44 protein-coding genes (1 of these 44 running past the window's edge) are annotated in these 57671 nt (G+C 37.6%); 18 read left to right on the top strand and 26 right to left on the bottom strand.

The features are described 5' to 3' along the window. The 4 genes from Rain11_RS08515 to Rain11_RS08500 form a co-directional block, all read right to left on the bottom strand. A protein-coding gene (locus tag Rain11_RS08515; protein WP_101358931.1) for a 7TMR-DISM family protein crosses the window boundary here: on the bottom strand, positions 1–401 show its 5' end (the start). 457 nt of this gene lie to the left of the window's left edge; only the first 401 of its 858 coding nucleotides appear in the window; the start codon lies at positions 399–401; its stop codon lies off the left edge, out of view. A gap of 174 nt (positions 402–575) precedes the next feature. After that, positions 576–1514 carry a hypothetical protein gene (locus Rain11_RS08510; RefSeq protein WP_101358930.1) on the bottom strand — a complete coding sequence of 313 codons (939 nt, stop codon included), beginning with the start codon at positions 1512–1514 and terminating at the stop codon, positions 576–578. A gap of 14 nt (positions 1515–1528) precedes the next feature. After that, positions 1529–1948 (bottom strand): DUF1573 domain-containing protein, encoded by a 420-nt coding sequence (locus Rain11_RS08505; protein ID WP_101358929.1) that lies wholly within the window; start codon positions 1946–1948, stop codon positions 1529–1531. A 42-nt stretch (positions 1949–1990) separates the two neighbouring features. Beyond that, positions 1991–2545 (bottom strand): energy transducer TonB, encoded by a 555-nt coding sequence (locus Rain11_RS08500; protein WP_101358928.1) that lies wholly within the window; start codon positions 2543–2545, stop codon positions 1991–1993. A 156-nt stretch (positions 2546–2701) separates the two neighbouring features. Between Rain11_RS08500 and Rain11_RS08495 the strand changes: the two genes are divergently transcribed. The 4 genes from Rain11_RS08495 to Rain11_RS08480 all read left to right on the top strand — a co-directional run bounded on the left by Rain11_RS08495 (position 2702) and on the right by Rain11_RS08480 (position 6865). Next, positions 2702–3997 (top strand): dicarboxylate/amino acid:cation symporter, encoded by a 1296-nt coding sequence (locus Rain11_RS08495; protein ID WP_101358927.1) that lies wholly within the window; start codon positions 2702–2704, stop codon positions 3995–3997. Between the two features lie 73 nt (positions 3998–4070). Beyond that, positions 4071–4652, top strand: coding sequence for a tRNA-(ms[2]io[6]A)-hydroxylase (gene miaE, locus Rain11_RS08490; protein WP_101358926.1), 582 nt, complete (start codon positions 4071–4073; stop codon positions 4650–4652). A 44-nt stretch (positions 4653–4696) separates the two neighbouring features. Further along, on the top strand, positions 4697–6172 hold the full coding sequence (gene proS / locus Rain11_RS08485) for a proline--tRNA ligase (protein ID WP_101358925.1): 1476 nt from the start codon (positions 4697–4699) through the stop codon (positions 6170–6172). Positions 6173–6331: 159 nt separating this feature from the next. Next, a complete protein-coding gene (locus tag Rain11_RS08480; protein ID WP_101358924.1) occupies positions 6332–6865 on the top strand; it encodes a YceI family protein in 534 nt (177 codons plus the stop codon). Positions 6866–6920: 55 nt separating this feature from the next. On the opposite strand, the gene Rain11_RS08475 is transcribed toward Rain11_RS08480, so the two are convergent. The 5 genes from Rain11_RS08475 to Rain11_RS08455 all read right to left on the bottom strand — a co-directional run bounded on the left by Rain11_RS08475 (position 6921) and on the right by Rain11_RS08455 (position 16754). After that, entirely contained in the window at positions 6921–10316 is a 3396-nt protein-coding gene (locus Rain11_RS08475; RefSeq protein ID WP_101358923.1) for a TonB-dependent receptor, read from the bottom strand. A gap of 89 nt (positions 10317–10405) precedes the next feature. Further along, a complete protein-coding gene (locus Rain11_RS08470; RefSeq protein WP_207764438.1) occupies positions 10406–12781 on the bottom strand; it encodes an ABC transporter permease in 2376 nt (791 codons plus the stop codon). 25 nt (positions 12782–12806) lie between these two features. Beyond that, complete coding sequence (locus tag Rain11_RS08465) at positions 12807–14336, bottom strand: WG repeat-containing protein (RefSeq protein ID WP_101358921.1); 1530 nt, start codon at positions 14334–14336, stop codon at positions 12807–12809. Between the two features lie 41 nt (positions 14337–14377). Then, positions 14378–15646, bottom strand: coding sequence for a DNA methyltransferase (locus Rain11_RS08460; protein ID WP_101358920.1), 1269 nt, complete (start codon positions 15644–15646; stop codon positions 14378–14380). After that, on the bottom strand, positions 15615–16754 hold the full coding sequence (locus tag Rain11_RS08455) for a hypothetical protein (protein WP_207764437.1): 1140 nt from the start codon (positions 16752–16754) through the stop codon (positions 15615–15617). The genes Rain11_RS08460 and Rain11_RS08455 overlap by 32 nt, the downstream gene beginning before the upstream one ends. 88 nt (positions 16755–16842) lie before the next feature. On the opposite strand from Rain11_RS08455, the gene Rain11_RS08450 reads away from it, so the two are divergent. Genes Rain11_RS08450 through Rain11_RS08430 form a run of 5 tightly spaced genes read left to right on the top strand, consistent with a single transcriptional unit; the run spans position 16843 to position 21094 of the window. Beyond that, entirely contained in the window at positions 16843–17826 is a 984-nt protein-coding gene (locus Rain11_RS08450; protein ID WP_101358919.1) for a YbbR-like domain-containing protein, read from the top strand. Continuing rightward, entirely contained in the window at positions 17819–18421 is a 603-nt protein-coding gene (gene coaE / locus Rain11_RS08445) for a dephospho-CoA kinase (RefSeq protein ID WP_101358918.1), read from the top strand. The genes Rain11_RS08450 and coaE overlap by 8 nt, the downstream gene beginning before the upstream one ends. Positions 18422–18467: 46 nt before the next feature. Further along, positions 18468–20018, top strand: a complete 1551-nt coding sequence (rpoN, locus tag Rain11_RS08440; protein WP_101358917.1) for an RNA polymerase factor sigma-54 — start codon at positions 18468–18470, stop codon at positions 20016–20018. 37 nt (positions 20019–20055) lie between these two features. Then, positions 20056–20331, top strand: coding sequence for a hypothetical protein (locus Rain11_RS08435; RefSeq protein WP_101358916.1), 276 nt, complete (start codon positions 20056–20058; stop codon positions 20329–20331). Continuing rightward, positions 20324–21094: an MBL fold metallo-hydrolase gene (locus tag Rain11_RS08430; RefSeq protein ID WP_101358915.1), complete on the top strand. Its 771-nt coding sequence runs from the start codon at positions 20324–20326 to the stop codon at positions 21092–21094. The genes Rain11_RS08435 and Rain11_RS08430 overlap by 8 nt, the downstream gene beginning before the upstream one ends. Here Rain11_RS08430 and Rain11_RS08425 read toward each other — a convergent pair whose 3' ends face one another. Further along, the gene (locus tag Rain11_RS08425; RefSeq protein WP_101358914.1) at positions 21095–22807 is read right to left on the bottom strand and encodes an HAL/PAL/TAL family ammonia-lyase; all 1713 of its coding nucleotides are present in this window, start codon (positions 22805–22807) and stop codon (positions 21095–21097) included. A gap of 136 nt (positions 22808–22943) precedes the next feature. Here Rain11_RS08425 and Rain11_RS08420 point away from each other — a divergent pair, with 136 nt between their 5' ends. Next, positions 22944–23657, top strand: coding sequence for an ABC transporter ATP-binding protein (locus Rain11_RS08420; protein ID WP_101358913.1), 714 nt, complete (start codon positions 22944–22946; stop codon positions 23655–23657). On the opposite strand, the gene Rain11_RS08415 is transcribed toward Rain11_RS08420, so the two are convergent. Continuing rightward, positions 23623–24825: an NAD(P)-dependent oxidoreductase gene (locus tag Rain11_RS08415; RefSeq protein ID WP_101358934.1), complete on the bottom strand. Its 1203-nt coding sequence runs from the start codon at positions 24823–24825 to the stop codon at positions 23623–23625. The two genes, Rain11_RS08420 and Rain11_RS08415, sit on opposite strands and share 35 nt — an antisense overlap. A 239-nt stretch (positions 24826–25064) precedes the next feature. Here Rain11_RS08415 and Rain11_RS08405 point away from each other — a divergent pair, with 239 nt between their 5' ends. Further along, complete coding sequence (locus Rain11_RS08405) at positions 25065–25658, top strand: bifunctional nuclease family protein (RefSeq protein WP_101358911.1); 594 nt, start codon at positions 25065–25067, stop codon at positions 25656–25658. Then, entirely contained in the window at positions 25659–26282 is a 624-nt protein-coding gene (locus Rain11_RS08400; RefSeq protein ID WP_101358910.1) for a 4'-phosphopantetheinyl transferase family protein, read from the top strand. It abuts the gene before it with no gap. 2 nt (positions 26283–26284) lie between these two features. Here the strand turns inward: Rain11_RS08400 and Rain11_RS08395 are convergent, their stop codons facing one another. The 3 genes from Rain11_RS08395 to Rain11_RS08385 are packed head-to-tail and all read right to left on the bottom strand — an operon-like array spanning position 26285 to position 28497. Next, positions 26285–26845 carry a DUF5683 domain-containing protein gene (locus Rain11_RS08395; RefSeq protein WP_101358909.1) on the bottom strand — a complete coding sequence of 187 codons (561 nt, stop codon included), beginning with the start codon at positions 26843–26845 and terminating at the stop codon, positions 26285–26287. Continuing rightward, positions 26842–27711: a ParB/RepB/Spo0J family partition protein gene (locus tag Rain11_RS08390; protein WP_101358908.1), complete on the bottom strand. Its 870-nt coding sequence runs from the start codon at positions 27709–27711 to the stop codon at positions 26842–26844. Before Rain11_RS08390 ends, Rain11_RS08395 begins: the two co-directional genes overlap by 4 nt. Positions 27712–27726: 15 nt before the next feature. Continuing rightward, positions 27727–28497, bottom strand: coding sequence for a ParA family protein (locus tag Rain11_RS08385; protein WP_101358907.1), 771 nt, complete (start codon positions 28495–28497; stop codon positions 27727–27729). A 424-nt stretch (positions 28498–28921) separates the two neighbouring features. On the opposite strand from Rain11_RS08385, the gene Rain11_RS08380 reads away from it, so the two are divergent. Then, the gene (locus Rain11_RS08380) at positions 28922–30613 is read left to right on the top strand and encodes an ABC transporter substrate-binding protein (protein WP_101358933.1); all 1692 of its coding nucleotides are present in this window, start codon (positions 28922–28924) and stop codon (positions 30611–30613) included. Positions 30614–30699: 86 nt separating this feature from the next. On the opposite strand, the gene Rain11_RS08375 is transcribed toward Rain11_RS08380, so the two are convergent. Further along, a complete protein-coding gene (locus Rain11_RS08375; RefSeq protein ID WP_101358906.1) occupies positions 30700–31158 on the bottom strand; it encodes an FKBP-type peptidyl-prolyl cis-trans isomerase in 459 nt (152 codons plus the stop codon). A gap of 160 nt (positions 31159–31318) precedes the next feature. Between Rain11_RS08375 and Rain11_RS08370 the strand changes: the two genes are divergently transcribed. The 3 genes from Rain11_RS08370 to Rain11_RS08360 all read left to right on the top strand — a co-directional run bounded on the left by Rain11_RS08370 (position 31319) and on the right by Rain11_RS08360 (position 35977). Then, positions 31319–34606: a lamin tail domain-containing protein gene (locus tag Rain11_RS08370; RefSeq protein WP_101358905.1), complete on the top strand. Its 3288-nt coding sequence runs from the start codon at positions 31319–31321 to the stop codon at positions 34604–34606. Positions 34607–34674: 68 nt separating this feature from the next. Further along, positions 34675–35718 carry an endonuclease/exonuclease/phosphatase family protein gene (locus tag Rain11_RS08365; RefSeq protein WP_101358904.1) on the top strand — a complete coding sequence of 348 codons (1044 nt, stop codon included), beginning with the start codon at positions 34675–34677 and terminating at the stop codon, positions 35716–35718. Between the two features lie 13 nt (positions 35719–35731). Next, positions 35732–35977: a YkoF family thiamine/hydroxymethylpyrimidine-binding protein gene (locus Rain11_RS08360; protein ID WP_101358903.1), complete on the top strand. Its 246-nt coding sequence runs from the start codon at positions 35732–35734 to the stop codon at positions 35975–35977. A gap of 397 nt (positions 35978–36374) precedes the next feature. On the opposite strand, the gene nuoF is transcribed toward Rain11_RS08360, so the two are convergent. The 6 genes from nuoF to Rain11_RS08330 all read right to left on the bottom strand — a co-directional run bounded on the left by nuoF (position 36375) and on the right by Rain11_RS08330 (position 47491). Continuing rightward, entirely contained in the window at positions 36375–37718 is a 1344-nt protein-coding gene (gene nuoF / locus Rain11_RS08355) for an NADH-quinone oxidoreductase subunit NuoF (protein WP_101358902.1), read from the bottom strand. An 86-nt stretch (positions 37719–37804) separates the two neighbouring features. After that, on the bottom strand, positions 37805–39247 hold the full coding sequence (locus Rain11_RS08350; protein ID WP_207764436.1) for a DNA methyltransferase: 1443 nt from the start codon (positions 39245–39247) through the stop codon (positions 37805–37807). 79 nt (positions 39248–39326) lie between these two features. After that, positions 39327–40703: a CapA family protein gene (locus tag Rain11_RS08345; RefSeq protein ID WP_101358901.1), complete on the bottom strand. Its 1377-nt coding sequence runs from the start codon at positions 40701–40703 to the stop codon at positions 39327–39329. Between the two features lie 70 nt (positions 40704–40773). Then, positions 40774–44994 (bottom strand): CHAT domain-containing protein, encoded by a 4221-nt coding sequence (locus Rain11_RS08340; RefSeq protein WP_101358900.1) that lies wholly within the window; start codon positions 44992–44994, stop codon positions 40774–40776. A gap of 26 nt (positions 44995–45020) precedes the next feature. After that, positions 45021–46556: a sensor histidine kinase gene (locus Rain11_RS08335; protein ID WP_101358899.1), complete on the bottom strand. Its 1536-nt coding sequence runs from the start codon at positions 46554–46556 to the stop codon at positions 45021–45023. 149 nt (positions 46557–46705) lie between these two features. After that, the gene (locus tag Rain11_RS08330) at positions 46706–47491 is read right to left on the bottom strand and encodes a T9SS C-terminal target domain-containing protein (protein WP_133121548.1); all 786 of its coding nucleotides are present in this window, start codon (positions 47489–47491) and stop codon (positions 46706–46708) included. A 190-nt stretch (positions 47492–47681) separates the two neighbouring features. Between Rain11_RS08330 and hflX the strand changes: the two genes are divergently transcribed. Both hflX and Rain11_RS08320 read left to right on the top strand, forming a co-directional pair. Further along, a complete protein-coding gene (hflX, locus tag Rain11_RS08325) occupies positions 47682–48899 on the top strand; it encodes a GTPase HflX (RefSeq protein WP_101358897.1) in 1218 nt (405 codons plus the stop codon). 11 nt (positions 48900–48910) lie between these two features. Next, entirely contained in the window at positions 48911–49195 is a 285-nt protein-coding gene (locus Rain11_RS08320; protein WP_101358896.1) for a TIGR03643 family protein, read from the top strand. A gap of 3 nt (positions 49196–49198) precedes the next feature. Here Rain11_RS08320 and Rain11_RS08315 read toward each other — a convergent pair whose 3' ends face one another. The 5 genes from Rain11_RS08315 to Rain11_RS08295 all read right to left on the bottom strand — a co-directional run bounded on the left by Rain11_RS08315 (position 49199) and on the right by Rain11_RS08295 (position 57511). Then, positions 49199–49933, bottom strand: coding sequence for a hypothetical protein (locus tag Rain11_RS08315; RefSeq protein WP_101358895.1), 735 nt, complete (start codon positions 49931–49933; stop codon positions 49199–49201). Between the two features lie 29 nt (positions 49934–49962). Beyond that, a complete protein-coding gene (locus Rain11_RS13995; RefSeq protein WP_101358894.1) occupies positions 49963–51408 on the bottom strand; it encodes a hypothetical protein in 1446 nt (481 codons plus the stop codon). 37 nt (positions 51409–51445) lie between these two features. Then, positions 51446–52225, bottom strand: a complete 780-nt coding sequence (locus Rain11_RS08305; RefSeq protein WP_101358893.1) for a hypothetical protein — start codon at positions 52223–52225, stop codon at positions 51446–51448. A 77-nt stretch (positions 52226–52302) separates the two neighbouring features. Then, the gene (gene ispG / locus Rain11_RS08300; protein ID WP_101358892.1) at positions 52303–54261 is read right to left on the bottom strand and encodes a (E)-4-hydroxy-3-methylbut-2-enyl-diphosphate synthase; all 1959 of its coding nucleotides are present in this window, start codon (positions 54259–54261) and stop codon (positions 52303–52305) included. A 97-nt stretch (positions 54262–54358) separates the two neighbouring features. Then, a complete protein-coding gene (locus Rain11_RS08295) occupies positions 54359–57511 on the bottom strand; it encodes a CHAT domain-containing protein (protein ID WP_101358891.1) in 3153 nt (1050 codons plus the stop codon). Positions 57512–57671 lie beyond the last annotated feature (160 nt).

Here is a 57671-nt window from a genome sequence, read left to right as displayed (position 1 = left end):
GGTCTTTTTTGGAATTCTTCCAAAATTCCTGATTTGAGGGTTTCCCACTCTCCAAATTTATTTTTTTGATAAAGCCAAACTTTATCTAAAAATGGATATGAGGAATACAAGAGCCAATCACGAGCAAGTAAATCTTTGCTCTGTATTTCCAGACGTAGCCAGTAAGTTTTATGTGAAACACCTACATTAAAAACCTCTTGTGTATTTTTCTGAAAGCGGTTTTGGAAACTTTCAGCTGATACTTGTTCTATGCTGAAATCATTATGGGGGTCTTCTACCCAATACAAATATTTTCCTATTTCTTGGCTGGGTTTTTCGCCTTCAAGAATAATGGTTTGCCCAAATCCCTTAGAGTATTGTAGCCCAATGCCGATAATCAGTAGCAGTAGTTTTTTAAGCATAAGAGCCTCTGCATTTTGCTGAAATCCCCGCCCCCTTCATTAGATTTTTTGAACTACTAAAAAAAGAAATTCTTTTCACTCTTGCAAGCGAATATTTTGTTAAATTTTTTAATGCCCCCTAATACTTTCTTAAAAATATGCTCCTATAAAATCATCTATCAATAATTTGAGCAATTACCCTATATCTGTTTTACCCTCCAAATATCCAAATAAGCGAGATTTTATTTCGGGATTGTTTTCGTGAATATACTTGCCTTGTGCAAAATCTTTGAGGTAGTGAATATTTAAGAAATGCCCCCAAGCGTCTTTCTTAATAAAATGCTCACCATCAATTACAATACCTCTTTCCTCACGATAGGGGTGTAAAGCTCCAAGTTTAGCAACAATATCGTGTTCGTTGGAAAAACTTTCAATATGTGGTTTTTGATTAGGATTTTGAATAGGAGCGTGGCTCATTTCTTCGGCACAATTGGCAAAAGCATAGATTTCCAATTTGCCCAAATGAGGATTTTTTTCTTCAATCAGTAGGTCTAAAATGGTAGAAGTGATAAGCGTACCTTGTGAATGGCTAATAATGACGGCTTTATCTTTTTCAGCAAGAGCTTTACGAATCGTAGGGAGTACAAAATTAGCAAACTTGATGTTGGTATAACCTTTTTTCCCAACAGCCGATTGCATTAAGTCTAAAAAAATTCCATTAGTAGGATTGTGCAAAATGGTGATAGGTCGGTGGAATAGATGAATAAGATATTTAGCATTAGCCTCTGCTAAATCTTCGTTTGTTACAACTCCATTGATAAAAAACCATTTTTCGTGTTCAAATTTTTCGGGCATTTGGTTATCTACTTCCCAAATGCTACCTTGTTCCATAAATAGTACCGATTGCAAAAAGTTAGGTATAAAAGGCTTCAAAAAGTAATTATCACCCAAAAGTGGAGGCAAAGTAGCTTCTGAGGAGTATTTGATAAATTTCAGTATATCGGCAGAAGCCAGATTGAATTCGGAAAATTTATCTGTATCAAACCAAGTTTCAGGTTCTCCGAGTATAGATTTGATATATTCGCCGCGAGTGTTGAATAGTGCGTCTAATGTATTTCTGAAAATTTGTAACATAGCTAAAAAAATATTTATGGTTCAACGAAGCCTGTCATATACAATAGTTCCTCTTTGTTGATAGCATTACTAATAACCAAAATTACCTTTTTTTGTTCATTTTTTTGATTGGGTTTGGGGGTATAGATGACAGTAATTCGCCCTTTTTCGCCAGGGCGAATGATTTTTTTCTCTAACAAAGTTGTAGTGCAATTACAGCTGGTTTGCACAGATAAGATTTTAAGGTCTTTTTTACCTGTATTGGTAAATTCAAAAGTATGGGAAACCGAGTTGCCCATTTTCAGGTTGCCAAAATGGAATGTATTACTTGTAAAGGTAATACGAGGGGCATCAGGAGCAAATATCGTATCCCGAATTACTTGGGTGCTATCTTGGGAAAAAGCATTTATTTGAAAAAAAATCCCTACGATAAGGGAGAATATCCATTTGTTCATAGTTTTGTTTTTAAGTTTAGTCCTTCAAAAATTATGCAAATTTCACTCCTTTTTATACGGACTAAACGTAATAGGCACGGTTTTTCGCATAGCTACTTTTTGTTCTAAATTATTGGTGGCAGGCTCCCAACCGCCTTGCGAGACTTCCTGAATAGCACTTTTGATTTTATCTTCAATCAGTTGCCGAAAATCGGCTTCAATACCTTCGGGAAAACCTTCTACAATTTGAATATCAGAAATGGTAGCTTCTTTGCTTATTACAAATTTTACTACCAAAGTAGCTGAAAACTTACGTTTGCGAGCTTCTTCAGGGTAAGCGAGACGTTCTTTTACTTTACGCACAAATGTACTATCACCCTCTTTGAAATAGGCTTTTTTTACCAAATAAAATTTGCCTTTTTTTTCTTCGCCACTTTCGCTCATTTGTTGAGTGCTATCTGCCAGTTGAGTGCTATCTACCACTTGGGTACTATCAGTTGGGGTGGCAATTTTTAGAGAGTCAATGGGTTTCTCTACACCCGTACTATCTTGGGCGAAAGTTTTATCCCAAAAAAGAAAGCAAAGTAAAAACAAGCAAAACAAAACAGATTTTCGCATAAATAAAAAATTCAAGGTTTAGTCTTAAAGGTTCAAAAGTTTGAGGCTATGAAAAACTATTGCGAAGTTATGTAAATTTTGCTCTAAAATCAAAAAATCTTTTGCTCAAAATCAAAAAAACTTATTACTTTGCTTTTCTACCAAAAAACAAACGCAATGAAATTCAAGTTATCGCTGACCGCCAAGATTTTTTTAGGAATGATACTGGGGATTGTGGTAGGTATCATTTTGCCTGAGCAAAAGCAAATCGTTGATGGAAAAGAAATTACAGCTCCTCAAAATATTTTCACGATAGGCTCTTTTTCGCTTCACACACGCGACCTACAATTGCTAATGGATATTTTCTTGAGGCTGATAAAAATGACTATTGCTCCACTGGTTTTGAGTACGTTGGTAGTGGGTATTGCCAAAGTGGGCGATAAAAAAGCTCTTGGACGTATTGGCGTGAGAACTATTGGTTACTTTCTTTTTGCAACATTGCTTGCTCTTTCTTTGGGATTGATTTTGGTGAATGTTTTCCGTCCTGGCGATTTGCTTTCAGCCTCTTTGCCCCCCGAAGGTACAGAAACAGGCATCAATGCTCAAATGAATACCCTGAAAAGTTTTGTAGAGCATACATTCCCTAAAAGCGTGATTGACGCAATGGCTCATAATGAAATTTTAGCAGTGCTGGTGTTTTCAGTATTTTTTGGCATTGCGGCAATTTCCTTGCCTGAACATCAAAAAAGCGTGATCATCAAAGCTATGGATGCTCTTGCCCACGTGATGCTCAAACTTATCAATATGGTAATGGGTTTTGCTCCTTATGGAGTATTTGGTGCAATGGCGGTGTTAGTGAGTAAAATTGGCTGGCAAAAGCTCATTGAAGTGTATCCATATTTGATTTTTACGTTTTATTTGGGGCTAGCCATTTTTATATTTGTGATTTTGGGGGCAATTGCGGTGGCTTTGCGTTTGCCCTTTGTAAGAATTTTGAAGGAAATTCGCTTGCCTTTTTTCCAAGCATTTAGCACGGCAAGTTCCGAATCGGCTTTTGCTCAACTCATTGAAAGTCTGAAACGGCTCGGTTGTCCTGAAAAAGTTATCAATTTTGTTATTCCTTTGGGCTATTCGTTCAATCTTGATGGCTCTATAATGTATATGACCTTCGCCAGTGTGTTTATAGCCCAAGCCTATGGCATTGAGCTTTCTTTTGCTCAACAAATTCAGATGATGCTTATCCTGATGCTTACCAGTAAGGGCATTGCAGGTGTGCCAAGAGCTTCGTTGGTGATTATAGCAGGAACGCTCTCTTCATTCAATATCCCACAAGAAGGTTTGGCTTTACTTTTAGGTATTGACCACATTTTAGATATGGGCAGAAGTGGTACTAATATCGCAGGAAATGCTATGGCGGCTTGCATCATTAGCAAGTGGGAACAGAAAAATACCCCTGAAGGTTTAGAAACATAAATTCCTTTGTCTAATTTCTTAAAATGCTTGCTTTTACGAGGCTTTTTTAGCTATTTTGCGAAAAAAATGCTATATGTTGGGTTTGAAATTACCTACTGACCCTCGTTGGGTGAATTTGGCTGAAAAAAGTATCGCAGAAATCTTGATAGACCACGCTTATTGCGAGCAAAAAGCCGCTTCTTCTTGTATTTCGCTCATTGTCAAATATCCCGACAGAGAAAAACTCGTTGAAGTGCTTACTCCTGTGGTAGCCGAAGAATGGGGGCATTTTGAGCGTGTTTTAGAAAAAATGAAAGAAAGAAAAATCCCTTTGGGGCATCAGCGAAAAGATGAGTATGTAGAAAAATTACAAAATTTGCGTAAAAAAGGGGGGAGTTCCGAAGAGCAACTTGTAGAGCAATTGCTTATCAATGCGATTATTGAGGCTCGTAGTTGTGAGCGTTTCAAATTACTCTCGGAGCAAATTGCAGACGAAGATTTGAAAAAATTTTACTACGAACTAATGGTTTCAGAAGCAGGGCATTATGTCAATTTTGTGGAGCTTGCCAAAGAATATATGCCTGAAACTTACGTAAAAGCTCGCTTACAAGAGCTTTTAGCCCAAGAAGCTGAAATTATTAAAAGTTTGGAAATCAGAGGTGATAGAATGCACTAAATAGTTATACTTCAACCATTTGTTAAACTTTCAAAACTTGCTTTATGAGCAAACTGATTACTCCTCGCAACGAAAATTATTCGGAATGGTATTTGGATATTATCAAACACGCAGGGCTTGCCGAACATTCAGCCGTGAAGGGTTGTATGGTTATCAAGCCTTATGGCTATGCTATTTGGGAAAAAATGCGTGATGACCTTGACCGCCGTTTCAAAGAAACAGGACACGAAAACGCTTATTTCCCGCTGTTTATTCCTAAAAGTTTGTTTGAAGCAGAAGAGAAAAACGCCGAAGGTTTTGCCAAAGAGTGTGCCGTAGTTACACATTATCGCCTCAAAAATCACCCTACGGAAAAAGGCAAACTCATTGCTGACCCTGACTCTCGCTTGGAGGAGGAACTCATTGTTCGTCCTACAAGTGAGGCTGTAATTTGGAACACTTATAAAAATTGGATACAATCTTATCGCGATTTGCCTTTGCTTATCAATCAGTGGGCAAATGTAGTGCGTTGGGAAATGCGTACGAGATTATTTTTGCGTACTGCTGAATTTTTGTGGCAAGAAGGACACACAGCTCACGCCACTGCCGAAGAAGCTATGCAAGAAACCCGACAAATGCTAGAAGTGTATGCCGATTTTGCTGAAAAAGTCTTGGCTATTCCTGTTATCAAGGGCATAAAAACCGAAAATGAGCGTTTTGCAGGAGCAGATGAAACTTTCTGCATTGAAGCAATGATGCAAGACGGCAAAGCCTTGCAAGCTGGTACTTCTCATTTCTTGGGGCAGAATTTTGCCAAAGCCTTTGATGTAAAATTCTTGAATAAAGAAAACAAATTAGAGTATGTTTGGGGAACTTCGTGGGGGGTAAGCACTCGCTTGATGGGAGCTTTGATTATGAGCCATTCTGATGACAGCGGTTTAGTGCTTCCGCCAAAAGTAGCTCCAATTCAGGTAGTTATTGTGCCTATCTATAAAGGGGAAGAAAGTTTCGCCCGACTGAACGAAGCCTGCGATAATATTGCCAAAAGTCTCAAAAAACAAGGCATTAGCGTAAAATTAGATTTCAGAGAAACCCAAACGCCCGGCTTCAAATTTGCAGAATGGGAAGTGAAAGGCGTTCCTATTCGTTTGGCTTTGGGCTTACGAGATTTGGAAAATCAGACGATTGAAGTGGCTCGCAGAGATACTAAAAACAAAACTACTATCCCTCTGCAAGATGTTGAAGGCTATGTAAGTAATTTGTTGGAGCAAATTCAGCAGAGTATTTATCAAAAGGCATTGGAGTTTAGAGAAAAAAATACCTTTGAGGTGAATACCTATGAAGAGTTTAAGGAAGTAATGGAAAAAGGAGGTTTCGCCCTTGCCCACTGGGACGGCACCACCGAAACCGAACTGAAAATCAAAGAAGAAACCAAAGCCACTATTCGCTGTATTCCATTAAACGCCCGAAAGGAAACAGGAAAATGTATTTACACAGGTAAGCCCTCTTCACAAAGAGTAATTTTTGCACAAGCGTATTAAAATTGCTCACTAAATTCTAAAAATTGCAAAAGCGAGGCTTTTTTAATGGTGAAGCCTCGTTTTTATTTTTTTCTTAAATTTTGAACCTTTTTTCAAAATAAATGTTTTAACATTAAATATCATAACATCTAATTTGTTTCACCAAAAATTTTATTGATTATGACAAATGAAGTAAAATGGGTATTAGACCCTACACATTCCGAGTTACAATTCAAGGTAAAGCATTTAGTAATTTCTACCGTTACAGGTGCTTTCAAGAAGTTTGATGCTCACGTTATTGCAAATGGGGAAAGTTTTGAAGGTGCAAAAGTGAATTTGCAAGCAGAGGTAGCCTCTGTAGAAACAGGCAATAGCCAAAGAGACGAGCATTTACGCTCTGCTGATTTTTTTGATGCTATACAGCACCCCTCTATGCAATTCCAAAGCACTGAGTTGCGAAAAATTGATGACGAAAATTACGAGTTGCTCGGTAACTTAACTATTAGAGGAATTACTAAACCCGTGAAACTATCAGCAAGCTATGGTGGAACTATCAAGGACCCTTGGGGAAATATCAAAGCGGGTTTTGAGGTATCAGGGAAAATCAATCGCAAAGATTTTGGCTTGACGTGGAGTGCCGTAACTGAAACAGGTGGATTGGTAGTAAGCGATGAGGTGAAAATTGTTGCAAATGTAGAGTTTGTGAAAAGCTAAAAACAAAAATCCCTCTTGCAAAAAGAGGGATTTTTATTGGTGAAAATACGATTTTTTAGAAAGAGTATCTAATTCCGAATTGTGCTTGCCATACGGAGCGGGTGCTATTAGAATTGAGATATTTATTGAAACCAACTTTTGCTTCATCAATCGTTACACTTTTTGTAACAGGGTTCTGACTAGCAGAAACAGCTTCTACATCTGCATTAAAACGATACACAACATTTCCTGTTAGTTCATCATATCGTACAGCTTGCAGAGGGTTGCTTCTGCCGAACTGGAGTACCCCCCAATTTCTATTCAGCAAGTTGCCGATATTGATAATATCCCAAGTAATTTGCAACTGATGTTTCGCTTTTTTGCTTGGAGCATTGATAGTATGCGTAAAACGCAAATCAAAGCGATGATTCCAAGGGGCAACGGCTCCGTTTCTTTCTGCAAATTTACCACGTCGATTTCTTAAACTTTTTTCACCTTCAATGAAGTTATTTAGTCCTTCCCATTGCTGTTGGGGGCTAACAACATACGAAGCAGTTGTGATTAAATTGCCGTTGGCATCTGTAAAACCAAATTTGGATACATCAACCCCCTCGCGTGTAAAGGCTTCTAACTGAATTTCAGAGGCATTGCGAGGAATATAGATGAGGTCGTTATTGGGAATACCATCAAGGTTGATGTCGTTGATACCTCCTGTGGCGGCTTGTACAACAAACGAATAATTGCTACCTGATTGTCCGTTGTAGAATAAAGCAATTTGAGAAGAGCCGTATTCATTCCAGTTGTAGGTATAGCCAAATGAACCAATAACTCTGTGGCGTACATTGAAGGCATTTTCAGCAAATACAGGGGTATTGGGGCTATTGGCACCCACAATGTTATTGTTGAAGTTAGAAGCCGCTACTGAATTAGTAGCACTCAAAGCATCGCGAGCCATAGAGTGTGTATAAGCCAAGTTCCCGAAGAAATCTTTGCTATTTTTACGCAATTGAGCAGTAGCACTATATTGTACGCCTCCTTGTACGTTTTCAAGCACGTAAGCTCCTGTAAAGTTGGTAGGGTCTAAAAGGCGAGGACCTTGTCCGAAGGTACCAAAAAGCGGTCTGCCTTCATTATTGAGTACCCCTTGCTGACCTACCAAGTTAATATTTCTGAAAAACATATCATTCATTGTGTAGGTATAGATAAATTCGGCAGTTCCGATGATGTCCCAAATGGGAAGTTTTTGGTCAATGCCCAAGCTGGTTCTGAATACTTGTGGCAGACGCAAATCGGGGTTGGTAAGGTTCACTACCGAAGTACCACTTTGTCCGCCTGCTCCGGGAGGCAAGTAGTTAGGGTCGCTTAGGATTTGGTTTCTTTGAGCAAGGGTAAGCCCTGCAAAAATAGCATTGAGTTGGGCTTGGTCTTGAATGTTGGCTTGTCCGAAATCTATACCGCTGTTGCTGTATTGGTTAGAAAGCCACACGAAAGGCGGTCTGCCTGCAAAGATACCAATTCCTCCACGTACTTGGGTTTTGCCGTTGCCTTGGGCGTCCCAATTGAAGCCAATACGAGGCGACCATAACACGCGTGGCGTAGGAGTTAAATCATTTCTTACGCCAAATTTTTCTTCAAAAAGTCTGTTACGGCTCACCGTGCCAAGCATTAGGGGCAAATCGCCACGCAAGCCAAGAGTAAGACGCAAGCGGTCGTTGGCGTTCCATTCGTCTTGTACATATAAGCCTAATTGCACTGCTGACCATTTGGCAGACTCGCGAGGGTTAGAAGTACGAGAATAATTTTTCAAATATGCGGAAGGAATTCCCGATTCAAGGCTGAAATTAGGTACAGAAGTATCAATTTGCCCTGTTACGGGGTCGCGAGGGGCAAGGATAGAATTAAAAGTCCATTCACCTGCAACTGCTTGAATGAAAAGGTTATCAAACTGATAAATTTCGTTTCTTGTACCAATCAAAAACTTATGTTTTCCTCTAAACCAAGTAAGATGGTCAGTGATTTCTATAAGGTTCTGACGAAGGCTATTAGCCCCTGCAATGCGGTCAGTTCCTGTAATCACCGTTCCCAAATCCGAAACATTCACACGCATACTGGGAAAATCTCTTTCCTCGTTCCTACGAATATCAAAAATATTAGTATAGCCCAATCTGAATTCATTGCTGAGTTTATTATTAAAGCGGCTTTGTACTTCCAAAACGGTGGTGTTGGTAGTGTTGGTGATTCTTGTACCAGAATTGGGGAAAGAAAAAGTTGTGCTACTTCTAAAAATTTCTTGCGAAAAGGCATTGATAAAATTGTGGCGAAGTGTAATGGTGTGCTTATCGTTGAGGTTGTAATCAAAGCGAACGAAAACTTTGTTGTTGTTTTGAATATTATCGTAGTTTCTCAAAGGGTCGCCAGGGTCGTAGTTGAAGTTTTCAATATGCAGACGGCGAATAGTGTTGAGGTCATCAAGAATTTTTTGCAAGCGTCCTTGGTCGTTGCGGGCATAAAAATCTAAATTGAAAAGATTAGGTTCGGTGCGTCTGCCTACTTCACCATTTACAAAGAAAAAGAGTTTATCTTTCAGAATAGGACCGCCTACACGGAAGCCATATTGATTATCGCGGAAGTTAGTAATTGTAATGTCGCTGTTAGCCACACGATTACCTACTAAATCTTGCGTTTTAATAAAAGCATATGCCGAACCTTCTATGCTATTTGTACCACTACGAGTTACGGCATTCACACCACCACCAATAAAACCACTCTGACGTACATCATAGGGAGCAAGTACCACTTGAATTTCCTTGATAGCATCAAGGCTGATAGGTTGAGAGCCTGTTCTACCGCCGGGTGTGCCTCTATCATTCAATCCGAAAACATCATTATTTACGGCTCCGTCAATCATTACGTTGTTGTAACGATTATTTTGCCCTGCAAAGGAAAGCCCTCCGTTGGCTTGAGCTGAAAACTGAGGCGTAAGACGTACAAAGTCTTCCAAACCACGCGAAAGAGTAGGCAAAGCATTAATTTCTTCGGTAGAAATGTTTGTGGAAGCCCCTGTGCGAGAAGCATCAAAAATTCTATCTTTTACAGCAATTACCTCAATGGCAGTAATTTCTTCACTTTCTTCGGGAGCAATAAAATTGAGTTTGAGGGTCTGTCCGAGTTGTAAGGTGATACCTTCTTGTTTTTGAGTTTTGTAGCCAACAGCCTCCACTGTAATTGTGTAAGGACCGCCTGTTTTCATATTAGGAATGAAGAATTCTCCCTCTTCATTGCTGGAGGCTCCATAGCGTGTGCCTGTGGGCTGGTGAATGGCAATGACAGTTGCACCTATGACAGGTTGCTTTTTATTATCTTTTACACTTCCTTCCAAGGAAGCTGTTGTAATACCTTGTGCATTGCCGCGAAAGCTATACAACGTCCAAAGTAAAAACACAAATGAGTAGCGTAAAATTTTTGACATCATACAACACAATTTAGTAAATTTCGGCGTAAAGTTAGTAAATTCTACCTTACTTCAATACCAAAATGTATTAAATTAAGATTAACAAAACATTAGCCTGCTTGCAAAAACTTATTCGGATTGATAAAAACCCTTGCAAAGGCTTGAACAAAGAGTGGAATGACCACAATAAGAAAAGTAAGCAAAAAAGCTCCTATAAAAACATTTGCCGAAGTTTGGGTAGTATAGGCAAAGTTGCTGAGCCACAAGTGTATAACATATTCGCCCAAAGGAACGGCTATCAGAGCCGAAAGCAGTAACAATTGGATAAAGTCTTTGGATAGCAAGCGTACCAAATGCCAACGACTTGCCCCCAATACCTTACGGATAGCTATTTCTTTCAAACGTAACTCCGAAATAAAAAGCGAAAGCCCTAACAAGCCCAAAGAAGCCACCATAGCTACTAAAAATGAAAAATATACCAATATTTGAGCTAATTTCTCTTCGTTCAGGTAGTGTTTGCGGTAGTTTTCATTCAGAAAAAAATAGTTGAGTGGCTCGGTAGGCAGAATTTCTTGCCAAGTTTTTTGCAAATAGGCTAAAACCTCTTCGCGATGCTTGGGAGATACGCTCAAAAATAAGTTCCCAATTTTATTGCTCAACACCAACACCAAAGGCGAAATTTTTTTGTGCAAAGAACTGATATGAAAATTTTTTACAACTCCAATCACTTCGCCTATTACACTCGGATTACCATTTTCATCACGACTAATCACGAAATTTTTTCCAATCGGATTTTGCCAATTCATATAAGTAGCCGCCGCTTCGTTGATAATCAGAGCCACATTGGCAGTAGTATCTCTTTCATCAAATTTACGTCCCTGCACTATTTCTAAACCCATTACATCAATAAAATCTTTATTCACCGACATTCTGCCCATTACTACTTCTACGAGTTTGCCGTTGTTTTCTACTTCAAAACGAAATTGAGAAATCAAATTTGTACCAATAATTTCCGCTGAATTAGCAATTTTGAATACATCAGGGCTTTGCATCAGGGCTTTTTTGAGTGTATCTAATTTTTCAAAAACTTCTTCGCTTTTAGGCAAACGAATAACCAAAACCCGCTGATTATCAAAGCCTAAATCTTTGTTTTTTACGAAATTTAGTTGCCGAATAACCATAATGGTGAGGGCAAGAATCACGATGGTTATGGTAAATTGCATAACCAAAAGCGTTTTACGAAAGGAAATGCGATAGTTTTGTTTGGGTAAAATGTTTTTCAAGCCGTTCAGAATGGGAATATCTACCAAATAAAACACAGGATACACTCCTGAAAGTAAAATCATTAGCAGAAAGGTAATGACCCAAAACAGCATAAACCCGCTTCCAAAGATAGAACGCAATGCCAAAGGCGTTTGAAGAATTTGGCTAAAATAAGGCAAAGCAAGTTCTGTAAGCATCAGCGATACCAAAAAGGCAAGAAACATCAGAATAAGTGTTTCTACAAGCAATTGAATTAGGAGTTCTTGGCGGCTTTCGCCAAAAACTTTGCGAATAGCAAATTCTCGTATGCGTTGCGTTGAGCGTACAGCATTAAGATTGACAAAGTTGATGCAAGCCACTACTATCATTAGTAAGGCAGTGGCTAAAAAAATGAAAAGATAATTTTTGTTAGCATTGGGGTAGATTTCTGCTTCCAATTTAGAATTTAAATAAATATCTCTCACATTTTGCACAATGGGTTTGAGAAACAAGTCTTCGTTGGGGAAATAGCGTTTCAGATAACCTTGATAATACCATTCCCATTTTTGGGCAATAAAAGAAGGCTTTTGACTGCAAGTAAAATACGTATAAACCCAAGAATTTTGCACAAACTTGTCTTCATAGTTCCAAGAAATAAGAGCTTTGAAAGGGAAATGTGAAGTTTCTTGTTTAGCTATCACCGCTTTTACCAAGTACTCACCATCATAAGTAAAAGCATTGGTTGTGCGTAGTTGCAAGGTTTTCCCGATAGGATTTTCCGAACCAAAAATTTCTTGGGCTAAATCTTGGGTGAGGATAATTTCTTTGCTTTCGGGCTTGCGAAAAATATTACTAACCGAACCTTGCAATACTTGGCAGTCAAACACCTTGAAAAACAGACTATCAGCGAAGAACACGTCTGTATAAAAATTGCTATTCCCCAAATAATCAATGATAGTGCCTTCGGTAGGCAAAATTTTGGTAATATGTTTTATTTGTGGAAAAGCTCGGTGCAGGGTAGGGGCGATGTGCGGCTCAGCAGCGGCAATACGGCGGTATTCATTACCCGACTTGTAGCGAATAGCCAGTCGGTAAATATCTTTTTGCCAGTGCTTATCAAAAGAAAACTGATTATCTAAATATAGCAAAATCAGCAATGCAATTGCCATACCCAAAGCCACCCCGATAACATTGATAAGCACATACAGCGGTTTGGCAAGTAGCAAGCGATAAGATATGAGCAAAGCATTTAACATTTACACGCAAATTCTACCTTCTACGTCTAATCCTTCTTGGAGGGTTATTTTGGGGTGAATTATTGTTTTGAGGTTGTTGATTATTTAATTCCTTCTCCTCTTTTCCGAACTCTTTGATTTTTGCAGTAGGAATGATTTTATTTTCTGTGGGTCTCCAGAAAAAGGCTTTATCTTCGTTTTCCAAATAAAAAGTGCCTTCGGGCTGATTTTCGGCAAAGGGCTTCATCACTCTTTGGCTATCTACGATGGTCATATACAAGCGTTTGCCGTCTTCTATGCGGGTATGCGGAGGAATAAGCCAAACTTTTTGTGTGGCTTTATCAATAAGCATTTTTTTGAGCAAAGTTTGAGCATACCAATATTTTTCGTTGAAATTTTGAATTTTCTCGTATTCGTTTTTGAGATAAGGCAATATTTTTTCACCTTCCAAAATCACAATTTTTTGTTTTTTCTTTTGTGTGAGCCTGATGTAAAAAGGTTTTTCAAAACTTAAAATATCTACTGCCTCGTAAGAAAAAGGCAAGATGTTTTTCTCCTCATAACTTACTATTCCGTGCAGAGTATCTTTTTGCACGGCAAAAACATTTGCATCTTTCCAGTAGCGAATATCTTGGTAAAGATGTGAAAGAATTTGCTTGCCTTCATAATTGTACGCTCCCCATTGAGCGTTTTTCATAGCTAAAATGAAATCTCTGTATAGGAAAGAAATTCTTTGAAATTCTGTGGGTAAAATGACTTTGCCTTGGTTATCAAAAATTCCGAAAAGCCCATCTTTGAGTACCTCAAACAAAATTTTATTTTGTTGGTTGGGTATTTGCCGAATATCCTCAAAAATAATGGGCAAAATAACTTTGAAATCAGTAGGGTTAAGCAAGCCCTTTTTCCCCTGACGTTCAACCACTAAATATGCTATACGTTTGCGGGTGCTATCTTCTTTGGTAGTAACTTTCAGCAAACGATGTTTGTCGTACTCTTCTGAAAATTGTTTGGTTAGTACATTGTAGAATTTGACTTTCTTATCTTTTTGTGCATAAAAAACGTCTAATTCCTCGTTGGCAATGCCTATTCTTTCGTATGCAGTAGGCAAAATTTCGTTGAAAGAGCTATTTTCATTCCACCACAAGCCCCACATTTTATCTTTTACAACCAAAAATATTTTCTGATTGTAAGGTTCAAAATCTGAAAAGGCAGGAGTGATTTTCTCGCCTTTGTCGTTCAAGATAAATTTTTCTTTTCCTGTTTTAGCTAAAATCCAAAGCGTTTGTGCTTTTTTGAGTTGGAATAAGGTATCGTAGGTAGGTTTTACAAGCCATTTGCCTCTGGCATCAATTACGCCCCATTGTCCTGATTGTCTTGCGAAGGCTCTTTCTGCCGAAATCATTTTACCAAAAGGCATTACTTCCTGAAAAGTGGGTTTGATGGCAAATTTTTTACTACCTTCTTTCACAAAGCCCCATTTGCCTTTCTTTTCAGCAGGGATAAGATTTTGAGAAAATCCGTGCAAAGCACCAGTTAAAAACAAAAGTCCTAATAGCTTTTTCATTGAAAAATACGTTTTCAGAGCTTCAAATTTAGGAAAAAACTTTATTGTTTTTCTAGCACAAGCAAAAATTCGGATTTCATACCTTCGGGGTTTTTATTGTTACGGGCTTTGAAAAGCTGACGACTTTGAATACGATCTTCATAAATACCCTTCAAAATACAATTTTTTTCCTCAAAGTATTCTAAAAAAATTCGCCAAGTTTCTACTTCAATGCCGTCTATTTTAGGATTTCCAACAAAAATACAGGCTTTCCTCCCCTTTTTAAGTTTGGCAATGCAATTTTCTAAGGCTTTGCAGGTAAAAAAGAAATAAGCCTCTAAAATTTGCAGTAGTTTAGGATTAGTAATTTTAGGACGCAACAAGTCAAGTGTAGGAGTATGAACCAAAGAATGTGCTTTGCGATAAGGAATTTCCATTTGGGAAATGTGCTTAACTTCAGCCTCACTATAACCTAACCAATATAAATCCAACTTGAAAGTTCGGATATATTCTTGTGCCTGCAAGTAAGGTGGAGAGGTAATAAGACAATCTATTTCTTGTGAAGTTTGAAAGGAAGCACTATCTACTCCACCAAAATACAAGATTTGATGTTTATTTTGTCTTATTTTTGCAAATGTCTCGTTGATAGCTACTAAAATTTCGGAAGCAATATTAAGCAGCATTTCCTGCATTTGCTTTTGCCAATTTTCTTGCAAAATTTTTTCAATGAAAGCTCTTTTTTGTTTTGAACGAAACAACTTGGGCGTTTTGTGTTCGGCGTAAGAAAAATATTTGCTCACTTTGAGCAAGGCAGCTGCAATAATTTCAGCATACATATCTTGGGGTAAGGATTTTTGTCCTCCCCAGTATTTTTGAAGTAAATTCAGCATTTCAATAGGATACCAATAGGCAAGGTTAGACCATTGAGGCTTAAAAATTTCTTTACTTTGTAAAACAAAGTTTAATTTTTCTTGTAAAACTGAATATTTGAGCTTCTCTTGAATTTTTGGAATTTTAAGTGGAATGATATGATTGAGCAAATAGTTTAGGTCTATGGCAATGCAATTTCTTTCCAGAAGATTTGCTTCTAAGGCAACCGTACCACTTCCTGCGAAAGGATCTATTATCCAATCGTTTTTTTGTGTAAATTTTTGCACACAAAAACGAACTACTTGTGGAATAAATTTGGCAGGATAGTAATAAATGCCGTGTGTTAAGTAGTTTGTATTTGAAATTTCAGGCACTAATTCTCTGAAAGAAACTAAAAGCGGGCTTCTTTTTTCAACAAAATCTGAATGCTCAAAAGTTGCGAATAAGTTGTAATTTGTCATTTACGTATTGATGAATTGTGTACAAAAAAACTAAATCTCTTATGTAATGAGCTTTTTCGGCGATACTACCAAAAGGCAAGCTATTTTCATTCCAGGTAGGTAAAATTTGGTTAGTAAATTGAGTTGCTGAATGGTAGATATTTTCATAAGAACTGATATTTGGCTGAAAATTGAACTTTTGTATTTTTTCTTTCAAAATATTTATATTAGAAACATTTTGAATATGTTGTAATTCCAATTCTAAATTAGCTATTGATACAGCAATCCATAAATCGTCCCAATTTTCAATCGTACCCACTATATTTTGTATACCTCTCAAAATAGCTTCATCTTGGCTTTCCGACCATTCAAAAATAGCCCTACTAATTGCATTTGTACCATATGCTAATTGAAGCATAAGTGTATCGTTGAAATGATATATTTGCTCAATTTGCTTTTTGAATAAGGTTTCATCGGAGATAAAATCTTTTAGAGAGCTGCAGAATTTTGTAATGGTGGAGTTTTTTTGGTTACTATCTCTTTCATCCCAAATACCGACAAGATACAATATTTTTATATTTGGCTTTTTATTAAGCCTGAGCATACTTCGTAATAGTTCAACCAAAGAGCCTTTGGCGGTTGTTCCGCCTGTATCATCTCTTGAACGAAGTTGAATTAGAATGATTTTTTTTCTATCAGGGCTTGCAGCCAGAGCATCTATATCTAACTTTTCAAGTTTTTCATCTATGATAGCCTGCAAAATACTCAAACTTTCGTGTCCTTCTGTTACAATAGGACATTTTACATAATTTTTTAGTACGAAGCCTATAATTTTTTCTAAAACTTTGCCTTGTCTCGCTCTAATAGAACTATGAAAAAATTGGTGAAAAGCAAAAAGATGTGGATAGTGCTTTGCTAATCCGTATTCCTTAAATTTTTTTGCACTACTAATCCCTGCTGTAAAATCTTTGATAGTATCTAATTTTGCTTGCAAATCACTAAACTTAGATGCAAAAAGATCATCAATAATATTTTTAGCAAGCCCAAGAGGACTTTGTAGAACCTCTTTTTTGAAGTTCTCTTCCTCGTTATGGTCTGATAGCAGCAAAAATGTTCGTTCTTGATACATATTTATTGTGTGTGTATTTGCAAAGTTATGCAATTTTATGCCTTGTACAAAACGCAAATTTTTGTACATTTGTAAAAATAATGTTCTGATGCAGTTTTTCAGGAATTTACTTCATTGGCTCAAGGAAATACTGATTGGTGAAAACCAAAGTAATTTCAGGGCTATGATTTGGAGTTTGTTTTTTGCAGTTCTTTTTTGGTTTTTTTATCAGCTGAATAGCGAACAAACTTACTCTTTGGTGTATCCTGTGCGGCTGCAATATGCTAATGGCACCAATGCCGATACTTTTCAAAGGAAATTGTTTGTTACGCTCTCGGGCCCAGGCTGGAAAATTGCCCGCGAAATTTTTGCTAATGATAAAGAAAAGTTAATCTACTATCAAATGCCTGCTACGCAGGTGCATAATTATGTTCTTTCGGGGAGTTTGCGTAATACTCTTGCAAGCAAATTGGACAAAGATTTGAAAGTTTTAGAGATTAAAAATGATACTTTTTTCATAAATAATAATCGCAATGTGCGTAAAGTGGTACGCCTGTACATACGCAAAGAGAGCCTAAGCAAAATGCTTCGTGGTGGTTATCGGATTGTCAGTCCTATTTATATCAATCCGCAGGTAGTAACTTTTGAGGGAAGTGTAGAAAAAATCAACCAACTGCCCGACTCCTTACCGCTTACTATTCGGGAAAATAATATTCGTAAAAATTTTGATAAACTCGTCAGTCTTTCTGCTTGGGAAAGCCCTAATCTGAAAGCCTTGCAACCTAATGTAAAAGTAACCTTTGAAGTAGAACGCTTTTTTACCCGCAAACTTCGTTTTGATATTGAAAAAATCAATTTCCCTGAAAATGTAGATTTGGTGCAAAAACGAGCCGAAGTGCTGTGTATTTTTAAGGCAAGTTTGGAAAAAGAAATTGATTTGCAAGATTTTAACATTATTGCAGATTTCAAAAAATTTGCACCCGAAGATTCTACCGTTACTCTACAATTAGAACATATTCCCCAAGGCATTGAAAGTGCTGAAATAACAAATCCTCATTACAAGGTAAAAACTATTCGTAAGAAAAATGATTAAACCCCTTCAAATTGGCATTACAGGTGGTATAGGTTCGGGAAAAAGTACCGTAGCTCGTATTTTTCAGGTTTTAGGTATTCCTGTTTATGATGCCGATTCGCGTGCAAAAGCTGTAATGATACAAAATGATAGCTTAAAAAAAGCAATCATAACGAACTTTGGTGAAAACGCTTACCTTGCCGATGGTTCTTTGAACAGGCGTTTTTTGGCAGAGCAAGTTTTTTCGGATGGCGAAAAAACTAAACTTATCAATAGTTTGGTGCATCCTGCCGTAGCCCAAGACTATGAGCAGTGGCTTGCTCATCAGCAAAGTACGCCTTATGTTATACGTGAGGCGGCTTTGATGATAGAATCGGGGGCATATAGGTCTTTGGATAAACTCATTGTGGTTACTGCTCCCGAAGAATTACGTCTGCAACGCATACGCACTCGCGACCCACAGCGTAGTGAAGCCGAAATCAGGGGCATCATAGCAAAGCAAATGCCCGAAGATGAAAAACTCAAATTTGCCGATTTTATCATCTATAATGATGAAAAACATTCGCTTATAGAGCAGGTCTGGGCTTTACATAAAAATTTTTTACAAATTTTTTGAGTTTGGCAAAGTTATTGCTATATTGCAGGACTTAATTTATTAGTCTATGCAAAAATTAGGCTTACACCAATCTTTACAGCAAAAACTTTCACCACAGCAAATTCAATTCATTAAACTATTGCAAATTCCTACGGCAGAATTGGAGGCTCGTATTCAAGAAGAAATTGCTGAAAACCCTGCTTTGGAACAGGGTAAAGATGATAACTATGATTTTGAAGATAGTGAAACAGAAAGCGAGGAAGATATTTCTTTTGGCGAAGAAGATAATACTGATGACTATGATGATGAAAATAACGAGTATGATGATAATGATAGCGACGCTTACGAACAAAATGAAGCTATCAGCGATATGAATATTGATGAATATTTGCAAGCAGAAGAAGAAAGCTATAAAACCCAAGACACTAATTACAGCACTGATGATGAGGAAAAAAACTTCCCAATAGTGGCGGGTACTACTTTCGTAGAATTTTTGGAAACGCAATTGGGTTTTCTCAAACTTTCTGAAAAAGAGCAAATTATAGGAAAGCATATTATTGGTACTTTGGATAATGACGGCTATTTGAGAAGAGAACTCAAAGCTCTGGTGGGAGATTTGGCTCTTACTTATTACATTGAGGTTACCGAGAAAGAGGTTGAAGCAGTTCTCAAAAAGATTCAGCAATTTGACCCGCCCGGTGTAGCCGCCCGCAATCTGCAAGAGTGTCTGCTTATACAACTGAAACGTAAAAAATACGAGGAAATTCATACCGATGAAGAAAAGCAAATTTTAGATTGGGCAATTGAAATTATTGAGGATAATTTTGAAGAATTTACCAAAAAGCATTATGATAAGATAGAAAAGCGATTAGGACTTTCTGACGAAGAGTTGAAATCAGTCTTAAAACTGATTACCAAACTCAACCCCAAACCCGGTAATTCATCGGATAGTGAAGGTAGCGGTTCGCAACAAATTATCCCTGATTTTATCATTACCAACAATAACGGCAAATTAGATATAGCTTTGAATGCTCGCAATGCCCCCCAATTGCGTATTAGCCCTTCTTTTGCCGATATGTTGGATACTTATCAAAAAAGCAAACGTCAGGATAAGGGTGTCAAGGAAACGATTGCTTTTGTGAAACAGAAGTTAGATGCTGCTAAGTGGTTCATTGATGCTATCAAACAGCGTCAGCAAACTTTACTAAAAACTATGCACGCTATTGCTACTTACCAATACGAATTCTTTTTAGAAGGTGATGAAACAAAACTCAAACCAATGATTCTCAAAGATATTGCGGAAAAAATTGATATGGATATTTCTACGGTTTCTCGTGTGGTAAGCAGTAAGTATGTACAAACTGAATTTGGGGTATATCCGCTCAAACACTTTTTTTCCGAAGGCATTGCTACTGATGAGGGCGAAGAAGCAAGCAGTAGAGAGGTAAAAGCCAAACTGAAAGAATTTGTGGATAATGAAGATAAACGCGAGCCACTCTCTGACGAAAAATTAGAAAGAATGCTTAAAGAAGCAGGTTACCACATTGCTCGCCGTACGGTTGCTAAATATCGCGAGCAACTGGGTATCCCTGTGGCAAGATTAAGAAAAGAAATTTAGGGCAAAAGCAAACTTTCGCTCATTAAACTTTTCAAATATGGAAATCAAATACACTCCTGCATTTTTGAGTAAAATAGAGGATATTTTTGCTGAAAGTAATCTTTATTTACGTTATGAAAAAGGTAATTTCAAATCGGGCTATTGTATTCTGAAAGAGCAACGTGTGATTGTGGTGAATAAATACTTTCCCACAGAAGGAAAAATCAATTGTTTATTAGATATTTTGAAGCAGATAGAAATTGACGAAAATCTTTTGAGTGCAAAAACTAAAAAGCTCTACGAGGAGTTAATGCAAGAAAATCTCAATGGTTAAAGTTACCTTTCTGGGTACAGGTACCTCGCAAGGTGTGCCTGTAATCGCTTGTGATTGTTCGGTATGTCGGTCTGAAAATCCCAAAGACAAACGCCTGCGTTCTGCTGTTTTCGTAGAAACCCATTTGGCTAATGTAGTCATTGATACAGGTCCCGATTTTCGTATGCAAATGCTACGAGCAGGCATAAAGAAATTAGATGCGGTTCTTTTCACCCACGAACACAAAGATCATACCGCAGGGCTTGATGATGTTCGTCCTTTTAATTTTTTGCAAAATAAAAATATGCCTCTCTATGGCACAAGTAAGGTTCTGAATCAACTCAAAACTGAATTTGCTTATATTTTTGCAGAAAAACGCTATCCGGGCATTCCGCAAGTAGAACTTCACGAAATTAGCAAAGAGCATAGCTTTGAAATCAATGGGCAAAAGATTATACCTATTGAGGTGTTTCATTATCGTTTGCCTGTGTTGGGCTTTCGTATAGAGAATTTTACTTACATTACCGATGCCAACTATATTGCTTCGGAAGAAATGCAAAAAATTTATGGCTCAAAAGTGTTGGTACTGAATGCTTTACAAAAAGAAAATCATATTTCGCACTATAATTTGGAACAGGCAATTCAAGTGGCTCAGCATATTGGGGCAGAAAAGACCTATTTTACGCATATTAGCCACAGAATGGGCTTACACGAGGAAATAAGCTCTCTTTTGCCCGAAAATATTTTTTTGGCTTACGATGGTTTGGTAGTAGAAGTTTCATAACTACCACTTTTCCCAATTCGCTAAAATTTGCTCAATATCTTGATGTAAGAAGCGGTCTTGTTCAATAAAGCCTATTAGCTCATCTAATTTTTTGTGAAGTTTCTGCGTTTCTTTGCCAAGTTTTATTTTGAACCCGATATGAGCAAGTTGCTTTTTACGCAAGTGTAAAGCCTGATGAGCAGTAAGCATTAAAATTGCTACAATTTTTCGTGCATTTTCTATGATTTCAAGGGCTTGTCTGCCTGCAATAGTTCCCATACTTACGTGGTCTTCTTGGTTGGCACAGGTGGGGATAGAATCCACAGAAGCGGGGTGAGCAAGTACTTTATTTTCCGAAACTAAACTTGCCGCTACATATTGCGGTATCATCAGTCCTGAATGTAGCCCCGAAGTATCCGCCGAAAGAAAGGCAGGCAGGCAATCATTCGTAGCTTCATCTACCAATTTATTGATTTGCCTTTCAAATAGATTTCCCATTTCGGCAACGCCAATTTTCAGATAATCCAGAGCCAGAGCCAAAGGCTCGCCGTGAAAATTACCACCTGAAACAACTGCTTCACTTTCAGCAAAAATCAGAGGGTTATCTACCACGGCATTGAGTTCGGCTTCAATGATATTTTCTGCGTGTTGAATGGCTTGCAAACACGCTCCAAGCACTTGCGGCGTACAACGAACCGAGTAGGCATCTTGCGGAGTGATTTTTTTTTCGGCAAAAGTGAGAATTTTATGCAAACTCAGCCAAGCATAAGGCAAATGCTCTTCTTGTGGCAAATAATGCCTTAAAAATGCAATTTGATGAGGGGTATCTTGTAATTTTTTCAGAATTTCTCTGCGATGTTCGGCAGTAAGTTGTGGTTGTATTTTATCAAAAAGAAACTTCACAACTTCAGCACTTTCTATGCCCAAAAGCGTTGATTTTTCCGTAAATTTATGGATAATCTGAACAATTTTGAGTTGCTCTCGGTGCTTTCGGGCTCGGTGCAGGCGTTTATCAAAGGCTTGACTTCTTGCCCCTAATGCCTCAAACATCATACAAGAGGCTTTCAAACCTTTGTAAAGCACATCTTTGGCTTGATACACCGCCCAAACGCCCAAAGCCGCCATTATGCTTGTGCCATTGAGTAAAGCGATACCTTCTTTGTGTTCAAGTTCCAATGGGGCTAAATCAAATTTTTCTAAAGCCTCTTTCCCTGATACTATTTGCCCTTCTACTTCGGCAAAACCTTCGCCGATAAGCACCAAAGCCATATGAGCCAAAGGACACAAATCACCGCTTGCTCCTACCGAACCCTGCGAAGGAATAACAGGGTGAATACGCAAATTTAGTAGGTGAGCCAGTAAATTGATAGTTTCAACTTTTACTCCCGAATAGCCTGCCAGTAAAGTATTAAGACGAATGAGCATTATAGCTCGTACAATTTCGGAGCTAAATGGCTTACCTACCCCGCAGGCGTGAGAAAGTAAGAGATTTTTTTGCAATTTTTTTGCAATCTCATAATCTTCTATCACTTTGGAAGCGTTTGCTCCAAAACCCGTGGTTACGCCGTAAATGATTTTCTTTTCAGATACTTGCTTATGAATAAAATCGCGACTTTTTTGTATTTTAGCATAACATTCATTAGCTATTTTGACTTCCGCTCCTTGCCAAGCCACCTGAATAACCTCATTGAGGCTCAATTTATTGCCATTCAATACCACTGCGTTATTTTTCATAAAAATTGCAAGTTATTTTAAGAAATTCTTTGGCTTCAAAGTTAATATTTTTTCAATATGCAGGAATTGAGATTTTAGATTTGCTTGAAAAGTTGTTTGATAAATTGCTTATCTTTGTAAAAATATCATAAGGCTAATGCAGTTTCTTATACAACTTTTGCAGGTAACTAAAACGTATTGGAATGGTGAAATTGCTACGGAAGCTCTGCAGGGAATAGATTTGAATGTTCAGCGGGGTGATTTTTTAGCGATAATGGGTCCTTCGGGTTGTGGAAAATCTACTTTGCTCAATATCATTGGGCTTTTGGATATGCCGACTTCGGGGGAGCATTGGTTTTTAGGGCAAAAAATGACTAAACTCAACGAAAAACAACGTGCTGAATTCAGAAAAAGAAACATAGGTTTTGTTTTCCAGAATTTTAATCTGATTGATGAACTCAGTGTGCAAGAAAATGTAGAATTACCTCTGATGTATTTGGGTTTTTCTCAAAAAGAACGCAAGCAAAAGTCTTATCAAATGCTTGAAAAGCTCAAATTAGCTCATAAGGCAAAGTATTTTCCTTCGCAACTTTCAGGGGGCGGACAGCAAAAAGTGGCTATTGCTCGTGCTTTGTGCATAGAGCCTCAAATTTTACTTGCTGATGAGCCCACAGGTAATTTGGATAGCAAAAATAGCGAAGAAATTATGCAAATTCTCTGGCAACTCAATCAAGAGGGGGTAACTATTCTAATGGTTACCCACTCGGCTCAAGATGCCAGCTACGCCCATCATATCATTGATATGCTGGACGGCGTGATTGTAAGCAGGCAATCGCTTAATGCTCTGCGACATAATCTTGCAAATAGCTAAATTTTTCGGTAAGATTGCCCTTTTCGGCAATCGTAGCTCTTTGCAAAACGCCGTCTTTATCTCCATTGAAAAAGTGGGGCAAAACCCGCTGAATAAACTGCTCGCCAAAGTCCTCTGAAGCACTGAAAGGCAATTCCGTAGGCAAATTATCCACTGCCATAATAGTGATATTTTCAGGATTGCTAAAAGCTCTCTCTTCTTGAAACGTTTTTCGGTTGAAATCGTACAGGGGGTCTGCAATAGTTGAGGCTCGCAGTGTAGTAGGAATAGAGCCACCAATATCGCAAGTAATATCTGCAATGACACGAATGCGGAAATTTTCTTTTTGGGTATCTGGTAATTCAAATAGTTTAGGGGCTTTGGGGTGCCAGAAATGGGTAGAAATAAACAAATCGGTGTAGTAGGCAAATTTCAAGAAATCTCCCTCAAAAAATTCAGGGTTATCATAAAAAACTTCAAAAGGGATTTTAGGGTGTTTGGGCTTGTAATAGTCAGAGGAGGCAAGTTGTACAAAAACTGCTTCTGAAAAATCTTTTTCCAAATATTCCTGAGCACTTACTTGCCGGATACCTGCGGCACGAAGAATTTCCAAAGCTCCTTTGCCTGAACGCCCTCTGCCTGTAAGAGCAATTTTAATAGGGGGAAGTTTAACTTTTTTGAGTTCAGAAAGTAAATCCTCATAGCTTTTACAATCAATGGCACGGTGTAGCTCAAAAAGTTTGTATTTTAGCCCCCAAGTACGTAAGGCGTGGTATGCTCCCACAATACCTGCATAACGCCCAAAAGCTATGATTCTCTCTTCATTTTCATCTGTTAGACATTCGTAGTCTATCAAGCGAATGTTTTTTGCCAAAATAGCTTGCAGTAATGCTCTATTAGCAGGTTGCTTTTTGATAGTATGCGAAAAAAACATATAAGTTTTTTCAGGAATAAGGTCTTTGATAGGCACTTCTTTTACCCCTATCAAAACATCGCATTCGTCTATATTTTCTACCACAGGTAAGCCCAATGTTTCGTACTCTTCGTCCCTTACACAGCGAACTACACTGGATTGCACCAAAACTTTTACATCAGGGAAATGCTCTTGAATGTACTTGCATTGATGAGGTAATAGTACCACACGTCTATCCACAGGCACTTTGCCTTCACGTATTACACCGAGTTTCATAAAAATAATTGCGTTGTTTGAAAAATTTGTCCGAAAAATAAGCATTTTTGCTAAATGCAAAGCTACCTATCAGATTTTTAGTTTTGAAGCAAGCAACAGAGTGGCAAGAAGTAAGATTTCTTTCTTAAAGCAAGGTATAATTTGGGTTAAAAAGCTAATTTTCTTGCGATTTTCTTGCAAAATTAAACTTTTTGCTTTAATTTTGTAATGATAAAACAGTCTTACAAAACCTTCTGAAAGTGAGCAAGATACGTTTGGAAATATTAGGTTTATCTTCGGGGCAAACGCAATCAGGCTCTTTTGCATTGATTATGAGCGAAAGAGGCGGAAATAGGCGATTACCTATTATTATTGGAATGTTTGAAGCACAAGCTATTGCCATTGAAATTGAGCGTATCACTCCCAATCGTCCAATGACACACGACTTGTTTCGTAGTTTTTTGGATTCTTTTGAAATTCGTCTTGTAGAAGTTGTTATCAGTGATTTGCGAGAAGGTGTTTTTTATGCTAAAATGCTTTGCGTGAGCGAAGATAGAAAAATAGAAATAGATGCTCGTCCTTCCGATGCCATTGCTATTGCCTTGCGTATGAACGCACCTATTTACACCTACGAAAGTGTTTTGCAAGAGGCGGGGGTTATTTTGGAAGATGAACCATCTATGGAAATGGAAAATGAGGAAGTTTCGTATAATCCATCACCAATGACACTTAAAGAATATTCTGACGAACAACTTTATCAGTTTCTCAACAAAGCTCTGGAAGAAGAAGATTATGAAAAAGCCGCCGAAATACGTGATGAGCTTGGCAAACGTGAAAAAAAACGCCGAAGATAAATGGCAGTTTTTTTAGAAGGCTATCAAGGCACAATCAAGTATTTTGTTTGGCAAATTACAGAGCCCTTGGAATATCTTGTTTCTAATTTATCTCCTCAAGAAATAATAGAACTTTCTCAAATTCAGGTTATTGAGAAAAAATGTGAATACGCCGCTGTTAGAAATCTTTTGCAGTTTATAGCTTCAAAAGAACATTTTATTTACGAGCCTATTCAAAAAAACGAAAATGGCAAACCTTTTTTGCCTACGATACCTTTGGAAATTTCTATTTCTCACGCTTTTCCTTTTGTTGCAGTAGCTTTTGCCCCCAAACCTTTGGGGATTGATATTGAAGAAAAGAAAGAGAAAATTCGTAAAGTAGCTCAGCGTGTTTTTTCTGAAAAAGAGTTGAGTTTTGCCCACAATAATTTAGACTATCTAGCCCAACTATGGACTGCCAAAGAGGCATTATACAAGGCTTATAGCCGAAAAGGCATTGCTTTCAGAGAAAATATCATTTGCGATTTTTGTCCTGAAAAGCAAGTTTTCTGCAAAGGTTGGGTAAAGAAAGAAGATTTTTTTACCGCATACACGTTATATCACCATTCTTTTACTCCAACACATCATTTGTGTATTGCTTTTTGAGCTTATTTTTTAGCTTGTAGTTGAAGGCTAAATGCTAAAATTGCTTGCCCTTGTGGGCTGAAATCAATTTTAGGAAGCCAACGCAAGCTCAAATCATCACTGACATCAAAGGTAGAAAAATGAGCATCTACAATGGCATCAACAATGGTAAGTCCGTAAAACACTACTCCTGCAATAATAAGTTGTTCTTTGTTTCTCCGAAATTGGTTACGAAGCGACTCAGCGGCAGTAATATTGATTTGCTGTGGATTTCCCGTCAGGAATGCTTCCTGATACACACTTTTGAAATACTGATAGTAGCTATTATTCCAATAAATGCCATAGCCTATTGCCGTTATACCGCCATATACAATGGGCAGTTTCCAATATTTTTTATTGTAAATTTGCCCCCAACCGGGTAAGACTGCCGCCCGAAAAGCCGCCTCACGTGGTCGGTTGATGCGGTTTTTACTGGACTTAAGCGTATCCTGTGCTTGCGAACTTACAAGCCCGCAAAAAAGTAAAAAAGCAAGTAAATAAAAATGTTTTTGGATTGTTATTTTAACTTCTCTTTTCGCTGTCATAATTGCAATAGCTCTAAAATTCGGTTCAAATCCTCCGTAGAATGAAAGGGGATTTTGATTTCACCTTGGTTTTTGTTGTTGGCTTTGATTGCAATTTTTGTACCAAAATGCGAAGAGAGTTTTTGTTGTAATTGTTTGATTTCGTAAGAGAGAGAGTTTTCAGCAGTTTTTTTCTGTTTATTTTTGGGCGAAGCCAAATCTCGTACCAAATTTTCTACGGCTCTTACCGATAGGTCTTCGGCAAGAATTTTTTTCAGAATAGCAATTTGAGTATCAGGATTTTCTACATTGATGATGGCTCGGGCGTGTCCCATACTGATTTGTTTATCACGCAGAGCCGCCTGAATAATAGGCGGGAGTTTGAGCAAACGCAAATAGTTAGTTACTGTTACGCGATTTTTACTTACTCTTTCGCCCAGTTCTTCCTGTTTGAGGTTGCACTCGGTAATGAGTCTTTGATAGCTTAAAGCAATTTCTATGGGATTGAGATTTTCTCTTTGGATATTTTCTATGAGAGCCATTTCCAGCATTTGTTGGTCGTTGGCAGTGCGAATATAAGCGGGAATAGTTTTTAGCCCTGCTCTTTTAGAAGCCTGCAAGCGTCTTTCGCCTGAAATTAGTTGATAGCGACCCTCTTCTAATTTACGTACGGTAATAGGCTGTATGATACCTTGTGTTTTGATAGATTCAGTAAGTTCTTGTAGAGCTTCTTCATCAAAATCGGTACGAGGCTGGTAAGGATTGACCTCAATGGCATTGACATCTATTTCGTTGATGCTTGCTTGTGGCAAAGTTTGATTTTCTTCTACAACATTAGAATCCGATAACAAAGCCCCCAAACCTCTTCCTAAAACACTTTTTTTCATCTTTTTTCGTTTTGATTACACTAATTTATTTTTTTCTAAAATTTCTTTGGCGAGTTCCATATAGCTTGCCGCTCCTTTGCTGGTAGAATCGTGCAGAATGGCGGGTAAGCCAAAACTTGGCGATTCGCTCAGCCGTACATTCCGAGGAATGACTGTCTTGAATACCATTTTTTTGAAATGATTGCTCACATCTTCCACAACTTGTGTAGAAAGTCTCACACGCGAGTCGTGCATTGTGAGCAAGATACCTTCTATTTCAAGTTTGGTATTCAGGCGAGATTGAATAATTTTGATAGTATTCAAGAGTTTCCCCAAACCTTCCAGAGCAAAATATTCGCATTGTACAGGAATAATTACTGAATCGGCGGCTGTGAGAGCATTTACCGTAATAAGCCCCAACGAAGGAGAACAATCTATGATAATAAAATCATAATTATCTTTGATAGGGTGCAAAACTTTTTTCATTTTTTCTTCTCTATTCTCTAGGTTTATCATTTCTACCTCTGCACCAACCAAATCAATATGTGAGGGAACGACAAAGAGTTTTTCAATGGAAGTACCCAAAATGGTGTCGTTGATGTTGGCTTCTTCCACCATACATTCATAAATGCTACTTTGAATTTGTTTGGGATTGTGCCCTAAACCCGAAGTAGAATTGGCTTGTGGGTCCGCATCTACAAGCAAAGTATGAAAGCCTAAAGTAGCAAGACTTGCGGCTAAATTGATGGCAGTGGTGGTTTTTCCAACGCCCCCCTTTTGGTTGGCAATCGCAATAATTTTACCCATAATATTTCAGAATAGAGTATGCAGTTAAAGGTTTAAATATTTGAATTTCAAAATTTTTATCTTTTGGCTATTTCTAAATTAAAATTTTTGAACAATGCGAATTATGAAGTTAAAATGGATATTTCGTTTTTTTGTTTAATAGTTTTTATCATTTCTCTTGAAAACGAGTAAAATTATTACATCTAAAATTCTGATTTAGATGTATGCTCCCCTCTATTGTATCTCTTTTTGAGATTTACAGAAGTATAGGGGGGAGGTGCAAAAAGAATGTATTTTTTTGTTCAAAAATAAATAAATTTGTGAAAAAATGTTTTTTTTGAAAAAAAGTTTAGGTTGCTTACTGAAAAAATATATCTTTGCAAAAGTATTTTACAAAAGTGCTTGCAAATATAGGAAATTTATTCAAATTTACCTTAAAAATTTTATGATGAGACTATACCTTTCGTTTGTGGCATTAGTGTTGCTGCTGGCTTCTTGCGGCAACCAAAACGGCGATGGCGGAAAGAAAATTTTCCGCTACAACCAAACAGGTGGCTTAAACTCCTTAGACCCCGCACAGGCTCGTAACCGTGCCGCTATTTGGGCTACTACGCAAATTTTTAATGGTTTATTAGAGCTTGACGAAAATATGCACCCTACGCAATCTATTGCTGAGGCATATCGTTGGGATAGCACCGAAACCATTTATACTTTTACTATTCGCAAAGGTGTGCATTTCCACGATGACCCTTGCTTCCCTAATGGTATTGGTAGAGAAGTTACCGCTGAAGATTTTGTGTATAGTTTCAAGCGTATTTTAAGTGCCAAAACGCGTAGTACAGGAGCTTGGATTTTCAGAGATAAAGTTCATCCTAATCCTGATTCTGCTTTTGTAGCGTTGGATAGATATACCTTACAAATTCGTTTGCAACGCAGATTTCACCCATTCCTTTCCATTCTTACAATGCCTTACGCTTTTGTAGTACCTCACGAAGCTATTGAAAAATATGGAGATGATTTCCGCTCTCACCCCGTAGGTACAGGACCTTTTAAGTTTAGAGAATGGAAAGAAGGGGAACGTTTGGTATTGGATAAGAACCCTCATTATTGGAAAAAAGATGCCGAAGGAAAGCAATTGCCTTTTCTTGATGGGGTAGAGGTTCGTTTCATCAACGACCCCAATACAGCTTATAGAGAATTTACAGCAGGAAAGTTAGATTTTATTGTAGGGCTTTCCGAAAATGCCAAAGAAATGATTGCAAATGGCAAAATTAAAGAAGAATTCAAGAAAAAATATAATATAGATAAAGTACCTTATATGAACACCGAATATATCGGTTTTCAATTAGACCCTACTGCCTACAAAGGCGATACCACACACCCCTTCTTGAAAAAGAAATTCCGTCAGGCTATTAGCTACGCTATCAACAGAGATGAAATTGTAAATATTATACGCAATGGCTTGGGGGTATCAGGTATTTCAGGAGTAACTCCCGCCGCTTTACCTTCTTTTGACTCTGTGGTGGTGAAAGGATATAGCTACAACCCTGAAAAAGCTAAGCAAATTCTTAAAGAATTAGGCTATGAAGGGGGGAAAGGCTTACCTAAACTTAAATTACAAACCTATACTACTGACAAAGAAATCGCTGAAAATATTGCCAAAAATCTTAAAGATATTGGCATCACGGTAGAAATAGAAATGAATATGTTTGTAAAACATCAGCAAACCGTAGATGAAGGGCGGGCATTATTTTTCAGAGGTTCTTGGCTCGGTGATTACCCTAATGCAGAAAATTATTTTGCAATGTTCTACAGCAAAAATTTTTCGCCCACAGGTCCCAATAAAACCCATTTTGTAAACAAAGAGTTTGATAGGCTCTATGTAGAAGCACAAGAAAAAGATGACCACGATGAAGATCATCATCTCTTGTATCAGTATTACCATAAAATGGATAATATTATTGTGGAAGAGTCTCCTATTATCGTTTTATATTATGATGAAATTTTGAGAATTTACAGCAAAAAAATCAAGGGTTTGAAAACCAATTCCAGCAATATGCTGATTTTGGAAAATGTAGATTTTGCAAAACCGGGTGAAGAGAACACCGCCGAAAAGAAAGCCACAGCTAAAAAATAACAGGCTTACTTTCAGATATGAAATAAATAATGGAGGGCTTTGCTAACAGGCGAAGCCCTCTGCTTTGTTTGTTAGAATAGAAAAAATTATTCAAAGAATATCAAGCCGCTTTTTTTGGGATTGATTTCCACAAGTTGCACTTCAAAAACAAGATCCTTGCCTGCCAGTGGGTGATTGGCATCAATGGTTACGGTTTCCTCGCTTACGGCAGTCATTACAGCAGGAATCTGACCGCCATTCGCTAAATTGATAGCAAGCTGAGTACCAACTTCCATAGGCATACCTAAAGGTAACTGACTTTTAGGAACTTCTAAAATCATTTCTTCTAAAACTTCGCCATATCCTAACTCGCAAGGAACTTGAATACTCTTTTTTTCGCCTACTACCATTCCCAAAATACCTTGTTCAAAGCCGGGAATCATTTGTCCTTCGCCCATAGTAAATTCAAGAGGTTCTCTGCCAAGCGAAGAGTCAAAGATTTCCCCTGTGGTTAGCCTGCCCGTGTAATGTACTTTTACCACGTGCCCGTTTTCTACTTTTTGCATAAAATAATGAAATTTGATTGTGAAAATTCAAAGTTACGAATTTTGGGGCTTTATCGCAAGGGAAATTGATAATTTTAGCAAGAATCAATCAAAATTAACATTTCATTTACACACTTGAACTATTTTTTTGATATATTGAAGCAATTTTTTGGGAAAACTTATGAAAAAAAATATACTTCTCTGCTTATTGTTTTTGCTTGCACACTTTTTACAGGCTCAACTCATACAATTTAGTTTTACGGGGGCTACGGGTACGCCTGTTACTTTTCCTGCTGATGCCCAACCTGCTAATGGTTCGGTGAGTGTTTTTAGCCGTAGTGCGAGCATTACTGCAGTTACTTCTTCTGATAATTTTGGGGCAAGTGCTTGGAACACTCCTTCCATAGACTTGAATCGCTACTTTTCTTTCACTATTACCGCTAATACGGGTTTTGTGCTGAATTTGAGCAGTTTTGAGCTTGATGAAGTTCGTAGCGGAACGGGACCTACACAATGGGTTTTGCGTTCCAGTCGTGATGGCTTTACTACTGATTTAGGCACTTACACCAATACAGGAACATCTTTGATTATCAACAGAGTAATTGCCCTCAATGAAAATTTCTATAATGTTTCGGGAAACATTGAGTTTCGTATCTATGCCTATAATGCCAGCAGTGCCGCAGGCACTTGGCGGGTAGATAACGTGGAAATTTTTGGCTCTATTTCAACGCCTGACACCGCACCACCTACACTGATAAGTGCTTCTACCCTTGTAAATAACCAACTTGATGTTTTTTTTAGTGAGAGCGTAACCCTTGCATCTGCTCAAAATCCTGCTAATTATAGCGTAAGTGGAGGTATTGGTACGCCTCTGACAGCTACTCGCAACCCGACTAATTTTTCACAGGTTACGCTTACTTTTTCTACTCCTTTTGTTAATAATCAAAATTACACCATTACAGCAAGTAATATTGTAGATTTTGCCTCTAACACACAAAGCTCAACGCAAACTTCTTTTACATACTTGCAGATTTCTACGGCTTCGCCTCGTGATGTGATTATCAATGAAATTATGGCAGATGAAACCCCTGTGGTAGGGCTTCCTGCTTCCGAATATGTAGAAATTTACAATCGTTCCAATAAAAACATTAACCTTAAAAATTGGACACTCAATACCCGAACTATTACTACCAATGATTTTATTTTGCAACCTAATCGTTATGTATTATTGTGTCCGCAGGCAAACGCTTCACTTTTTACCAGTTTTGGTACCGTAATTGGCATTACTTCTTGGGACGCACTGACTAATTCAGGAGAAACTATCACCTTGCGAGATAACCCCAATAACACTGATATTGATGTAGTTACGTATGCTCTCTCTTGGTACAGAAATTCTGCCAAAGATGATGGCGGTTGGAGTTTGGAGCTTATCAATCCTACGCTTCCTTGCAGTGATGAAAACAACTGGATAGCTTCTAATCACCCTCTTGGTGGTACGCCCGCACAACAAAATTCAGTTTTCAACAATACCCCCGACACACAAGCTCCGCGTGTGAGCAGTACGGCTATTCCTGCTCCTAATATTGTTCGGATAGTTTTCAATGAGCCTATGAATCAAAGTTCTCTGCTTTCGGCAACTTATAGTTTTTCAGGGGGCATTGGGGTAAGTTCAGTAACGGCGATTAGCGACAAAGAAGTACAATTAAATTTGAGTAGCAATCTTGTAGCAGGGGATATTTATACGCTTACGCTCAATGGGCTTACGGATTGTACGGGCAATGCTTTGCAAGCTAATACACAAATTCAATTAGGAATAGGACTTACTCCTTCATTTCATCAAGTTATTATCACTGAAATTTTTGCCGACCCCGACCCACGTGTAGGGCTTCCCGAACAAGAATATTTGGAACTTTACAACCGAACTAATAAGGTAATTAGCTTGCAAGGTTGCAAATTGCTGGATAATACAAGTTCTGTAATGCTTCCTGCTATCAATATTTTGCCTAATCAGTACATTACTTTGGTGAATGCAAGTGTGATAAATGATTTTTCTGCTTATAGCAACGTTTATGGTGTTAGTGGAATGGTAAGTCTTAACAATAGTGGTGAAAGATTGACGCTTACTGCACCCAATGGCAGTCAGGTTTTTTCGGTGCTTTATAGCGATAGTTGGTATAAAGATGCCTCCAAAAAGCAAGGCGGTTGGGCTTTGGAAATGATTGATACAGATAATCCTTGTGGCGAGGTAGATAACTGGACAGCCTCCATAAACCCCAATGGCGGAACGCCTTCGGTTGAAAACTCTGTGAAAGAGGCTCGCCCTGATAACATTCCTCCTCGTCTGTTGCGTGCCGATGCTACCAGTAATACTACGGTTATTTTAAGTTTTAATGAACGTTTGGATAGTACTGCCGCCGCAAATGCTACTTATACTATTGATAAAGGCATTAGCGTACAGGCTCGCAATGTGTTAGCCCCAGACTTCAAAAAAGTACGCCTTACGCTTTCACCTGTTTTGCAAAATCGTGAAAAGTACAGAGTAGTGGTGCAGAGTATTACTGATTGTGCAGGAAATTTGATTGCAGAAGCTAATTTTGCCGATTTTGGTGTACCCGAACAAGCCGATTCGCTGGATATTGTACTCAATGAGGTACTTTTTGACCCACGTACAGGGGGCAATGATTTTGTTGAACTTTACAATAATTCACCAAAATTTATCAATTTGAAAGGCTGGTCGCTGGCTCGCATACGCGATGGGGCTGTGGATAGTAAAAAAAGTATCACCGATGAAGATTACGTACTTGCTCCGCGTAGTTATGTAGCTATTTCTGATGATATTTTGAACATTCAGCAAAATTATCCCCTTTCCGAAGGTAAGCCGATGCTTCAAACGCCTTCCTCTTTGCCTGCTTTTACAAGCGAGAGAGATGTGGTATTGATTATTAACAATTTAGATAAAATTGTGGAACGCTTTGAGTATGATGAGAAAATGCACTTCAAACTGCTTGATGACACAAAAGGCGTTTCTTTGGAGCGTTTAGGTTTTGATTTACCCACCAATGACCCTAATTCTTGGTTTTCGGCGGCAAGTAGTGTGGGTTTTGCTACACCGGGCTACGAAAATTCTCAAAATAAACTTTATCAAAGTCAAAGCGGAGAAATTGCGATTGTTCCGAAAGTTTTTACCCCCAACAATGATGGACAAGCGGATTTTACAAGTATAAATTTCAAGTTCGCAGGGCAAGGAAATGTAGCCAATGTAATCATTTACGATGTACAAGGACGAGCAGTGCGTTATTTGGTAAAAAATCAGACTTTACCTAATGAGGGTTCTTTGCTATGGGACGGCACGAATGAGGAGAGAAATCGTGTTTTACCCGGCTATTATGTTGTACTCTTTGAAATTTTCAACCTTTCGGGCAAAAAGGAAACCTACAAAGAAACCGTAGCGGTGGTAGGAAAATTTTAGAGGCAACTCCTAATCTTTCAACAATTTTTTACTTCAATACTCGTTCATTTCAAAAAAATCTTTCTACTATGCGTTACTACTTACTTATTTTGCTACTAATTGCTTTTGTTTCTGCGGAAGCACAAAAAAAGAAAAAAACACCCAAAAACCTGCTCACAGTGGCATTTTACAATCAGGAAAATCTTTTTGATACCGAAGATGACCCTACGATTGATGACTCTGAATTTTTGCCTACTTCTGCTAATCAGTGGGACGAGGCAAAATATCAGAAAAAACTTGCCAATATGGCGTATGCTATTAGCACCATAGGACACAATGCTCCTGATATTTTAGGACTTTGTGAAGTAGAAAATCGCCGAGTTTTAGAAGATTTGATAAAACAAGAAACTATCGCAAAATACAATTACGGCATTGTACATTACAACTCACCCGACGAAAGAGGGATAGATGTTGCTTTAATTTACAAGAAAAGCACTTTTCAGCCTTTTGCTGATAAAAGTTTGCGTATAGAACTGCCCAACGGCGATAAAACGCGTGATGTGCTTTTAGTTTCAGGCATTTTGGCTAAAAAAGATACCTTACACGTTTTTGTAGTGCATTTCCCTTCGCGTAGAGAAGGAATAGAGGTGAGTGAACCTCGTAGAATAGCGGCGGCAAGTAGGGTGCGTCAGGCGGTAGATTCTCTTTTTCAGAAAAATCCCCAAAGTAACATTATTTTAATGGGCGACTGGAACGATGAGCCTTACAACAAAAGCCTTACAGAAGTTTTAAGGTCAAAAGCTGATGCTCAAAATCTGCAAAAAGGGGAGCTATTTAATCCGATGGGTCGGCTTAAAGCAGAAGGATTTGGCTCGCACGCTCACTATAATAGCCGAGAGAAAAAAGTAGAGTGGAACGTGCTTGACCAAGTAATTCTTTCTCAAAATTTGCTGAATAAAAAAAGTAAATTGCAATATCTGCCTAATTCAGCCACTATTTACAAACCCGACTTTCTTTTGCAACAAGAACCTGCTCAATACAAAGGGCAACCTCTACGAACTTTTGCGGGGAAACGCTATTTAGCAGGTTATAGCGACCACCTGCCCGTTTTTGTGAATTTGAAAGTAAAATAAACAACTGCAAAATATGCAAGTTAGTGTAGAAATTAGTCTTTATCCTTTGACTAACGATTTTGAACCAATAATTTTAGATTTTATTGAAAAACTCAAAGATAACTCTTTGGAAGTGCAGACAAATGGTATGAGTACGCAGATTTTTGGCGATATAGATGTTATTTTGCAAAAGATTAGTGAAGCAATGAAGGAAATTTATGCTAAAAATAGGGCAATTTTAGTAATGAAAATGGGAAAAGGAACGTTGAAATTAGCATAAACTTAAAATTCGCAAAAAGAAGCCACGAATGGCACGAATTTTAACTAAAATTATTCGTGCATTCGTGGCAATTTTGTAACTATACTGCCACAGGCATACCTTGAAAACAACTCCTTTTTAGTAATGAAAATGGGAAAAGGAACGTTGAAATTAACATAAACTTAAAACTTACAAAAATAAGCCACAAATGGCACGAATTTTAACTAAAATTATTCGTGCATTCGTGGCAATTTTGTAACTATACTGCCACAGGCATACCTTGAAAACAACTCCTTTTTAGTAATGAAAATGGGAAAAGGAACGTTGAGATTAGCATAAACTTAAAATTCGCAAAAAGAAGCTACGAATGGCACGAATTTTAACTAAAATTATTCGTGCATTCGTGGCAATTTTGCAACTATACTGCCACAGGCATACCTTGAAAAACTGCTCCTTTTTTGGTTGCTTCGTGAGGATATTTCACGTGCCATTCAAATTCATCTCTAAAATGCCTTACAGCAGATTGTACGGGCCAAGCCGCCGCTTCTCCCAACGGACAAATGGTCTTCCCTTCAATATTATTGGCAATACCTACAAGCAAATCAATATCTTGCATTGTGCCTTTTCCATATTCTATTTTCTGCAAGACTTTTTCAAGCCAGCCTGTACCTTCGCGACAAGGACTGCACTGCCCGCAAGATTCGTGATGATAGAACTTGGCAAGACTCAAAGTGTTTTTTACGATGCAAACGCTTTCGTCCATTACGATAAATCCTCCCGAGCCGAGCATTGTACCTGTCTGAAAACCGCCATCATTGAGCGATTCATAGGTCATTAGTCTTGGTTCGCCTTTGGCGGTTTTGAGTATCAGATGAGCAGGCAGTACAGGTACGGAAGAACCACCTGCAATTACAGCTTTCAATTTTTTGCCATTTTTGATGCCTCCGCAATACTCATCAGAATAAATGAACTCCTCCACAGGCACTCCTAACTCAATTTCATAAACACCCGGCTTATTGATATGCCCACAAGCAGAAATGAGTTTAGTTCCTGTACTTTTGCCGATACCAATTTTAGCATATTCATCACCGCCATTATTTACTATCCAAGAAACAGAGGCAATAGTTTCTACGTTATTTACCACCGTAGGGCAACCATACAAACCTTTTACAGCGGGAAAGGGGGGTTTATTGCGAGGATTCCCACGTTTGCCCTCCAAACTTTCTAAAAGTGCAGTTTCTTCGCCGCAAATATATGCCCCTCCGCCTGGGTGTACGTATAAATCCAAGCTGTAATCAGTGCCAAGAATGTTTTTGCCCAAAAATCCTGCATTATAGGCTTCTGCAATAGCTTTTTCTAATATTTTTATCACATACAACATTTCGCCTCTTACGTAAATGTAAGAAGTTTTGGCTCCTAATGCATAACTGGAAACAATCATTCCTTCAATGAGAGCGTGAGGAATGCGGCTCATTAGGTATCTGTCTTTGAAAGTACCGGGTTCAGATTCATCGGCATTGCAAACTAAATAACGAGGCACTCCTTCGGGTTTTGCCAAAAAACTCCACTTCATACCCGCAGGGAAGCCCGCTCCACCACGTCCCCGCAAGCCCGATTTTTTTACTTCTTCGGTAACTGCATCGGGAGTCATTGTTTTGAGGGCTTTTTCTACCGAACGATAGCCCCCCATTTTCCGATACACCTCAAAGGTTTCAATTCCCGGAACGTTGATATGCTCAGTAAGAATTTTAATACCTGCCATATACTAAAATTTATGCTATAAAAAAATGTGCAAATGAAATGTTTTAGTTTTTTTCAAAAATAAGAGATTTTGTTGTTTTATCAAAATTAAACAGACTTTAATTGACTTTGAAGTAAGCAACGGACTTTCTCGCAAACAAAATCCCCTCGTTTAATGTAATCAACAAATTCAGATAAAGTGAAAAACTTTGTATTATCTTCGTCTAATAAGTTAGGTTTAGCTTTACTTTTCATATAGTTAAAATATGTGGTTTCTTTTTCTGTCAAAAAAAATTTTCTTCCTAGTGCTTTTGCAGTTTTTCCGACCGTACCGCTTCCTGCAAAAGGGTCAAAAACCAAATCTCCTTTGAATGAATAATACTGAATTACTCTTTTGCATAACTCTACGGGAAAAACTGCCGAATGTACTTTATCAAAACAAGGGTCTATTTTCCATACATTTGTTGTTTCATAGCCTTCGGGAACCAAACTTGCTTGAATGGTCTCTTTGTCATAATTTCTGATATTCCAATCAATGAGTTTGGTTGTTTCTTTACGATAAACCATCAAGTATTCGGTTACTGCATTAGGTTTGTACATTAGTGGCTTTCGGTGTTGCATAAATCCACCTATGCGATTTTTTACAGAATAATCAGGTTTTTGCCAAATAATATCGTCTATGAATTCCCAACCATTTTTAACCAAGTAAGGGTGTAAATCAAAAGGGATTGGGTATCTTTTGCTTGAATGTGAGCGACTTACACGAGGAATAATAATAGGTGAGGTATTAACTATTAAGAAGCGTCCTTCTTTAGTAATTCGATGCACTTCCTTGAAAACTGCCTCTAAAAATTCTAAATAAGCCTGATAACTTGGGTAAATAGAGTAATCTCTTGCGTTATAGTAAGGCGGTGAAGTAAAAGTCAGATGTATGCTTTCATTTGGTACATATTTTAGCACTTCCAAAACATCACCATTGACAACGACATTTTTCAGAAAGTCATAAGTTTGTATTTGCGATAGAGCAGGTTGTTTTATTTTTTCTTTTTCTGCAAAAAATTCTTTATAAATAACATTTCTTACTATTTCATTTGGGTGGTTTATTAAAGGCTTTAATTGATTTTCAACCTCTTGGTCATTTTCAAAAGTTAGTAAAGCACGTATTGCTTGACATACAATTTTAGGGTCTGTATCTTGTAAAATTCTCAATAGGATTTCTTTGTTTTTAGGGTCTCTCATTCTTCCAATTGCTGAAACTATTTCTCGTTTTACGGATGTATTTGTTTCGTTATCAAACATCTGATAAAGTTGAGAAACAAAATATTCATTGTTTATTTTACCGATATTTTTAACTGCTAGAAGTCTTACTTGTGGATGCTCGTGTTTAAGTAGAGGGATTAAAAAATTGCCGTCAAAGTTTTTGGGTAAATGTCCTAAATTTTCTAAAACAAATACAATACTTTTAACATCTTTATGTTTATCAATCAAATAGCCTAAATTCCCTTTACTTTGGTTTTTAAGTTCTTTTATCATTTCTTTGGTAAGCACCATAAACAAATTCTATTTTATGAGTGTAAGCTACAAATTTTTTAGAGATTTTTTGATTGAGAAATTACTCAAACCTCAAAATTTACTTCTGATAGAGGTTTTTATCTAAAAAAATCACTTTTTTGATTTCGCGAATTTGTTCGGGGGTTGCCAGAGCGGGGCGGCGTTCGGTAGCGGTAAAAGTAAAAATAGGGATTGCCTGCACCATTTTCCCTTGATAGAAATAAGTATGCAAGAAAAAGCCTTGTCTTACGCCAATTCGGTGGATTTGGTCAAAGAGAAAGTTTCCAAAGCCGTGAAAAATAGGTTTGCCCTTGTAAAACTCAACTTGCTGAACTTGGTGAGCTTGCGAACCATATACAAAATCTGCCCCCCAATCTATGAGATATTTAGTGATTTTGGCTTGACTTTTAGTAGGAGCGTAAGAGTCGGTTTCATCAAATTGTACCGAAGCAATAATATAGCTAATATCGGGGTTTTTGCGTAAATCTTGCAAGATTTGCATTACTTTGAGGCTATCATAAGCCGCTGCTCCTACACTATTGCCACGCCTGCCCGCACACTCATTCACAGGGCAACTTTCGTTGAACCCCACCATAGCGATTTTTTTGCCGTCTTTCAGTGTAAGAATTAGAGGCTTGTAGGCATCTTCTACGCTCAATCCACCACCAAAAACTTGCATACCATTCGCTTTGTACCATTCATAGGTTTGGATATAACCCTCTTTTCCATAATCCAAATTATGATTGCCCGTCAGTTCTACAATATTCACTCCCAATTTGGTGAAAATTTCTAAATGCTTGGTTTTCATACAAAAACGCATTCCGGGTACATATTCGCAACGGTCGGTGGCACTGACTTCGTTGCTAATATGCAGAAAATCGCTTCCTTTTACACTTTCCAAAATGTTTGCCAAAAGCCAGTCTGTGCCATTTTGGTCGGTGGCACGTCCCATATAACGCGTAACCGCAGTAGTGCCTGTAAGCGTAAAACGTGTAATTTTTTGTTTGAAATCAAATTTTTCTTTGGTGTTGCTCCAAGCGTAGAGAGGATATTTTTCAGGGTTTTGGAAAAAAGAAACACTATCTATCGCAATAGCCTTAAATTGGGGAGTACTTTCAGAAAGCAAAGTCAAAAGGAGGTTATTTTTTGCCAAAGGGGCAAACTCATAAATATTTTTAAGTTTTTTTAAGTTTATTATGTTGCAAGAAAATACTCTTTTTACTCTTTCAGCCGAACTTTCTAATACATAGATTTCACCTGCACAAAACTTCTTTTGGACTTCGGTGAAAGGGATATTTTCTGAATTTACCCCAAAACCTGTTAGCACTAAAATAGGTTCGGTGTTTTCTTTGATGATTTGGGTAGTATCAGCCGTTTTTTTACCCTGCGAGGGGGTACAACTTTGAAGGAAATACGAAGTTGCAATAATCCAAAAAAAGTAATTGATGAGTTTCATTTTTTTGTTTTTGCAAAAATAAGAAAAAAAGGGCTTTTTAGCCCTAAATTAAACGTGATTTGAACAATTTTTATTCGCCCAACATCACAAAACCTGCCCAATAGTAAGGAAATTTGTATTTATCGCGAATTTGTTTTTGAGCATTTCTGAAAGCCTGCACTTGGTTTGGATTTTTAAGTAGTTCGCTATAAAAACTTTGCATCAGTTCTTGGGTAGCGGTATCATCTACTTTCCAAAGACTCATAATCAGGTTTTTAGCTCCTGCGATTTTGAAGGCTCTTTGCAAACCATAAACGCCTTCACCTGCTTGTACTTTGCCCAGACCTGTTTCGCAAGCCGAAAGTACTACCAAATTCACATTATCCAAAGGCAAGTTCATAATTTCGTAAGCAGTCAGGATACCATCTTCTTGGTCGGGAGAGCGTTTGGGATTTACGAAATAATCAGTAACGCCTGCAAGTATCAAGCCTGAACGTAGGAGAGGGTCATTATTTTCTTGTGAATCTTCGGAAATTTCGGTGCTGATAATGGCATTGCTTCGTTCTTCAAAATCGGAAGGAATAAAAAAGCCGTGTGTGGCTAAATGGAGCATATTGTATTGCTGAATTTCCGCTTTCAAGTTGGCTTCGGTGGCATCGGCACGGAGCAACTTTTTTACTTGCAAGCCATTGAGCTTCTGCAAAATGCTTTCAATATTACTTACTTCTTTATCAGTGGCAGGCAAACTTGTAAAAATAGGATTTTGTATCCAGTAACTACTCTGCTCCTCCAAATTGATAGTTTCACCACTAATTTTCAGGTTGTCATCAATCTGATAGAAAGGATTACCCAAAAGCAAGACTTTGCCTTGCAGTTTGTTTGTTGAGGGTTTTTCTAATAAATCTTTGGCATTTGTCAGAAATACAATATCGGCTCTATCCCAAAGATACTCGTTTTTTTCGGTATCCCAAAGTGCAAGTGGATTGATTTGTGAATAAACGCCATCGGGAGAATAGTAAATTTTTTGAGCATTGCCAATAAGCATTTCCAAAGGTTTCCAGAAATTTTTGTAACTTTCTTTGTCCTCTTTGCGGAACTTAGCAGAATTCTTGTAAAAATACAACTCTTCTTGCTCTAAAACTTTTCCGTTATTCAGGATAATAACTTCGGGATTTTTACTATCTTTTTTTACTGCAAAAACAACATACAAAACTTCTTTATTTTCGCCTTGCACACGCAAAAACTCTAACCAAACATCTTTCTCTGATAGCCGTTTCTGAATATCTTTCCAAGAAATAACTTTTGTGCTAAATGCTTCATCAAAGGCTTTAGATTTAGCTGAAAGAGATTTTTCAAGATTTTTAGCTTTATTTTCCAAACTATCCAAGTTGATACCTCGGCGTTTTAGTTCGGCAGTGCCTAAATTAGATAATTTGGCAATCATTTCACGAAGTTTTACCCATTCATCATATTGAGCGAGCAGTTGAGCGTCTTTGCTTGACAAAATCTCTTTACGAGCTTTTCCTGTGCTATTGAGAATAATGCCTTTGGTCATTACGAGCAAATCCAGTGCTTCGCCTGCAAGAACTTCATTTTTGGGAATTTTACCTTTAACACAATTAGCAGTAAAAAGCACAAAATTATCCAAATAAGGTTTATTGACAGCCCAAAATTGTCTTTTTTCATTTTCGCTCAAAGTGCTAAAATTTTTCTGAATAAGCGAGAGTGTATTTTGTGTAAGTTGTTGAAAGAGAGGTATAGCGGCTGGAAATTTGCCTTGCTCTTGCAAAAGCATACAAAAATTGTTGAGCGTAGCTAGATAGTTGGGGTGCTTGTCGCTCAAATTCGTTTTAAGAATAGCCAAAGCATCTTTGTAAAATTGTTCGGCTTGAGCAAATTGTTTGTTAGAGGTATAAAGTACTGCCAAATTGTTCATACTTGCGGCAATAATAGGGTGATTTGCCCCGAAAATTTTCTTACGAATTTCCAAAGATCTTTTGTAAAGTGGTTCAGCTTTGGCATTTTGTTGTGTGCTTTGGTAGAAGTTTGCCAAATTATCCAGAGAGGTGGCATATTCAGGATTTTCTTCGCCTAAAAGGCTTTTCCGAATATTGAGAGCTTCTTGGTAAAGTGGTTCGGCTTTTTCAAAATTACCAGCCTTTTTGTAAAGCGTTGCCAATGCATTGAGCGTAACGGCATAATCGGGGTGCAGCTCGCCCAAAACTTCCTTGCGAATATTTAAACATTTCTGAAAATTATTGATGGCTTCGCTGAAACGCCCCATTTTTCTTTGTAAATTACCATAATTTTGAAGTGCATTGGCATATTCAGCCGATTTTTCGCCTATTTGTTTTTGAAAAATACTTAGAGCGGTTTGGAAATAAGGCTCTGCTTCTTTGAATTTACCTGCATCGCTATACAGTACGGCATAATCGTTGAGGAGTTGGGCGTATGCGACACTATTTTCATCAACTTTGGTAAAGCGAGCAAGGGATTGTTTGTAGATTTTTTCGGCGTCATCGTAACGTCCAAGCGACTTATAAAGTTTTGCCAAATTGTTTTGTAGTGTAGTAAAAGCGAAGTGTTTTTCTCCAAATTGTTTTTTACAAAAATCAATGGCTTTGCTGTATAGTTTTTCGGCTTCTGTAAAGCGACCTTGATTTTTGTATAAATTGGCAACGATTTCTAAAGTTTCAATGTAATCTACTTCTGCTCCTTGCATTTGCGACTCGTAGCTTTGCAGGGCTTGGATAAATAATTTTTCAGATTCTTGATATTTACCTGTTTCGTAGTAAAAACCGCCTAAATTGATGAGCCAGATAGGATAATTGGGCGAACTTTGAGCCGCAGTATTATTGATAAGTTGTTCATAGTAGGGACGGGCTTCTTTGTATTTACGTAAAGAGGCGTAGCAATCAGCTACATTAGCTAAACTTTTCCAGTAATAAGGGTGATTTTCGCCGACTAATTCTTTGAGTTGTGGCAAAATTTGCTGATAAGCCTTAATGGCTTTTTCGTTTTCACCTCGTTTAGATAGTAATTCTGCCAGGTGCATACTAATTTCTAAAAACTCGGGTGATTTTTCCTGTTTTAAACCTTTTAGCAATTGTTGTGCTTGTTGATAGGTTTTTTCAGATTCAATATTTTTGTTTTGCTCTTTGAGAATATTTCCCAAATTGGTTAGAGCTGTGGCGTATTCTAATGTATTTTGGTTTTTAGTAGCAGTATAATGTTCTATTGCATTTCGGTAATAATTTTCGGCAATATGATAGTTTTTACGGATAAACTCCAAGCGTGCCAAATCATTGATTAAATCTACGTATTGAGGGCTTTTTTGACTATTTTTTTGCTCAATCTGATAGGCTTTTAGTAGGAGCGGTTCTGCTTTTGTAATATCTTTGCTATCTAAATACAGCCCTGCCAGTGAAATAAGTGTTTCTTGGTATTTAGGCGAATTTTGTTGGTTATTTTTTTCAAAACTTTGCAAAATACTTTCAAAGAGAGTTTGGGCTTTGGGATATTGACGAGTTTGTGTATAGCATACGGCTAAATTGAAAGCGGTTTCTTGGGTGAGTTGGTGATTTTCACCGAGTTCTTTTTTGCGAATGTTGTAGGCATTTTCAAAATAAGAAGTAGCGTCTTTGTAATCTCCTTTCAGGCTCACCAACACAATACCGAAAGCATCGGAAGCAGTAGCAAAATCAGTGTTTTGAAGGTTATTTTTTTGATAAATGGCAATAGCTTTGGAAAGGTTTTTTTCTGCTTCTTTGAAATTTCTCGCTTTAATTTGTGTCAGGGCTTGATTGGTGAGGGTTTTGGCAAATTCGGGGCTTTCTGCACCTTGCTGTGTTGAGCTATTGGAAATTTGGGGGTTTGAGGTGTTTTGTTCTTTTTTGAGTTGAGCGAGCAATTTGTCTGCTTCGGCTTGGCGATTAGTTTGGGTGTAGAATTGGGCGAGTTTATCTACGGTCTTGATGTAGTCGGGGTGTTGAACGCCCAAAGCCTTTTTACGAATAGCCAGACATTGTTTGTAGGCTTTTTCGGCTTTTTCAACTTCGCCTGCGGCGGCACAAAAACCTGCAAGATTGTAGTAAAACGAGGCGATTTTTTCCTGATTACCTTCTAAGGCTTTTTCTGCCAGAGATTCTGCTTCCGAGCCGAAAGCACAGGCTTGGGCATAGTTTTTGTTTTTACCCTCCTGAGCCATTTTTTGGTACAAATCTCCAAATTGCTCTTGAATTTTATGAAGTGGCTGAGCGTGGAGATGTAAGCGGAGTATCACTAAAATCATTAAAGATAGCAGTTTTTTCATAGACGTTCTTTTTTGAGGTTAGAAATTTATTTTTCCTGATATGCAGGTAGCGTAAAGGTAAAAGTTGAACCCTTGCCTACTTCGCTAACTGCATAAATTGTGCCACCACTTTTTTCTACAAACTCCCGAGAAAGCACTAATCCCAAGCCCGTACCTTTTTCGCCTAAAGTACCCGAAGTAATGTGTTTATTATTCCAGTTGAAAAGATTTTTCAAAATACTTGATTCTATACCAATGCCAGTATCACTAACCGAAATTTCTATGAAATTGCCTTTATTTTTTGCACTCACCTTGATTTCTCCCCCTGAAGGTGTGAATTTCATTGCATTGGAAACTAAATTACGGATAACTAAATCGGTATAGTTGGGGTCAGCAACTACTACACTATTTTTGGGGATAGCGTATTTGAGCGTTATATTTTTGGATTGAGCATAAACTTTGAACAATTTGAGTTGCTTATCAATCAAATCTCGCAAATCAAAGGCTTTGGACTCAAAGGACATTTCCTGCATCTGCACTTTTGCCCAAGTAAGTAGGTTATTGATGAAATCAAACAATCCGTCAATAGATTTATCCAAGTCTTGGGCGGTTTTTTGTATTTCTTCGGTGGTGAGCTTATCCGAAAACTTGGTCAGCAAACCTACCATAGCTTTCAGCGAATTGAGAGGGCTTTTGAGGTCGTGAACTATGATAGAAAAGAACTTATCTTTCATTAGGTTGGCTTCGCGAAGTTCTTGTTGCGATTTGAGCAAATCTGCATTGGTTTTGGCTAAATTTTCGGCATTGAGGCGAAGTTGATTTTCATTGGCTTTTATTCTATCATAAGCCTCTTGCAGACTTTTATTTTTAGCTTCAATTTCTTTTACATAGGTATTAAGCGTGCTTACCGCAGGACGAAAAACAAATAAAGCTTCAATAAATAATACCAGCAAGGCGAAAATGGTAAGCCATAATTCAACTTTACCCCAGTATGCAATTTCATCGGCGGCTTTTTGGTCGTATGCAAAGCTCAAATCCAACATTCGGTTAGAAAAATCGCGTGCTGTTTCTGTTATTTGGGGTTGCATATTTTTAACCTTAGCAAAAAAAAGAAGGCTATCTTTGGGTAAAATTTCTTTTCCCATTTGTAAAATTTCTTTGATATGCTTGCTGAAAGGCTCATAGTAGAGGTCGGTATTCTGAAAATCAGCTTTAATTTCTTCAGTATTAAAATCTTTGTTCAAGCCGTAATCTTCATCACCTTCTTTCAAGCCTTTGTAGGCTTTTTGGAGCAACTCAAAATCAAATTCTATTTGCTCTAAAATGGTACGAGCTGAATCTGTGGTAGGCACTTTGGAAATCAGTAAGGTTTGCAGAGCAATTTCTTGGGCATAAGTAGCACAAGCTCCATTGAAATTTATCATTCTGCCAATATGAGAACGTTTATCGGAAGGGTCGTTAGGGTCTGAAACTAAATTTTGATTGACAAAAACATAACTCAAAATAGTAACCAAAGCTATAACACTTAAAGCCGTGATGTAAATAATAGTCAGTCGTTTGGAAACATTGTAGTGGTTGTTCATTCTAAAAAAATTTAATCTTTGGCAGAGACAAAATTACAAATCTTTTGCAGAAAAGAAAGAAAATTTTGAAAGGTTTTGAAAAAGGAACAACAAGGCGGGCTTCGCTTTCAGCGAAGCCCGCCTTGAAAAAATAATTTCCTAAAAAAACTTTATTTTTTCAAAAATTGCTCCGTGCGATTATCAAAAGAAACGTAATATACACCACGAGATAGGTTGCTTACATCAACTTCCTTGCCTTTACCCTTTTTCAAGACTTCTTTTTTCATATTGCTAATTTCATAACTTACTATGGCAGTAAAGTAAATTTTATTGCTTACATTACGAGGATAAAATTTTACCATTCCTTGCGTAAAGTTGTAATCCAGCACATTGGAATAAGTAATTTGTCCGCTTCTTTCTTGATGTTTGATGCGATATTTGTTTAAGCCAACGTTGTGTGTAACGGGAAGAGTGTAAGAGTTTGTACTTTGGGGGTTTTGAGCTTGGAGGGTAGTTACATTGGTCCAGTTGTTATTTATCATTCTTTCCACGTAATAGACGCTGTTAGCGGTTTCGCCTTCTACAGACCAGACAAGATTTTTTTCATTGGCGGTAAAACTTGTAAATTTGAAATTGCTGTGTCCCCTAAGCACCCAAGGGTTAATAACTTTGGGCTTACAACCTTCGGTATGTACAATTTTAATTTCTACTGCACTACCAATAGCAAGGGAAGCTAAATTGATTTCAAAAGAACTCGTTCGAGGCGATCTTACTACAATGTTGCCATTCAGGTAGACGAATTGAATGCAATAACTTTTTTGGTCAGTAGAAAGTGGATTGTGAATATATACATTTTTCCCTTGATAAGTTCCTTTTACAACTACTTCTTGGGAGAAGGTAAGTAAGGAATGCATCAAGAACCATAGCGTAAGGCTAAAATAATAGCGGGTTTTCATAAATTACCACCAAAAAACAAAAAATCTATAAGGTTGATACGGCAAAGCTACAATTTTTGTGCTAAATTTGCTACAAAAGTGTAAAATATTTAAAAAAATTGCAACAAAAATTTTTGTTTCGTTTCAAATATAAAAACGTTTTTTTACGAAAAAAAGCCTCAACAAAAGAAAATTTTGCACAAAAATTCGTATGATAGAAAAGAAAAATTACATTCAAACCGCCAAAAAGAAAGAAAGAGCAGTACTTGCCGCCATTCATACCCCCCAGCAAAGTAGAGAGCAAACACAAGAATACCTTGATGAACTCGCCTTTCTTGCCGAAACTGCAAACGTAGAAGTGGTAAAGCGGTTTGTTCAGAACTTGCAGAAAATTGATGCTAAAACTTTTTTAGGAAAAGGTAAAATTTTGGAAATCGCAGATTTTATTCAAAAAAATGAAATTGATACCATTATTTTTGATGATGAACTGACACCTTCACAAGTAAAGCATCTGGAAGCTATCTTGAAATGTAAAATTTTAGATAGAAGTCTGCTGATACTTAATATTTTTGCACAAAGGGCACAAACAGCACAAGCTAAAATTCAGGTAGAACTTGCTCAATATCAGTATATTTTACCTCGCCTGACGCGTATGTGGTCGCATTTGAGCAAACAACGTGGGGGAGTAGGTATGAGAGGACCCGGTGAAAAGGAATTAGAAACTGACCGCCGTATCGTCAATGATAAAATTGCTCTTTTGAAAGAAAAACTCGCTCACATTGAACGCCAAAGCCAAACCCGCCGAAAAGCTCGTAATACAATGGTGAGAGTGGCTCTTGTAGGTTATACCAACGTTGGTAAATCTACGCTGATGAACTTGCTCTCTAAAAGTAATGTTTTTGCTGAAAATAAACTTTTTGCTACCGTAGATTCTACGGTTCGTAAGGTAGTTTGGAACAGAGTACCTTTTTTGCTTTCTGATACCGTAGGATTTATTCGTAAATTACCTACAACCCTGATAGAGTGTTTCAAATCTACGCTTGCCGAAATTGTGGAAGCGGATATTCTGCTTCACGTGGTTGATATTGCTCACCCTTCTTTTGAGGAGCAAATGCAAGTAGTAATGCAAACACTTGCTGAAATTAAAGCGGTAGATAAAAAAATTATTACTATTTTCAACAAAATAGATGTCTTGCGTGAAAAAATTTATCAGGAGGCAATTCCTGATGAAGCCCCCTTGCATTTGCAAGAAATTTACGCCCAAAAGAAAGCTGATAACAGCCTTTTTATTTCAGCCACTAAGCAAGAAAATATTGAAGCTCTGCGACAAATGATTTTTGAGGCTGTTTCGGAGCGTTATTTTCAGATTTATCCACACAATACCGAAAATTTTTTACAACAATTCCTGATGAGCCATAGTTTTGAATAAAATGGATAGCGATGAGCATTTCAGAGAAATACAATCTTTCTCCCAATGATATTGACCGAATCGTAGAAATGGCTTGGGAAGACCGTACCCCCTTTGAGGCTATTGAGGCTCAATTTGGTTTGAAAGAACAAGAAGTGATTGAACTAATGCGTAGCGAGATGAAAAAAAGTTCTTGGAAGCATTGGCGAAAACGAATGAATAACCGAAAAACCAAGCATCTACAAAAAAGAATAGAGCAAATGGGGCGTTTTCGTTGCTCTCGGCAAAAAGCTATTAGTCATAACAAAATTACGTGATGCCTAACGTAATACGTATTCAATTTCCATTTCTGGGTTGATGTTTTCACCAACGAGTAAAGTATCCGTGCCATTGCCTTCAATTACGTCAAAGAAAAGCATATAACGTTTGGGGTTTTCGGTACTTTGAGCCAAAACGTGTCTTACTTCGCCTTTACCACGCATAAATGTAGTGCCTTGCCCCTCAAAAAAGAAACTGCCAATATCGGTCATTTGCCATTTTTCGGTTTTTCCAGGTAATTGAAAAGTAACATAAGCGGTTTGTTCGCTATCGGCAAAAATCATAGCAGGACCGGGGTTTTCGTCTGTTCCCTCAAAAAATGGCGTGAGCGAAAAGGAGAGAGGTTCTTTTTCCATAAAAAACCAAACAATATCAATGCCCTCACCTTTGGGCATACTAACCAAATAGCGGTTTTGGTCTAAACAAATAATCGGAAAGTATCTGCCTGTGGCAATGTGGTTATCATATTCGTCCCAAGTCATTTCTATTAGTTTGCTTTTGCCTATTACTTGGTAGTTGTTGTTCCAATGTACCAAAATATCATTAACCTGCAGTAATTCTAATTTTTCGAGAAGGGGCTTGTTGTAAAATTCCATTTTTCTTTGTTCTTGAAGTTTGATTTCGTCTATTTTTTGTTTTTCTTTTTGGTAGTTTTTGTAAATACGCCACGAGAGCCAAATGGTGCCTGCAATAACTACTCCCCAGCCTACATAAAAGTAAAAAAAAGCCAATTCCATTAGATTTTTACTTATTTTTGAGTGAAAACTTATCTTCGTCTGCCTCCACTTCTGCTTCCGCCCCAAGAGCGAGAGTCTGAGCGGCGAGAGCTACTACTGCTTGAACTTGATGATTTCCTGCTGCTGCTACTACTCCAAGAACGGCTGTCAGATTTTTTGCTTGATGAGTAACTTTTGCTTGATGATGAACTACTGCTTGAACGATTGGAAGAGTAAGAACCTCCACCACCACTTTTAGAATAATTACTACCCGAAGAATAATCTCGGCGTGGTGAGCTACGCTTAAAAGTGTAGCTATAAGCCCTTTCCGACATTTGAGAGCTTTTCTGTAAATGGCTGAGAGCCATTGCCCAATTTGCCATCATTGCATATTGTAGAGCCAAATTATGCGAAGCCAAAGCATCTTGATAGTCTTTATTGGTAGAGCCATTTTTCTTGATTTCGGCAAGTTCTTTGTTTATATCATCATATTGCGATTTGAAGGCTTCGTACTGCTCAATTTGTGTAGAAAATTCGTTCTGCAAAGCAGGTTCAATAGCAATTAGGTTATCCAAGGTGATGTAAGCAGAAAGAAAATCTTGGTTAGTAAAAAACTGATAGGCTTTGGTATAGATGTTTTGAGCGGCTATGAGTAATGAGTCAGTTTTACGCAGAGCAGTATTTCGGTTGAAAATTTTATCTTTGGCAGAAATAGAATCTACTTGCTTTTTGATATTTTGAATGGATTTTCCATAAGCAAGAACTCTATTGGTAGTTGCTACTTCAATTTGAGGAAAATCTTTTACCCAACGTTCCAAACGTTCTGTTTCTGCGTTGCTCTGATTGATTAGAAATTCTGTGTTTGGAATAAGTTGGTTCAAGTTATCATAGCTTAATTTTTCTTGCAAGGGCAATCCCTGATTGATTTTTTCTATAAGTGAAAATTGTTGATTGAGCTTTTTTTGATTTTCTTCATAAAATTTCCAAGCCGAAAATAGATATTCTTTTTCTCTGCCCGAAAACTGGTTGATTTTAGGCTGTAGAGTAGCAATTCTTGCTTGTAAATTGGAATTTTGTTTTTTCCATACTTCCCATTTTTGTTCAAGAGTTTCAAAAGCGTATAGAATTTTGTGCTTATCTCTGAACGTGTTTATAAGGCGATGAAGTATTTGTAAGTTGTCATAAGCATTAGATAGGTCTTGCCAGTTGCCACTTTGTACAGCCTTATCCTTAATAGCAAAGACCCTTTCAATTTCTGTTTCCACATTTTGAAAATCTTTTCTAAAATTTTGAATATTGCTTTCCTGAATTATATTCAGAACCTTATTACAGGTTTTTGAAAAATTGAGCCAAGTGTCTTTGGCAAAATTTTCATATTCTTGGGAAATAGCTTTTTGGGCGGTTTTTGGGGCGATGACAAAGGCACTTATCAGCCCTATTACAAGCAAAATAGCAGGAGCAATGATATTTTTCCGAAGTAATACAGCAGAAATCATAGTTATGTGGTATTTTTGCTAAAAATAGCAAAATGTTTTAATCATTCCTAAAATTATCGTTAAAAAATTTTATCAAGTTAATCGCTTCAGCTTCTTTGTTGGCAGGAATGGGGAGCTCAAAAGTTTCTGTACTTCTGCCGTGTCTCACTTTGAAAGAATAGTAAAGTGTGAGGGTCTTTGCTTTTTCGTCATAGGAAATTTCTTCCAAACGAGAGCCATAGCCTCTCCAAGTGTGAAACTGCCCCGATAGCCAAAGGGCATTCGGAGAAATAATGACCTCTCCTTCTTTTTTTATTCTGTTGTTCAGAGTCGCTTTGTTGTAGGAATAGCCTAATCCAAATACTAAAATCCAGACTAAAAAAATTACCAAGAAAGTTTGTATAGATGCTTCGCTAAATTCATCGGCTATAAGAAAAATCAAAGCAACAATAATCATAATAATAGTGGTTGCTTTCATTAGAGCTTTGGCAGAGCTTTGTTTTTCTTGTGTATCTTTTTGAATAAATTTTTCCCACGTGGGTTTATCATATTTCCAATGAATTAGAATGTTTTTTCCCTGACGAATTTCATCAAGCATTAAGGCTCTTTTTCTGAACAAAAAGAAAATAACAATAGAAGTAACCCCCACAAAGAAGCCCAAAAAGACCATAGGTCCAATAAATTCCTTGAAGGTGTCTTCATCTAAAATGGGCAAGGACATTACCACAAAGCCTATGAAACCTATAAACAAAGTAATGAAGGCATTTCGCCATTCTTTGTTGGGGATATGCAGGTTATTTTCCTGAATAAAGCTGTTTTTTAGAGTAACATTAGCCATACGTGTATCATTTTTCTGCAAAAGTTAAAGGGTCTATTCTTGCCAAAAAATGAGTTAGCTCATTACAAAGGCTAACATCAGACAGGCTCAATCCATTTGCCGTCTTCTTTGATGAGGTTAATGAGTTCATCAAGGGCATTTTCTTCGGCTACGGTGCGTTTGACTATTTCTTTGCCCCTATACAAAGAAATTTTGCCTTTGCCCGAACCTACATAGCCATAATCGGCATCTGCCATTTCGCCGGGTCCATTTACAATACAGCCCATTATAGCAATTTTGACACCTTTGAGGTGGTCGGTGCGTTTGCGAATTTTAGCAGTAACTTCTTGCAAATCAAAAAGCGTTCTGCCACAACTTGGGCAAGAAATGTATTCGGTTTTTGTAATGCGTGTGCGTGTAGCTTGCAAAATACCAAATGCCAGACTATTGCCTTCTGAGATTAGCTCATTAGGCACGGAAATCATCAAGCCATCGCCTAATCCGTCTAATAGCAAGCCTCCTATATCGGTAGAGGCATCAATTTGTAATTGTTCCAAATCTTGGGTGCAATAGCTTCGCCAAATTATTACAGGTAAATCAATGCGATTTTGTATGAGCCTTACAACTAATGCCCTAACAGCAGGCAAAGCGTGAGGATTACCTGTTTTCAAAACCATTACCCAAGACTTTTTTTCATTTTGCAAGCGATGAAGCAGTTCCCCTTGTAAATCTGTACTATCTACATCAAGCAAAAGAAAATTGAGTGTGGGGGAGAAATCATTACAAGAAAGATATTCGGTTAGATTGCAAAGAGGATAAGCCTTTTCAGTTTTCTGCTTTAGCCAAACTTGATAATCTTGTATTGCTTGCAAACCATTAGGAAGCATAAAAGGAACAGATTTGTTGCCTAAATACAAAAAATCTGCTCCAAGGTCATTCATTGCCCATTTGTCGGTAGCAGGGAGATAGAAATGTCCAATTTTTTTCAAATCGTCCATTTCAATTTTTTCAAAGGTGGAAAAATCAGCAATCACACGAGGGACATTTTTCGCCCCAATATTCAAAATTTCGCAGGTTTCGCGACGATGATAGGCAAAAGGATTGATAGGGTAGTTTTCAATAGCAGGAATGGGCTTTTGTAGTTTTTCTCGTTCTGTATAGCGATTAACGAGTTTTTTGGCTACGGGAATTTCATATTCAGGGTCTTCGGTGAGCGAAACTCGCACTGTATCGCCTAATCCATCTTCCAAGAGAGTTCCAATGCCTACGGCAGATTTTATTCTACCATCTTCGCCATCGCCTGCCTCGGTTACGCCCAAGTGTAAAGGATAGGGCTTTAAGCCTTCTTCTTGGAGGCGTTGTACCAGAAGCCTGTATGCCTGCACCATTACTTGCGGATTGCTACTTTTCATTGAAAGCACAATATTGTAAAAACCTTCATCTTCGGCAATACGCAAAAATTCCAAAGCAGATTCTACCATTCCCAAAGGGTTATCACCGTAGCGGCTCATAATTCTATCGGAGAGTGAGCCGTGATTCGTACCGATACGCAAAGCTGTACCATATTCTTTACAAATTTTAAGTAATGGCACAAATTTTTCTCTGATGCGTTCAAGTTCGGCTTGGTATTCGGCTTCGGTGTATTCTATAATCTCAAAGCGTTTTCTATCAGCAAAATTTCCCGGATTGATACGTACTTTTTCTACAATGCGAGCCGCAAGTTCGGCGGCATTGGGCGTGAAATGAATATCAGCAATAAGCGGAGTAGTGTAACCTAATTTTCGTAGTTCTTTTTTTATATTTTGTAAATTTTCAGCTTCTTTAATACTTGGTGCGGTAATACGTATGTATTCGGAGCCAGCCTCAATCAGGCGAATACATTCCGCTACTACCGCAGGGGTATTCATTGTATCGGAAATGGTCATAGTTTGCACCCGAATGGGGTTATTACCGCCCAAAGGTACATCTCCAATTTTTACTTCAATCGTTTGCCTGCGTTGATACTTTGTAAGCGAAGGGCAATACAAAAATTTGCTGTGGCTTTGCGTTTCTTGCATAAACAAAAAATTTACCACAAAAATAAACAAAAAACTCAAAGAAAAGTTGTAAGGAGTTGTAAGATATTATGAAATTACATCATATTAAGTTTAAAATTTACTTCACCAACACAAATGCCCCCCAATATTTGGGGTGGATATACTGCTGACGAATAGCTTTTTGAGCTTCATAAAAACTTTCTTGTAGGCTCATACCTTTGTTTTGCCAGTTTTCGTAGAGCATCTCCATAAACTTTTGCGTAGCTTCGTCATCTACTTTCCACAGCGAGATAATCAGATTTTTAGCCCCTGCCTGAAAAAATGAACGTTGCAAACCAAAAACTCCTTCCCCATTCAAAATTGCTCCTAAACCTGTTTCGCAAGCAGAAAGCACCACCAAAGCAGTATTTTGTAATTCCAACTGAGCTACTTCGTAAGCCGTCAGGATACCATCTTCTTTTTCGGAGTTTAACTCGCCCTGTCTTAAACTTTTGCTACAATTTGCCAGTAGCAAACCCGAACGCAAAAGAGGATTTTTATTCACCAAACTTTGCTTTACATCAAGTTCTGAACCCGTATCTACATCTTCTAAAAAAAATCCGTGTGTGGCGATATGCAAAATTTGTGGATTAGATACTTTTTTGATAGCTTCTTCGGTAGCTTGCTTGCTTTGTAACAGATTTACTTGTAAGCCCTTTTTCTGCAAAATATCAGCAATTTTATCTGTTTCTTTTTTCGTACCGGGCAAATAGCTTACACTTTCAAAATCTAAGAAACGAGAAAGTTTTTGCTTTTCTTTGTTAGTGATTTTAGTACTATACCCTCTATTTTCGGGTTTTTCTTGTTTTTCGTCAGTTCCTTGATAATCAGGATAGCCTACGAGAAAAGCATTTTTATTGGAAACTGAAAGATTATCAGTTTCTATTAACTTTTTCAAGTTGGTGAGTTGATAAATTTGCAAAAACTCTCCTAAAAATTGCTTTTTGGTTTCATCATAAAGAGTTGCCAAGTTGATTTTATGATACACGCCATCGGGTGAAAAATAGATTTTCTTGAAATTTGTGCTTTGTAAAACCTTACTTTTTTTGATGATATTTCCCCAAAAGTTGTCGTACAACTCCTGATAAAATTGTGTTTTACGAGTTTCTATCACATTGCCGTAGAGGGCTAATTGTTCTGTTTCTAAAAGTGAGGCATTTGGGGCAAGTAATAATTCGGGGGCTTCTTTGGTTTGGGTAGTAATGATTAAAAAAACATAAGCAGTATCTGTTTTCTGACGATTGGTAGGGTTTTGTGTCAGCGTTCTGATAACCTCAATAGCAATCTCATCATTTTTTAGCTGTTTTTGAATGTCTTTCCAAGAGTATTTTTTGGGTGTTTTGCCTAAATCTACCTTTTTAGAAAGTTCTTTTTCCAAAAAATTAAGTTCTTCTGTAACTTGTTTGATTTGGGTATCGCTTTTTTGGGAAACAGGTGCGTTCAAAAGTTTTAGATACTCATTTTTTTTAGCGAGCCATTGGTTGTAGAGTTGGGTAATTTGAGGGTTTTTGAGAGCTATCACTTTTTTCTGTAAATTTTGTGAAGCCTCCGCAATCATTCCTTTGGTAAGCAGGCGAAAATCCAACAAATCTGCGTAAATATTGGGCTTATACGAAGGATAACGAATGCAGAAATCTATGTAATTTTCAAAAAATCTTTGTTGATTTCTTACAAAACTAATTTTTTCATTTTCTGAAAGTATGGGGAAAATCTGAAAAATTCGTTCTATTTGCTTACTTAAATTTCTTTGATAGATTTTTTCGGCTTCCGAGAAATTATTTTGCAAGCTATGTAGCCAAGCAAGGTTCTGTTCGGCAGTCAGATAAGTTTGATGTTCTTTGCCATAAATTTTTTCTTGGATTTGCAAGGATTCAAGGAGTATAGGTTGAGCTTTCTTATACTCGCCTGCTCGGATAAAATTTGTGCCTACATTATTGAAAACTACCCCTGTAAAAATATTTTCTTTGCCATAAAGTTTTTCGGCTACACTTTTAGCCTTTTCCAAATAGAAAGAGGCTTCTTTGTATTTTTTGGCTTCGGAAAGCGTATAGGCAAGATTGTTGAGTATAGAAAGTAGTTCAGGCTGATTTTCACCATAGTATTTTTGTGCGATTTCCCAACTTTTCAAGCCCAATTTTTCAGCTTCCTCGTAATTGCCTGCCATTGCAAAAATATATCCAACATAACTAATCGCATTGGCATATCTGATATGATTTCTATCCCAAATCTGTTCGGATAAAGACAAAATTTGCTGATACAAGTCTAAAGCCTTCTCTAAATTGCCAAGCGTAATATAGAATTGAGCAAAATTGTTGAGAAGTTCAATATAATTGGAACTTCGCTCTCCAAAAACTTTTTGGCAAATCGTTTGAGCTTCTAAATATTTCTCTTCGGCTTGCAAAAAACTTTCTTTTTCGGTATAAATAACAGCCAAATTTTGCAAAACAGAAATATAATAAGGCGTATTTTTCCCCACATTTTTCTGAAAGTAATCGGCACATTTCATTAGGTCTTTTTCTGCCGTTTCTGTTGCACCGAGTTCTTTTTTTAGCACGGCATAATTCATCAGGCTTATGTGGTATTCGGGGCTATTTTTGCCAAAAACTTTTTCTTTGATGCTTAAAACATTAGCTAAAAGTGGTTCGGCTTGTTTGTATGCTCCTTGCTTGAAATATAAACCTGCTAAATTGCCTAAAATGGTGGCATAAGTGCTTTTTTCTTTACCGAAGTGCTGTTCGCAGAGTTGTTGAGCTTCTTTGTAGAGCTTTTCGGCTTCAACAAAAAACGCCTGATGCTCTTTCAAACTTCCCAAACTATTGAGCGAAAGAATATAATTGAGCTTATCGTTTCTTTCATTGAAAATATTTTTAGCTTCTTGCAAAAGTTTTTCAGCGTCTTGCCATTTGCCCAAATCCTGATATACATAGCCCAATTGTGAGCAAGTAAGAGCATAATCGGGGTGTTTTTTGCCCAGCAATTTTTCTTGCAAAGAAAGGCTCATTTTTAGGTAGTTTTCGGCTTTGGCAAATTGATAAGTATTTCGGTAGAAAGTGCCGATATTATACAAGTAGTTGGCATATCTTTCATCTTCGCCAAATTTATTTCGGGTTTCTTTAATGAGCTGTAAAAAAGCCTCTTCAGCATCTTTTAACTTGCCTTGCTTAAACAAAACCGAAGCTAATACGTTCAGAGCGGGGTAGAAAAGAGGTTTTTCGGGAGTAACTCTTTTCATTCAGTCCTCCGACAAAATTTTTAGTTTGAAAAAGTAAAAAAAGAGCCATATAATTGTTGAGAGAAAAAACAAAGTTTATATGGCTCACACACAAGGGAAAGCTTTACGCAAAGGTAATGAAATGTTAGCTGTTTTGCAAAAATATTTATCAGATTGGCAT

Source organism: Raineya orbicola (genome assembly GCF_002843425.1).
Taxonomy (GTDB): domain Bacteria; phylum Bacteroidota; class Bacteroidia; order Cytophagales; family Thermonemataceae; genus Raineya; species Raineya orbicola.
The sequence above is the reverse complement of the archived record's forward strand: the minus strand, read 5'-3'. Positions and strand labels throughout refer to the sequence as shown.

Coding starts and splice junctions, on each gene's coding strand:
- Rain11_RS08435 (WP_101358916.1), top strand. CDS start 20,056: ATGGAAATCAAATACACTCCTGCATTTTTGAGTAAAATAGAGGATATT.
- hflX (WP_101358897.1), top strand. CDS start 47,682: ATGATAGAAAAGAAAAATTACATTCAAACCGCCAAAAAGAAAGAAAGA.
- Rain11_RS08495 (WP_101358927.1), top strand. CDS start 2,702: ATGAAATTCAAGTTATCGCTGACCGCCAAGATTTTTTTAGGAATGATA.
- Rain11_RS08450 (WP_101358919.1), top strand. CDS start 16,843: ATGCAGTTTTTCAGGAATTTACTTCATTGGCTCAAGGAAATACTGATT.
- Rain11_RS08480 (WP_101358924.1), top strand. CDS start 6,332: ATGACAAATGAAGTAAAATGGGTATTAGACCCTACACATTCCGAGTTA.
- Rain11_RS08380 (WP_101358933.1), top strand. CDS start 28,922: ATGATGAGACTATACCTTTCGTTTGTGGCATTAGTGTTGCTGCTGGCT.
- Rain11_RS08510 (WP_101358930.1), bottom strand. CDS start 1,514: ATGTTACAAATTTTCAGAAATACATTAGACGCACTATTCAACACTCGC.
- coaE (WP_101358918.1), top strand. CDS start 17,819: ATGATTAAACCCCTTCAAATTGGCATTACAGGTGGTATAGGTTCGGGA.
- Rain11_RS08500 (WP_101358928.1), bottom strand. CDS start 2,545: ATGCGAAAATCTGTTTTGTTTTGCTTGTTTTTACTTTGCTTTCTTTTT.
- Rain11_RS08295 (WP_101358891.1), bottom strand. CDS start 57,511: ATGAAAAGAGTTACTCCCGAAAAACCTCTTTTCTACCCCGCTCTGAAC.
- Rain11_RS08505 (WP_101358929.1), bottom strand. CDS start 1,948: ATGAACAAATGGATATTCTCCCTTATCGTAGGGATTTTTTTTCAAATA.
- proS (WP_101358925.1), top strand. CDS start 4,697: ATGAGCAAACTGATTACTCCTCGCAACGAAAATTATTCGGAATGGTAT.
- Rain11_RS08460 (WP_101358920.1), bottom strand. CDS start 15,646: ATGACAAATTACAACTTATTCGCAACTTTTGAGCATTCAGATTTTGTT.
- Rain11_RS08360 (WP_101358903.1), top strand. CDS start 35,732: ATGCAAGTTAGTGTAGAAATTAGTCTTTATCCTTTGACTAACGATTTT.
- Rain11_RS08330 (WP_133121548.1), bottom strand. CDS start 47,491: ATGAAAACCCGCTATTATTTTAGCCTTACGCTATGGTTCTTGATGCAT.
- Rain11_RS08475 (WP_101358923.1), bottom strand. CDS start 10,316: ATGATGTCAAAAATTTTACGCTACTCATTTGTGTTTTTACTTTGGACG.
- Rain11_RS08430 (WP_101358915.1), top strand. CDS start 20,324: ATGGTTAAAGTTACCTTTCTGGGTACAGGTACCTCGCAAGGTGTGCCT.
- miaE (WP_101358926.1), top strand. CDS start 4,071: ATGTTGGGTTTGAAATTACCTACTGACCCTCGTTGGGTGAATTTGGCT.
- Rain11_RS08370 (WP_101358905.1), top strand. CDS start 31,319: ATGAAAAAAAATATACTTCTCTGCTTATTGTTTTTGCTTGCACACTTT.
- Rain11_RS08375 (WP_101358906.1), bottom strand. CDS start 31,158: ATGCAAAAAGTAGAAAACGGGCACGTGGTAAAAGTACATTACACGGGC.
- ispG (WP_101358892.1), bottom strand. CDS start 54,261: ATGCAAGAAACGCAAAGCCACAGCAAATTTTTGTATTGCCCTTCGCTT.
- Rain11_RS08315 (WP_101358895.1), bottom strand. CDS start 49,933: ATGGAATTGGCTTTTTTTTACTTTTATGTAGGCTGGGGAGTAGTTATT.
- Rain11_RS08390 (WP_101358908.1), bottom strand. CDS start 27,711: ATGAAAAAAAGTGTTTTAGGAAGAGGTTTGGGGGCTTTGTTATCGGAT.
- Rain11_RS08340 (WP_101358900.1), bottom strand. CDS start 44,994: ATGAAAAAACTGCTATCTTTAATGATTTTAGTGATACTCCGCTTACAT.
- nuoF (WP_101358902.1), bottom strand. CDS start 37,718: ATGGCAGGTATTAAAATTCTTACTGAGCATATCAACGTTCCGGGAATT.
- Rain11_RS08395 (WP_101358909.1), bottom strand. CDS start 26,845: ATGACAGCGAAAAGAGAAGTTAAAATAACAATCCAAAAACATTTTTAT.
- Rain11_RS13995 (WP_101358894.1), bottom strand. CDS start 51,408: ATGATTTCTGCTGTATTACTTCGGAAAAATATCATTGCTCCTGCTATT.
- Rain11_RS08345 (WP_101358901.1), bottom strand. CDS start 40,703: ATGAAACTCATCAATTACTTTTTTTGGATTATTGCAACTTCGTATTTC.
- Rain11_RS08400 (WP_101358910.1), top strand. CDS start 25,659: ATGGCAGTTTTTTTAGAAGGCTATCAAGGCACAATCAAGTATTTTGTT.
- rpoN (WP_101358917.1), top strand. CDS start 18,468: ATGCAAAAATTAGGCTTACACCAATCTTTACAGCAAAAACTTTCACCA.
- Rain11_RS08465 (WP_101358921.1), bottom strand. CDS start 14,336: ATGAAAAAGCTATTAGGACTTTTGTTTTTAACTGGTGCTTTGCACGGA.
- Rain11_RS08425 (WP_101358914.1), bottom strand. CDS start 22,807: ATGAAAAATAACGCAGTGGTATTGAATGGCAATAAATTGAGCCTCAAT.
- Rain11_RS08320 (WP_101358896.1), top strand. CDS start 48,911: ATGAGCATTTCAGAGAAATACAATCTTTCTCCCAATGATATTGACCGA.
- Rain11_RS08420 (WP_101358913.1), top strand. CDS start 22,944: ATGCAGTTTCTTATACAACTTTTGCAGGTAACTAAAACGTATTGGAAT.
- Rain11_RS08415 (WP_101358934.1), bottom strand. CDS start 24,825: ATGAAACTCGGTGTAATACGTGAAGGCAAAGTGCCTGTGGATAGACGT.
- Rain11_RS08365 (WP_101358904.1), top strand. CDS start 34,675: ATGCGTTACTACTTACTTATTTTGCTACTAATTGCTTTTGTTTCTGCG.
- Rain11_RS08455 (WP_207764437.1), bottom strand. CDS start 16,754: ATGTATCAAGAACGAACATTTTTGCTGCTATCAGACCATAACGAGGAA.
- Rain11_RS08335 (WP_101358899.1), bottom strand. CDS start 46,556: ATGAACAACCACTACAATGTTTCCAAACGACTGACTATTATTTACATC.
- Rain11_RS08350 (WP_207764436.1), bottom strand. CDS start 39,247: ATGGTGCTTACCAAAGAAATGATAAAAGAACTTAAAAACCAAAGTAAA.
- Rain11_RS08385 (WP_101358907.1), bottom strand. CDS start 28,497: ATGGGTAAAATTATTGCGATTGCCAACCAAAAGGGGGGCGTTGGAAAA.
- Rain11_RS08305 (WP_101358893.1), bottom strand. CDS start 52,225: ATGGCTAATGTTACTCTAAAAAACAGCTTTATTCAGGAAAATAACCTG.